The sequence below is a fragment of the Bradyrhizobium sp. USDA 3397 genome (assembly GCF_054060965.1).
In genome coordinates, this window is sequence record NZ_JBSSDS010000001.1 from 1850551 (window position 1) to 1904639 (window position 54089).

The 54089-nt window shown below is 64.4% G+C and carries 58 protein-coding genes, 4 tRNA genes and 3 pseudogenes (2 of these 65 only partly in view); 36 read left to right on the plus strand and 29 right to left on the minus strand.

The features are described from left to right. The 15 genes from ACVWYQ_RS08705 to ACVWYQ_RS08775 form a co-directional block, all read left to right on the plus strand. Positions 1–59, plus strand: partial view of an HAD family hydrolase gene (locus tag ACVWYQ_RS08705; protein WP_271544535.1) — the end only. 553 nt of this gene lie to the left of the window's left edge; the window shows 59 of its 612 coding nt (coding positions 554–612); its start codon lies off the left edge, out of view; its stop codon occupies positions 57–59. Continuing rightward, positions 56–1093 (plus strand): phosphotransferase, encoded by a 1038-nt coding sequence (locus ACVWYQ_RS08710; protein ID WP_404540283.1) that lies wholly within the window; start codon positions 56–58, stop codon positions 1091–1093. Before ACVWYQ_RS08705 ends, ACVWYQ_RS08710 begins: the two co-directional genes overlap by 4 nt. Beyond that, positions 1068–1916, plus strand: coding sequence for a transketolase (locus ACVWYQ_RS08715; RefSeq protein WP_082641499.1), 849 nt, complete (start codon positions 1068–1070; stop codon positions 1914–1916). The genes ACVWYQ_RS08710 and ACVWYQ_RS08715 overlap by 26 nt, the downstream gene beginning before the upstream one ends. Positions 1917–1926: 10 nt before the next feature. Beyond that, complete coding sequence (locus ACVWYQ_RS08720) at positions 1927–2886, plus strand: transketolase family protein (protein WP_036010951.1); 960 nt, start codon at positions 1927–1929, stop codon at positions 2884–2886. An 8-nt stretch (positions 2887–2894) separates the two neighbouring features. Beyond that, complete coding sequence (locus ACVWYQ_RS08725; RefSeq protein ID WP_456725576.1) at positions 2895–4001, plus strand: DegT/DnrJ/EryC1/StrS family aminotransferase; 1107 nt, start codon at positions 2895–2897, stop codon at positions 3999–4001. Beyond that, the gene (locus tag ACVWYQ_RS08730; protein WP_404540279.1) at positions 3991–5109 is read left to right on the plus strand and encodes a DegT/DnrJ/EryC1/StrS family aminotransferase; all 1119 of its coding nucleotides are present in this window, start codon (positions 3991–3993) and stop codon (positions 5107–5109) included. Before ACVWYQ_RS08725 ends, ACVWYQ_RS08730 begins: the two co-directional genes overlap by 11 nt. Beyond that, the gene (locus ACVWYQ_RS08735; RefSeq protein ID WP_025037016.1) at positions 5106–5912 is read left to right on the plus strand and encodes a sporadic carbohydrate cluster 2OG-Fe(II) oxygenase; all 807 of its coding nucleotides are present in this window, start codon (positions 5106–5108) and stop codon (positions 5910–5912) included. The genes ACVWYQ_RS08730 and ACVWYQ_RS08735 overlap by 4 nt, the downstream gene beginning before the upstream one ends. Beyond that, entirely contained in the window at positions 5905–6297 is a 393-nt protein-coding gene (locus ACVWYQ_RS08740; RefSeq protein ID WP_036027635.1) for an LIC12192 family sporadic carbohydrate cluster protein, read from the plus strand. Before ACVWYQ_RS08735 ends, ACVWYQ_RS08740 begins: the two co-directional genes overlap by 8 nt. A 25-nt stretch (positions 6298–6322) precedes the next feature. Continuing rightward, on the plus strand, positions 6323–6988 hold the full coding sequence (locus ACVWYQ_RS08745; protein WP_271544545.1) for a class I SAM-dependent methyltransferase: 666 nt from the start codon (positions 6323–6325) through the stop codon (positions 6986–6988). Beyond that, positions 6966–7541 carry a WbuC family cupin fold metalloprotein gene (locus tag ACVWYQ_RS08750; RefSeq protein WP_271544546.1) on the plus strand — a complete coding sequence of 192 codons (576 nt, stop codon included), beginning with the start codon at positions 6966–6968 and terminating at the stop codon, positions 7539–7541. Before ACVWYQ_RS08745 ends, ACVWYQ_RS08750 begins: the two co-directional genes overlap by 23 nt. Positions 7542–7598: 57 nt before the next feature. Further along, the gene (locus ACVWYQ_RS08755) at positions 7599–8579 is read left to right on the plus strand and encodes a lysylphosphatidylglycerol synthase transmembrane domain-containing protein (protein ID WP_404540274.1); all 981 of its coding nucleotides are present in this window, start codon (positions 7599–7601) and stop codon (positions 8577–8579) included. Then, on the plus strand, positions 8563–10896 hold the full coding sequence (locus ACVWYQ_RS08760; protein WP_456725577.1) for a hypothetical protein: 2334 nt from the start codon (positions 8563–8565) through the stop codon (positions 10894–10896). The genes ACVWYQ_RS08755 and ACVWYQ_RS08760 overlap by 17 nt, the downstream gene beginning before the upstream one ends. Positions 10897–11111: 215 nt before the next feature. Continuing rightward, the gene (locus ACVWYQ_RS08765; RefSeq protein ID WP_271544552.1) at positions 11112–12317 is read left to right on the plus strand and encodes a class I SAM-dependent methyltransferase; all 1206 of its coding nucleotides are present in this window, start codon (positions 11112–11114) and stop codon (positions 12315–12317) included. Positions 12318–12326: 9 nt separating this feature from the next. Then, complete coding sequence (locus ACVWYQ_RS08770) at positions 12327–13532, plus strand: class I SAM-dependent methyltransferase (RefSeq protein WP_404540268.1); 1206 nt, start codon at positions 12327–12329, stop codon at positions 13530–13532. Between the two features lie 2 nt (positions 13533–13534). Continuing rightward, a complete protein-coding gene (locus ACVWYQ_RS08775; protein ID WP_271544556.1) occupies positions 13535–14569 on the plus strand; it encodes a Gfo/Idh/MocA family protein in 1035 nt (344 codons plus the stop codon). Here ACVWYQ_RS08775 and ACVWYQ_RS08780 read toward each other — a convergent pair. Beyond that, positions 14559–16193 carry a hypothetical protein gene (locus ACVWYQ_RS08780; protein ID WP_456725578.1) on the minus strand — a complete coding sequence of 545 codons (1635 nt, stop codon included), beginning with the start codon at positions 16191–16193 and terminating at the stop codon, positions 14559–14561. The two genes, ACVWYQ_RS08775 and ACVWYQ_RS08780, sit on opposite strands and share 11 nt — an antisense overlap. A gap of 199 nt (positions 16194–16392) precedes the next feature. On the opposite strand from ACVWYQ_RS08780, the gene ACVWYQ_RS08785 reads away from it, so the two are divergent. From ACVWYQ_RS08785 to ACVWYQ_RS08795, 3 genes are all read left to right on the plus strand, one after another. Further along, positions 16393–16899 (plus strand): hypothetical protein, encoded by a 507-nt coding sequence (locus tag ACVWYQ_RS08785; RefSeq protein WP_271544560.1) that lies wholly within the window; start codon positions 16393–16395, stop codon positions 16897–16899. A 4-nt stretch (positions 16900–16903) separates the two neighbouring features. After that, positions 16904–17410: a hypothetical protein gene (locus ACVWYQ_RS08790; protein ID WP_157280578.1), complete on the plus strand. Its 507-nt coding sequence runs from the start codon at positions 16904–16906 to the stop codon at positions 17408–17410. A 141-nt stretch (positions 17411–17551) separates the two neighbouring features. Then, positions 17552–18313, plus strand: coding sequence for a glycosyltransferase family 2 protein (locus ACVWYQ_RS08795; RefSeq protein ID WP_271544563.1), 762 nt, complete (start codon positions 17552–17554; stop codon positions 18311–18313). Between the two features lie 91 nt (positions 18314–18404). Here ACVWYQ_RS08795 and ACVWYQ_RS08800 read toward each other — a convergent pair. Beyond that, positions 18405–18480: transfer RNA gene (locus ACVWYQ_RS08800), tRNA-Trp, on the minus strand. 148 nt (positions 18481–18628) lie between these two features. On the opposite strand from ACVWYQ_RS08800, the gene ACVWYQ_RS08805 reads away from it, so the two are divergent. Beyond that, the gene (locus tag ACVWYQ_RS08805; protein ID WP_271544569.1) at positions 18629–19864 is read left to right on the plus strand and encodes a serine hydrolase domain-containing protein; all 1236 of its coding nucleotides are present in this window, start codon (positions 18629–18631) and stop codon (positions 19862–19864) included. A 147-nt stretch (positions 19865–20011) separates the two neighbouring features. On the opposite strand, the gene ACVWYQ_RS08810 is transcribed toward ACVWYQ_RS08805, so the two are convergent. Then, positions 20012–20779, minus strand: coding sequence for an SDR family NAD(P)-dependent oxidoreductase (locus tag ACVWYQ_RS08810; RefSeq protein WP_036010906.1), 768 nt, complete (start codon positions 20777–20779; stop codon positions 20012–20014). 33 nt (positions 20780–20812) lie between these two features. Further along, positions 20813–21511 (minus strand): histidine phosphatase family protein, encoded by a 699-nt coding sequence (locus ACVWYQ_RS08815; protein WP_057029612.1) that lies wholly within the window; start codon positions 21509–21511, stop codon positions 20813–20815. A gap of 134 nt (positions 21512–21645) precedes the next feature. Here ACVWYQ_RS08815 and ACVWYQ_RS08820 point away from each other — a divergent pair, with 134 nt between their 5' ends. Together ACVWYQ_RS08820 and argE are read left to right on the plus strand one after the other, a co-directional pair. Next, positions 21646–22431, plus strand: a complete 786-nt coding sequence (locus tag ACVWYQ_RS08820) for an SDR family NAD(P)-dependent oxidoreductase (RefSeq protein ID WP_109143341.1) — start codon at positions 21646–21648, stop codon at positions 22429–22431. A 1125-nt stretch (positions 22432–23556) separates the two neighbouring features. After that, entirely contained in the window at positions 23557–24729 is a 1173-nt protein-coding gene (argE, locus tag ACVWYQ_RS08825) for an acetylornithine deacetylase (protein WP_404540258.1), read from the plus strand. 155 nt (positions 24730–24884) lie between these two features. Here the strand turns inward: argE and ACVWYQ_RS08830 are convergent, their stop codons facing one another. The 5 genes and pseudogenes from ACVWYQ_RS08830 to ACVWYQ_RS08850 form a co-directional block, all read right to left on the minus strand. Continuing rightward, a complete protein-coding gene (locus ACVWYQ_RS08830) occupies positions 24885–25511 on the minus strand; it encodes a LysE family translocator (RefSeq protein WP_271544576.1) in 627 nt (208 codons plus the stop codon). A gap of 20 nt (positions 25512–25531) precedes the next feature. Beyond that, a pseudogene (locus tag ACVWYQ_RS08835) lies at positions 25532–25765 on the minus strand (NIPSNAP family protein); the annotation flags it as partial. 171 nt (positions 25766–25936) lie between these two features. Then, complete coding sequence (locus tag ACVWYQ_RS08840) at positions 25937–26518, minus strand: DUF2199 domain-containing protein (RefSeq protein ID WP_404540255.1); 582 nt, start codon at positions 26516–26518, stop codon at positions 25937–25939. A 64-nt stretch (positions 26519–26582) separates the two neighbouring features. Then, on the minus strand, positions 26583–27641 hold the full coding sequence (locus ACVWYQ_RS08845; protein ID WP_404546183.1) for a phosphotransferase family protein: 1059 nt from the start codon (positions 27639–27641) through the stop codon (positions 26583–26585). 131 nt (positions 27642–27772) lie between these two features. Beyond that, positions 27773–29008 (minus strand): acyl-CoA dehydrogenase family protein, encoded by a 1236-nt coding sequence (locus tag ACVWYQ_RS08850; protein ID WP_225142767.1) that lies wholly within the window; start codon positions 29006–29008, stop codon positions 27773–27775. A 207-nt stretch (positions 29009–29215) separates the two neighbouring features. Between ACVWYQ_RS08850 and ACVWYQ_RS08855 the strand changes: the two genes are divergently transcribed. Then, positions 29216–29878 carry a TetR/AcrR family transcriptional regulator gene (locus tag ACVWYQ_RS08855; RefSeq protein WP_404540252.1) on the plus strand — a complete coding sequence of 221 codons (663 nt, stop codon included), beginning with the start codon at positions 29216–29218 and terminating at the stop codon, positions 29876–29878. A gap of 239 nt (positions 29879–30117) precedes the next feature. Here ACVWYQ_RS08855 and ACVWYQ_RS08860 read toward each other — a convergent pair whose 3' ends face one another. The 3 genes from ACVWYQ_RS08860 to ACVWYQ_RS08870 form a co-directional block, all read right to left on the minus strand. After that, complete coding sequence (locus tag ACVWYQ_RS08860; protein WP_014494475.1) at positions 30118–30333, minus strand: hypothetical protein; 216 nt, start codon at positions 30331–30333, stop codon at positions 30118–30120. A gap of 206 nt (positions 30334–30539) precedes the next feature. Further along, complete coding sequence (locus ACVWYQ_RS08865) at positions 30540–31769, minus strand: CaiB/BaiF CoA transferase family protein (protein ID WP_271544586.1); 1230 nt, start codon at positions 31767–31769, stop codon at positions 30540–30542. 180 nt (positions 31770–31949) lie between these two features. Further along, a complete protein-coding gene (locus ACVWYQ_RS08870; protein ID WP_404540247.1) occupies positions 31950–33152 on the minus strand; it encodes an MFS transporter in 1203 nt (400 codons plus the stop codon). A gap of 189 nt (positions 33153–33341) precedes the next feature. Between ACVWYQ_RS08870 and ACVWYQ_RS08875 the strand changes: the two genes are divergently transcribed. After that, positions 33342–33599 (plus strand): type II toxin-antitoxin system Phd/YefM family antitoxin, encoded by a 258-nt coding sequence (locus ACVWYQ_RS08875; protein WP_157280592.1) that lies wholly within the window; start codon positions 33342–33344, stop codon positions 33597–33599. Beyond that, complete coding sequence (locus tag ACVWYQ_RS08880) at positions 33596–33979, plus strand: type II toxin-antitoxin system VapC family toxin (protein WP_275498988.1); 384 nt, start codon at positions 33596–33598, stop codon at positions 33977–33979. The genes ACVWYQ_RS08875 and ACVWYQ_RS08880 overlap by 4 nt, the downstream gene beginning before the upstream one ends. A gap of 54 nt (positions 33980–34033) precedes the next feature. On the opposite strand, the gene ACVWYQ_RS08885 is transcribed toward ACVWYQ_RS08880, so the two are convergent. The 4 genes from ACVWYQ_RS08885 to ACVWYQ_RS08900 form a co-directional block, all read right to left on the minus strand. Further along, positions 34034–34204 carry a hypothetical protein gene (locus tag ACVWYQ_RS08885; RefSeq protein ID WP_275511181.1) on the minus strand — a complete coding sequence of 57 codons (171 nt, stop codon included), beginning with the start codon at positions 34202–34204 and terminating at the stop codon, positions 34034–34036. A gap of 13 nt (positions 34205–34217) precedes the next feature. Further along, complete coding sequence (locus tag ACVWYQ_RS08890) at positions 34218–34433, minus strand: hypothetical protein (protein ID WP_036010879.1); 216 nt, start codon at positions 34431–34433, stop codon at positions 34218–34220. Between the two features lie 61 nt (positions 34434–34494). After that, on the minus strand, positions 34495–35829 hold the full coding sequence (locus ACVWYQ_RS08895; RefSeq protein ID WP_404540242.1) for a PQQ-dependent sugar dehydrogenase: 1335 nt from the start codon (positions 35827–35829) through the stop codon (positions 34495–34497). Further along, a complete protein-coding gene (locus ACVWYQ_RS08900; RefSeq protein ID WP_275498990.1) occupies positions 35826–36278 on the minus strand; it encodes a DUF2231 domain-containing protein in 453 nt (150 codons plus the stop codon). The genes ACVWYQ_RS08895 and ACVWYQ_RS08900 overlap by 4 nt, the downstream gene beginning before the upstream one ends. 163 nt (positions 36279–36441) lie before the next feature. Between ACVWYQ_RS08900 and ACVWYQ_RS08905 the strand changes: the two genes are divergently transcribed. Together ACVWYQ_RS08905 and ACVWYQ_RS08910 are read left to right on the plus strand one after the other, a co-directional pair. Continuing rightward, the gene (locus ACVWYQ_RS08905; protein ID WP_271544600.1) at positions 36442–37305 is read left to right on the plus strand and encodes a formate/nitrite transporter family protein; all 864 of its coding nucleotides are present in this window, start codon (positions 36442–36444) and stop codon (positions 37303–37305) included. An 88-nt stretch (positions 37306–37393) separates the two neighbouring features. After that, positions 37394–37594: a hypothetical protein gene (locus tag ACVWYQ_RS08910; RefSeq protein WP_271544602.1), complete on the plus strand. Its 201-nt coding sequence runs from the start codon at positions 37394–37396 to the stop codon at positions 37592–37594. A 70-nt stretch (positions 37595–37664) separates the two neighbouring features. On the opposite strand, the gene ACVWYQ_RS08915 is transcribed toward ACVWYQ_RS08910, so the two are convergent. From ACVWYQ_RS08915 to ACVWYQ_RS08930, 4 genes and pseudogenes are all read right to left on the minus strand, one after another. Further along, positions 37665–37738: transfer RNA gene (locus ACVWYQ_RS08915), tRNA-Gly, on the minus strand. A gap of 330 nt (positions 37739–38068) precedes the next feature. Beyond that, positions 38069–39814 (minus strand): annotated as a pseudogene (locus ACVWYQ_RS08920) (ATP-binding protein); the annotation flags it as partial. 477 nt (positions 39815–40291) lie between these two features. Beyond that, on the minus strand, positions 40292–40495 hold the full coding sequence (locus ACVWYQ_RS08925; RefSeq protein ID WP_157280596.1) for a hypothetical protein: 204 nt from the start codon (positions 40493–40495) through the stop codon (positions 40292–40294). 27 nt (positions 40496–40522) lie between these two features. Beyond that, positions 40523–40708, minus strand: coding sequence for a hypothetical protein (locus ACVWYQ_RS08930; protein WP_404540237.1), 186 nt, complete (start codon positions 40706–40708; stop codon positions 40523–40525). Between the two features lie 211 nt (positions 40709–40919). Between ACVWYQ_RS08930 and ACVWYQ_RS08935 the strand changes: the two genes are divergently transcribed. After that, complete coding sequence (locus ACVWYQ_RS08935) at positions 40920–41294, plus strand: YciI family protein (RefSeq protein WP_036027698.1); 375 nt, start codon at positions 40920–40922, stop codon at positions 41292–41294. Here ACVWYQ_RS08935 and ACVWYQ_RS08940 read toward each other — a convergent pair. Beyond that, the gene (locus ACVWYQ_RS08940) at positions 41261–41854 is read right to left on the minus strand and encodes a TMEM175 family protein (protein ID WP_225139854.1); all 594 of its coding nucleotides are present in this window, start codon (positions 41852–41854) and stop codon (positions 41261–41263) included. The genes ACVWYQ_RS08935 and ACVWYQ_RS08940 overlap by 34 nt on opposite strands. Before the next feature lie 121 nt (positions 41855–41975). Here ACVWYQ_RS08940 and ACVWYQ_RS08945 point away from each other — a divergent pair, with 121 nt between their 5' ends. From ACVWYQ_RS08945 to ACVWYQ_RS08955, 3 genes are all read left to right on the plus strand, one after another. After that, complete coding sequence (locus ACVWYQ_RS08945; RefSeq protein WP_404540235.1) at positions 41976–44033, plus strand: ATP-dependent helicase; 2058 nt, start codon at positions 41976–41978, stop codon at positions 44031–44033. Positions 44034–44089: 56 nt separating this feature from the next. Beyond that, positions 44090–45070, plus strand: a complete 981-nt coding sequence (locus ACVWYQ_RS08950) for an NADPH:quinone oxidoreductase family protein (protein WP_404540232.1) — start codon at positions 44090–44092, stop codon at positions 45068–45070. 95 nt (positions 45071–45165) lie between these two features. Continuing rightward, a complete protein-coding gene (locus ACVWYQ_RS08955; RefSeq protein ID WP_404540229.1) occupies positions 45166–46197 on the plus strand; it encodes an LLM class flavin-dependent oxidoreductase in 1032 nt (343 codons plus the stop codon). A 124-nt stretch (positions 46198–46321) separates the two neighbouring features. Here the strand turns inward: ACVWYQ_RS08955 and ACVWYQ_RS08960 are convergent. After that, positions 46322–46407: transfer RNA gene (locus tag ACVWYQ_RS08960), tRNA-Tyr, on the minus strand. A gap of 207 nt (positions 46408–46614) precedes the next feature. Between ACVWYQ_RS08960 and rlmB the strand changes: the two genes are divergently transcribed. Further along, the gene (gene rlmB / locus ACVWYQ_RS08965; protein ID WP_036010853.1) at positions 46615–47445 is read left to right on the plus strand and encodes a 23S rRNA (guanosine(2251)-2'-O)-methyltransferase RlmB; all 831 of its coding nucleotides are present in this window, start codon (positions 46615–46617) and stop codon (positions 47443–47445) included. A gap of 260 nt (positions 47446–47705) precedes the next feature. Here rlmB and ACVWYQ_RS08970 read toward each other — a convergent pair whose 3' ends face one another. Together ACVWYQ_RS08970 and ACVWYQ_RS08975 are read right to left on the minus strand one after the other, a co-directional pair. Next, on the minus strand, positions 47706–48224 hold the full coding sequence (locus tag ACVWYQ_RS08970; protein ID WP_404540225.1) for a hypothetical protein: 519 nt from the start codon (positions 48222–48224) through the stop codon (positions 47706–47708). 41 nt (positions 48225–48265) lie between these two features. Continuing rightward, positions 48266–48749 (minus strand): annotated as a pseudogene (locus ACVWYQ_RS08975) (hypothetical protein). Between the two features lie 282 nt (positions 48750–49031). Between ACVWYQ_RS08975 and ACVWYQ_RS08980 the strand changes: the two are divergent. Together ACVWYQ_RS08980 and ACVWYQ_RS08985 are read left to right on the plus strand one after the other, a co-directional pair. Then, the gene (locus tag ACVWYQ_RS08980) at positions 49032–49526 is read left to right on the plus strand and encodes a hypothetical protein (protein WP_271544621.1); all 495 of its coding nucleotides are present in this window, start codon (positions 49032–49034) and stop codon (positions 49524–49526) included. 171 nt (positions 49527–49697) lie between these two features. Next, a tRNA-Thr gene (locus tag ACVWYQ_RS08985) sits at positions 49698–49772 on the plus strand. Here ACVWYQ_RS08985 and ACVWYQ_RS08990 read toward each other — a convergent pair. Further along, complete coding sequence (locus ACVWYQ_RS08990) at positions 49760–50479, minus strand: class I SAM-dependent methyltransferase (protein ID WP_404540221.1); 720 nt, start codon at positions 50477–50479, stop codon at positions 49760–49762. The genes ACVWYQ_RS08985 and ACVWYQ_RS08990 overlap by 13 nt on opposite strands. Positions 50480–50794: 315 nt before the next feature. Between ACVWYQ_RS08990 and ACVWYQ_RS08995 the strand changes: the two genes are divergently transcribed. Further along, entirely contained in the window at positions 50795–50998 is a 204-nt protein-coding gene (locus ACVWYQ_RS08995; protein ID WP_157280605.1) for a hypothetical protein, read from the plus strand. Between the two features lie 3 nt (positions 50999–51001). Here the strand turns inward: ACVWYQ_RS08995 and ACVWYQ_RS09000 are convergent, their stop codons facing one another. Then, positions 51002–51166: a hypothetical protein gene (locus ACVWYQ_RS09000; RefSeq protein ID WP_404540218.1), complete on the minus strand. Its 165-nt coding sequence runs from the start codon at positions 51164–51166 to the stop codon at positions 51002–51004. 99 nt (positions 51167–51265) lie between these two features. Here ACVWYQ_RS09000 and ACVWYQ_RS09005 point away from each other — a divergent pair, with 99 nt between their 5' ends. Beyond that, complete coding sequence (locus tag ACVWYQ_RS09005; RefSeq protein ID WP_404540215.1) at positions 51266–51637, plus strand: hypothetical protein; 372 nt, start codon at positions 51266–51268, stop codon at positions 51635–51637. 313 nt (positions 51638–51950) lie between these two features. After that, positions 51951–52205, plus strand: coding sequence for a hypothetical protein (locus ACVWYQ_RS09010; RefSeq protein ID WP_036027710.1), 255 nt, complete (start codon positions 51951–51953; stop codon positions 52203–52205). Positions 52206–52232: 27 nt separating this feature from the next. Here ACVWYQ_RS09010 and ACVWYQ_RS09015 read toward each other — a convergent pair whose 3' ends face one another. The 3 genes from ACVWYQ_RS09015 to ACVWYQ_RS09025 all read right to left on the minus strand — a co-directional run. Then, on the minus strand, positions 52233–52475 hold the full coding sequence (locus tag ACVWYQ_RS09015; protein ID WP_157280607.1) for a DUF6719 family protein: 243 nt from the start codon (positions 52473–52475) through the stop codon (positions 52233–52235). 281 nt (positions 52476–52756) lie between these two features. Continuing rightward, positions 52757–53461, minus strand: a complete 705-nt coding sequence (locus ACVWYQ_RS09020) for an outer membrane protein (RefSeq protein WP_036010580.1) — start codon at positions 53459–53461, stop codon at positions 52757–52759. A 262-nt stretch (positions 53462–53723) separates the two neighbouring features. Continuing rightward, a protein-coding gene (locus ACVWYQ_RS09025) for a hypothetical protein (protein ID WP_271545094.1) crosses the window boundary here: on the minus strand, positions 53724–54089 show its 3' portion. It continues 30 nt past the right edge of the window; 366 of the gene's 396 nt are visible here — the last part of the coding sequence; its start codon lies beyond the right edge, outside the window — the gene reads right to left on this strand; the stop codon is at positions 53724–53726.

A 54089-nucleotide genomic window follows, 5' to 3' on the forward strand; every position in this document is an offset into this window, starting at 1 on the left:
CGCATTGCGAGCCGCTCGCGACCTGGGCCGATATCCACCGCGGAGTGTTCGGGGCATGAGCCAGCCGGACCTCAGCGTACAGGATGCGGTCTCGATCGGCAGCCGCCTCTCCGGGGCGCGGGTCGCGGCGGCGCAACCGGCGCGGGCCGGCGGCAACAACCGGGTGTTTCGGCTGGAGATGGCGGAAGGCCCGCCCCTCGCCCTCAAGCACTACCCGTCCGACGGGCGCGATCGGCTGGGACAGGAGTATGACGCGCTCTCGTTTCTCTCGCGCCACGGCATCAATGCGACGCCGCGGCCGATCGCAAAAGATCCGGCCGCGTTCTGTGCGCTGTATCAATGGTTAGACGGTGAACCCGCGGTCCTGCATCCGCAGCCCGACGACGCCGACCAGTTGGCCGATTTCCTGATCGAGCTGCAAAAGCTGTACGACGCTGAAGGCGCACAGACTCTGCGGAATGCGTCAGCCAGCATCTTCTCGGCCGAGGCGGCCATCGCCCAGTACGAGCAACGCCTCGACGACCTGAGGCGGGCTTCGGATGATCATCCGCACTTGCGCGCGTTCATGGACGGCAGCCTTGTTCCCACCGCTGCCGTCGCGATCCGGCAACTCCGGCGGCGCTATGCGGAACGGGGCCTGGATCCCGCCGCGGACCTTGCGCCCGCCCAACGTGCATTGAGCCCGTCGGATTGCGGACTGCACAACGCACTGCGCACCGACGACGGCAAATTGCGCTTCATCGACTTCGAGTATTTCGGCTGGGACGACCCGGTCAAGCTCGTGTCCGACACCGCGATTCACCCCGGCAGCGGTCTGCCCGTGGCCGATGCGAACCGATTGATCGAGCGGCTCTCGCGCGCCTTCGCGGCTGGGGATGACGCGTTTGCGGTCCGCCTTGACGTACTGTATCCTGTGTTCGGGGCGATTTGGTGCCTGATTGTCCTGAATGCCTATTTGCCGGAAAGCCGCTCCCGGCGTGCCCTGGCTGCGCAAGGTGGCGATCTGACGGTCCGCCTTGCCGGCCAGCTCGACAAAGCCCGTCGGCTCCACCAAACGATTTGCCAACGTGATCCAGATCTCACCCCACGCTGAAGCTGCTCTCACCTGCACGCTGGACGAGCGGAGCCTCTATTTGCGCCGCCTGGTCCTCGGTTCGGTCCGCTCCGCAGGACGCGGCCATGTCGGGCCTGCCCTGTCGCTGATCGAGATGGTCCGCGTGCTCTACGACGACGTGCTGCGGATCGACCCGAAGAACCCGGGCGATCCCGATCGCGACCGCGCCATCCTCAGCAAGGGACACGGATGTCTGGCGCTCTATGCGCTATTGGCCGACCGCGGCTTCTTCCCGCTGTCGGAGCTGGACGGCTTTTGCGGTCCCGACAGCATTCTGGGCGGGCATCCCGAATACGGCATGGTGCCCGGCGTCGAGGCCTCGACCGGCGCGCTCGGACATGGCCTCTCGATCGGCGTCGGCCTTGCGCTCGCCGCCCGCATGCGCGAGCGCAGCTACCGCACCTTCGTGCTGCTCGGCGACGGCGAGATCAACGAGGGATCGGTGTGGGAAGCGGCGATGGGCGCGACCAAGCACGGCCTCGACAACCTCGTCGCGCTGATCGATTACAACAAGCTGCAGAGCTACGGCCCCACCGACTACGTGCTGCCGCTGGAGCCGCTCGCGGACAAGTGGCGCAGCTTCGGCTTCGCGGTGCAGGAGGTCAACGGCCACGACGTCGGCGCACTGCGCATGGTCCTGAAGCAGCTCCCGGCCGTTGCCGGCAAGCCCACCGCCATCATCTGCCATACCGTCAAGGGCAAGGGTCTTCCGGCTGCGGAATCCAATGCCGATTGGCATCACAAGAACAAACTGACCGACAGCGAGCTCGACGCCATTCGCGTCGCCGTCGGCGATTTTTGATCGGCTCCCCATGCGCAACACCGCGATGAACATGGTCCACAAGCTCGCCGCGCGCGACGAGCGTGTGCTTTACATCGGCTCCGATCCGGGTGCCGGCACGCTGCGCGCGATGAGCAAGGAGTTTCCCAAGCGCCACCTGATCGAGGGCATCTCGGAAGCGCATATCATCGGCATGTCGGCCGGTCTCGCGATGGAGGGCTTCGTGCCTTACGTCAACACCATCGCGACCTTCCTCACCCGCCGCTGCTACGAGCAGGTCGCGGTCGATCTCTGCCTGCACAATCTGCCGGTACGGCTGATCGCCAATGGCGGCGGCCTTGTCTACGCGCCGCTCGGTCCCACGCACCAGGCGATCGAGGACATCGCCATCATGCGGGCGCTACCCAACATGACGGTGATCTGCCCGTGCGACGCCGACGAGGCCGCGCGCATGATGGAGCAGACGCTGGATTGGAAGGGCCCGATCTACATCCGGCTCGGCAAGGGCGGCGATGCCATCGTGTCCAAGGCCGAGCACGGCTTTGAGATCGGCAAAGCCATCCTGATGCGGCCGCCCGGCGACGTCCTCATGGTGACCACCGGCATCATGCTCCAGCGCGCCCTCGCCGCAGCCGACCTGCTGGCCGCGCAAGGCATTCGCGCCGGCATCCTGCACATGCATACCGTGAAACCGCTCGATACCGCAGCGCTGCTGCAGGCTATCCGCGGCACCAGGCTCGTGGCAACGCTGGAGGAGCACGTGCCCTCCGGCGGCCTCGGCAGCGCGGTCGCGGAGGCGCTGATCGACAAGCTCGGCTCCGGTTTCCCTGCGATGCTGCGGCTGTCGCTGCCCGACCGCTTCATGCACAATTACGGCTCGCAGGACTCGCTGCTGAAGAAGCACGGGCTCTCCGCCGGCGCCATTGCGACCTCGATCGAGCATGCGCTCGCGGCGTCGCACACCCCCTCACCTCAACTTCATTCCACCTGACGGGTCACATGTACGACGTTCGATATTCCTATCTGCTCGAGCAATTCGCGGATCCCGCACCGATCCTCGCCGAGATCGGCCGGCTGGTTGCGACCGGTGCCTTCACCCTTGGCAAGCCCGTCGCCGAATTCGAGAAACGCTTCGCCGAATTGATCGGCGTCCGTCATGCCATCGGCGTCGGATCCGGCACCGACGCGCTCAAGCTGCCGCTCAAGGCGCTCGGCATCGGTCATGGCGACGAGGTTATCACCGCCGCGAACACCTTCATCGCCACGGTCGGCGCGATCGCGGAAACCGGCGCGACGCCCGTCCTGGTCGATTGCGACGATTCCTTCTGCATGAACGTGGACCAAGTCGAGGCTGCCATCACCGAGAAGACCAAGGCGATCATGCCGGTCCAGTTGACCGGCGAGGTCACCGACATGGGCAAGCTGATGCCGATCGCGCAGCGCCACAACCTGCCGGTGGTCGAGGACGCCTGCCAGGGCATCCTGTCGGAGTTTGCGGGAAAACGCTCCGGCACCCACGGCATCGCGGCCGGCTTCTCGCTGCATCCGCTCAAGAACCTCAACGTCTGGGGCGATGCCGGCGTCGTCGTCACCAATGACGACGGCATGAACGAAAAGCTCCGCCTGATCCGCAACCACGGCATGAAGAACCGCGACGAGATCGCGATCCTCGGCTGCAACTCGCGGCTCGATTCCTTGCAGGCCGTGGTCGGCAACTGGCTGATCGGCCAGACCAGCGAGATCACGCGCCGCAGAATCGAAAATGCGGCCTATTACGACGCGGGTCTCGCCGGCCTGCCCGGCCTGCGCGTCCCGCCGCGCCGTCCCAACGTGAAGCACGTCTACCATCTCTACATGGTGTTCGCCGAACGTCGCGACGAGCTCTACAAATATTGCCTGGACAACGGCATCGAGGCCAAGATCCACTATCCCATCCCGCTGTACCAGCAGGAAGGCCTGAAGCATCTCGGCTACGCGCCGGGCACGTTCCCGGTCACCGACCGCCACGCCAAGGAAGTCATCAGCTTCCCGGTCGACCAGCACCTGACGCGCGCCCAGCAGGACCGCGTCATCGAGACCGTCAGGAAGTTCTGCCATGGACGCTGACACCGGCCGCCGGCGCATCGGCTACGTCAATCTTCCCGCGCAGTTCGAGGAAGAGCGCACCGAGATCCTGCAGGCGGTCGAGGGCGTGTTTTCCCGCGGCGACTTCATCGGCGGCGCCGCGGTTGGAAAGCTCGAAGAAGAATTGTCCGCGTATCTCGGCTCACCGCATGTCGTGACGCTGAATTCGGGCACCGACGCGCTGATCCTCGCCATGCGGGCTCTCGACATCGGTCCCGGCGACGAGGTGATCACGCCGCCAAATTCGTTCGTGGCATCGACCGCCGCGATCATCGCGGTCGGCGCCACGCCGGTGTTTGCGGACGTGCTGCCGGACCAGAACATCGACCCGGCCGCGGTCGAGGCCGCCGTCACGCCGCGGACCAAGGCGATCATGCCGGTGCATCTGACCGGACGCATGGCCGACATGGCTCCGCTGATGGCGATCGCTGCCAAGCACGCGCTCGCCGTGATCGAGGACAGCGCCCAGGCGGTCGGTTCGACCTATGACGGCCGGATGAGCGGCACCATCGGCACCTTCGGCTGCTTCTCCGCCCACCCCTTGAAGAATCTCAATGCCGCCGGAGATGCCGGCTTCCTCGTCACTGCCGACGCCGAGCTTGCCGCAAGAATCCGACGGCTGCGCAATCACGGCCTGATCAACCGCAGCGACGTCCGGGAATGGGGGATCGTGTCGCGGCTCGACACGCTCCAGGCCGAGGTGCTGCGCATCCGCCTGCGCCACCTTCCTTCCGTGATCGAACGCCGGCGGCGCAACGCCGCGCAATACCGCGCCGAGCTCGCCGGGCTGCCCCTGTTCATTCCGCCCTGCAGGAACATCGAGTTCAACACCTTCCACACTTTCGTGGTGCAGACTGAGCGTCGCAACGACTTCCAGAAATATCTTGCCGACAAAGGCATCGAGACCGCAATCCATTATCCGGTCCCGATCCACCTGCAGCCGGCAGCGGCGCATCTCGGCCATGGCCGCGGCGCTTTCCCGGTAACGGAACGGCAGGCGGACCAGATCCTCACGCTTCCCATCAACCAGTTCCTGTCGGCCGCCGACATCAGCTATATTTGCGCGACCGCCCGGGAGTATTTTGCATGACGGACACGGACTTCCTGCACGCCGACGAGCAGGCGCTGGCGCAGCGATTCATCGACGATGGCTTCGTCACCACCCCGGCCGACGATCGCGCCGGGCTCGACCGGATCCAGCGTCGTGCCGCCGAGCTCGCGGCCGACTACCTGAAGCTGCCGCACAGCAACGATCCCTACGCGATGCTCGACACCATCCACACGCGGGTGAGCGTGGATGATCTCAACGGATTGCGGCTGCACGTCTTCAACGGCCTCAACGCCGAGCCCTGGTTCCGCCCGACCTATTTCCGCCTGGCGCGCTCGACGATCGAGACCATCGTCGGCAACGAGCTCTGCATGCAGCGCCGCGTCAATCTTAGCATCCAGCTTCCCGGCGACAGCTCTTCGCTGCTCGCCACCCATTCCGACGTCTGGTCGGGCGACTCGCCGTTCGAGGTCGTGGTGTGGGTGCCCCTGGTCGATGTCCACCGCACCAAGTCGATGTATCTGCTGCCGCCGTCCCTGAACGGCGAGATGCAGGACCGGATGGCGGCCTTGCGCAGCGCCGAAGAGCTCTACAAGACCATCAAGCCGCACGCGACCTTCATCGAGATTCCCTACGGTCACGTCATGCTGTTCAACCAGACCCTGATGCACGGCAATCGCGTCAACGAGGAAGCCGGCACGCGCTGGAGCATGAACTGCCGCTTCAAGAGCATTATGTCGCCCTACGCAGACAAGCGCTTCGGCGAGTTCTTCGAGCCGATCCTGCTGCGCCCCGCAACCCGGGTCGGGATGCAATACAAGCTGCCGGGAGGCTTCCATGGCTGAACGAGCCGGCCACCGCGGCTATATCGGCGCCAGGCCGCTGAACGGCAGCCGCACCCCTCAGCACGTCCAGAACATCGTGATCCGCGACTATGCGCGGCGCAAGAACCTGCACTATCTGTTGAGCGCCGCCGAGCACACCATGCCCGGCAGCTACATGGTGCTGGAAGACATCCTGGACGAGCTGCCGCAGCTGCGTGGGCTGATCCTCTACAGCATTTTCATGCTGCCGCCCGACGAGGCTCGGCGGCGGCAGATCTACGACCGCGTGCTGCGCGAGGGCTGCGATCTCCATGCAGCGGTCGAGGAGATCACGCTGGCGTCTCAGAAGGACATCCAGGCCGTCGAGGACATCCTGCTCGTCAACAAGTTCGCAACCATCCTGTGACGATGCCGCGGAGCAGTTGGGCCCCATGACCGAGATCAACCTGCTCCAGCCGATGCACGCATCGACGAGGCGGGACTACGTCCAGCGCGTGGTCGAGCACGACAAGGCGGAATCCGCCACCGTGGCGCGGCAATGGGGACGCGACTATTGGGACGGCGACCGGCGCTACGGCTACGGCGGCTATCGCTATGACGGACGGTGGCGCCCGCTCGCCCAGACCCTGATCGATCGCTACGGCATCAAGCCGGGCATGAGCGTGCTCGACGTCGGCTGCGGCAAGGGCTACCTGCTCTACGAGTTCACTCAGCTCGTCCCCGACCTCAGGATCGCCGGCATCGACATCTCCGAGTATGGCATCGCCAACGCCAAGGAGGAGGTGCGGCCGCATTTGAAGGTCGGCAGCGCCGTCGAGCTCCCCTACCCCGACCACAGCTTCGACCTCGTCGTCTCGCTCGGCGTGCTGCACAACCTTCCGCTCCAGGACGTGTTCCGCGCGGTACCTGAAATCGAGCGGGTCGGACGCGGCACCTCGAAATATCTGATGGTCGAATCCTTCCGCAACGAGCGCGAGAAGGCCAATCTGCTTTACTGGCAGCTCACCTGCCTGAGCTTCCACGGTCCGCAAACATGGGCCTGGATCTACGACAAATGCGGGTATCGGGGCGACCATGGGTTCATCTTCTTCGAATGAGGCAGGCCTGCACCGGCCGACCTCGTTGCGCGCGCAAAATCCGGAAGTGTACTATTCGGACGACGCCATCGTCACCGCGGATGACGCCACGATCGCGGAGTTGAAACGCATCGCCGCCGGCAACCCGCGCCTGCGCAGCCGGCTGTGCACGCATCCCGATCCCTCGTCCGGACTGCACGAGATGCTGATCGTGCACCATCGCGAAGCCTATGTGCGGCCGCACAAGCACCTTGGCAAACCTGAATCGTTCCACGTGATCGAGGGGACCGCGCAGGTCGTGATCTTCGAGGACGACGGCCGCATACGCGAGGTGCTCGAGATGGCGCCTTACGGTCAGGGCAGGCGCTGCTATTATCGCATGCCGGAACAGGTCTTCCACTCGATCCTGATCACCTCGGAATGGCTGGTATTTCACGAAACCACCGCCGGCCCGTTCGATCCTTCGCGCACCGAATTTCCCGATTGGGCGCCTGATGGCAGCGACGCTGCCGCGGTGCAGGACTACGTGACGAGAATTGGTACGCTCGCCGCGGAGCATCTGGCGAGAAAATAGACTTCGATTGCTGTCGCTGATCGACGATCCGTGAATGATCGAGGACGACACTAGCCGATGAAGCTGCCTGCAAAAGCACTGGTTACTCTGGCCAAGTTCGCGGTCTCGATCGGTATCCTCGCATTGTTGCTGCGGGCCCAGGATTTGTCGTCCCTGCAAGCCGATCTTCTCGCCGTCAAACTGGACATGCTGGCACTTGCCGTGCTGCTGCTGTTCGCCCAGACCTTCATGCTCTGTCACCGTTGGATCCTGATCCTCCGCGCCATGAACGTGCCCCTCGATTGGCTGGCCGGCTGGCGCATTCTCATGGTGAGCATCTTTTTCAATCAGGTGCTGCCCGCGGGCGGTGACGCGGTCCGGATCTGGATGCTGCGGCGGCAGGGCGTGCAATGGTCGCCGACCATCAGCAGCATCGTGGCCGATCGCTTCCTGGCGTTGCTGGCTCTCGGCGTCATCGTGCTGGCGGGAATGCCGTTTCTGCTGCCGCTCGTCCGCGACAACTCGCTGCTTTTCGCGATCTTGGCCGTTCTAGCGGCTGCATGCCTCGGCGCAATCGCCCTCGTGACGCTTAACCGCTGGCCGCAGCGCCCGATCACGGCGGTGCCGGCCAGGATCAGGCAATTTGCGATGCTGATCCGGGCTCCGTTGCTGGCAGCCGATGGGCGAGCCATGCTGGTCGTATCAGCCATTGTCGTCCACCTGATCACCGTCTTGACCTGCTATCTCCTCGCGATCGGGCTGCAGGCCCCCCTCTCCGCGCTCGACGCCTTCGCGCTCATCCCGCTCGTCATTCTGTCTTCCGCGGTTCCCATCTCGATCGGAGGCTGGGGCGTTCGGGAAGGCGCGATGGTGGCCGCGCTTGGTCTCGCCGGAATCGGATCCGACAAGGCGCTCGCAATATCGGTCCTACTTGGACTTGGCGGCCTGATCGTCGGGCTGTTCGGCGGGCTGGTTTGGTTGCTCGCGCCCGAGCGCGCCGGCTTCAGTCCCGAGCAGGCGCGGGCCACCGCCGAGCGAACGGATGCAGCGCCGGTTTAGCATGAGTAACCCTGGACAAGAACAAGCGATGGCAACTGCCGAAGTGCGTTTGCGCACCAGCGTCGAGGCTTGGTGGTGGCGTATCCTCATTTTCGTGCCTGTCGCACTTTCCATCTGGTTCGTGAACCGGCCCGGCACCTACCGTACCCTGCTGTTCGAAGGCGGCTGGACGACGCGATTTTACGTCCTCGCCTGGATTGTCCTGACACCGTATCTCGGCTGGCTCATCATGGCGACCGGACGCCTGACGTTCTCGCTTATCAGGCACGAGCCCACTCAGCGCGTCGACGAGTTCTTTGTCGGGGCGGCCACGCTCATCCTGACGGGATTCGGGCTCGGTGCTCTTTCCATCCTCTATCCGCAAATCGTTCTCGGATTTGCGATCGCGGTTCTGCTGTGGGACAGCCGCGACCTCAGGACGCCGCGCAAGCTCACGGTGACTTTGCCGTTAGTCGCAACATTGTTGCTGGGTCTTTGGCTGCTGGCAACGGTGTTCCTCGATCGCGCCGTGATACCCGACGTCATTTCGACCGACGTTCAGCAGCTTTACGCGCCCTATCTTGCGGAGGTTGCGAGAAATCACAGCATTTGGCTTGCGGCCGACAATCCCATCTTTTCCGACTTCGAGATCGGCCGCGGAAACGGGCTGCATCTGTTCCTGGCGGCGTTCCTGCCGCCCCATGTCGCCCAGATCATTTCGTTTCTCTATTTCGTCGGAATCGGCGCGGTCGTTTTTGAGCTCGCCCGTCTCATTGTGCCGTTGCAGGCCCTTGGACGCCGCTGGGAAGACGCCGCGATACCGATTGCACTTGGATTGGCAATCCTCGGCCTTGCGTGGCCACGGACGATGCCGAGCATCTTGGCCGGCCTCTACATCATGGAGTTCGGCAAATACCACCTTCAGACGGCAGCCTTTTTCGTCTATTTCCTGCTGGTCGTCATTCGGTCCTCCCAGAGTCGCGACAGGTTTGCCGCCGGCATTTGTGGCTTTGCCGTCGCCGGCTCCTATCCGCTCTACGCTGCCTTCGTCTTCCTGATCTCGTCGCTGGGCGTGCTCACCAAGGCGCTTCAGCGAGATCGATCCGGCCTCGTCACTAGTCTGCTGCTGGGGTTCGGGGCGATTGCCGGATGCATCCTGGCTTTCGCCATCAACTATTTCTATCTCGGAATCCCCGCGACCAATCCATACTCGCTCTTTCGAAAAGTCGCGTCGGTCGAACGTTTCTCACAATTCGGCAGCCTGGACATTCTTGATTTCTTCGTGGTGGCGCAGTCGATCGAGGTCACCGACTTCCTCAGCAAGTCGGGATTGGTCGCCGTCGGCAGGCAAAGCCAGTCAGTTCTCCTGGTTGCAGCTCTCCTCGCGGCGGTAACCTGTGCGATCGCTCTCGTCGACTCGAAGCGGTTTCCTGATCGCTCCAGCGCCGCGAAATCGCGGGCATTGCCCGGCATTGCCGGACTTTTCATCATTATCGCCTATATCGCCAGCGTGCGACTGCTGGACATGACGCTGAATATTCCGAGTCTGATCAGACTGTCCATTCACGTCACTGCGCTGTTCCCGCTCGCAACTGTCGCAATCGCTTGCTGGGCGCTCGTCATCGTGCGGCGGCTGGTCCCGGCGCTGTTCGTCGGGCGCTTTGCGCCCAGTGTCGCCATTTTGGCGCTGCTGGTCGCTTGCGCCTGGACATTAATCTCGTTTCCCTGGAAGAGCTTCAAAGAGGACCAGGCCATCGCCTTTGCGCGCGGGCGCCCCCTCGATCAGATGCCCCGCGTCACCCTGAACTGGCAGCGCTGTGACGAACTGCAGCAAACGACGGGCTCCGACCGCATTCTCCCTCTTAATGGCTACCGCGCGATGGTGCCGTGCTATTTTTCGCTTCTGCTCACACGCGGCAAGATCATCCACACCTACGAGAGCGACGTTGCGCGCGACTTCAGGAAGATCGCACTGGGGACCGCCGACACGGCAGAGGCCGCCCTTCGATCCCTCGGCGTTAAGCTGTTCTATGTCCAAAAGCAGAATTGCGATTTCTGGCTCAACGGCTTCTCTGACCTCTTTCAGGGCGCCGAGTTGCAGAAGCGGTTCGCCCTTTTCAGCGAGACCCCGAACTACTGGCTGTTGACGTGGAGGGATGGCGAGCAAACATTGAGCCCCCAAGTCGAGGCCGGTATTTCCGAGCTACGAACCAGGTCGAAAGACATCTACCGGCAGGCCTACGGGATCGAGCCGTTCGAGGTGGTGAAGCACCGCCTGCCTCCCGACGGCCAGCGCGCAGACATCAGGGCGCTCGACCAGCTCTCCACCTGCCACTGAGTCGTGTCTCGCGTGCGATTGCCTCGGTTCCGCGCATGTTCGGCAAGATCGAAGCCTGCGATAGAGGCCCCGGGGTACCAGCTTCAGTTGTGTATAGCCCGCCCGTGGCAACTTAAGAATTGTGGCACGGCCTGTTGCCATATATAGGCTTCAATTGCGCCCACATCGCTTCGAGGCGCCGACGTTCCTCGCTTGTCCTGCCAAGAGCTAGAGCCGTGACCGACCATTGCCGCCTCTGCCATTCGACCGACCTGCGACCGGTCATCGACCTCGGCCTGATGCCGATTGCGCATCGCCTTCGGCACAGCCGAAACGAGCAGGAGGAACGCTATCCGTTCGAGGTGCTCGCCTGCGGCGATTGCGGCCTGCCGCAGATCGTCAAGCCGATCGATCCGGACATCCTGTATCGCCAGTTCAACTACAATTTCAGCAGCTGGAAGCCGGAGCCGCACCAGGTCGACGAGCTCGACACCATCGCGAAATTCTCCAAGCATCAATCCGTGTTCGAGATCGGATGCAACGACGGCCTGTTCATGGACAAGCTGCGCGAACGCGGCGCGAAGGTCCTGGTGGGCGTGGAGCCCAACCCGGTGTCGGGCAAGATCGCCCGCGAGCGCGGCATCAAGGTCTATGCCGACATGATCAGCCCGGCGCTGTGTCACGACGCGGTCGCCCAGGCCGGCAAGTTCGACCTCGTCGTCTCCCGTCAGGTGCTGGAGCACATCGTCGATTTCGAGAACTTCTTCGACTGCGTGAAGATCGCGCTCAGCGACGAAGGGCTGCTGTTCATCGACGTGCCCGACTTTGATCCCGGTTCGACGGCCGGAGACCTCTCCGTGCTGTGGGAGGAGCACGTCAGCTACTTCACCGAGCCGATCCTGCTCGCGCTCTTGGCCCGCCACGGCTTCGAGGCGGTGTCGGTGAAGAAGTACAATTTCAGCGGCGGCAGCCTCGCGGTCGCCGCCCGTCGTGCAGCCCGCGACGTGACGCCGCCTCCTGCGCCCTCCGGCGTCGGTGAGAAATTCGGCCAGCGCGCAAGGGAGTACGGCGCGCGCCTGCGTCCGGTCCTCGCCAAGGCCCGTGCGAGCGGCGCCGAGATCGCGATCTACGGCGCGGGCTGCCGCGCCTGCACCTTCACCAACGCGCATGAGCTGGCGGATCTCGTCGACCTGTCGGTCGACGACCAGAGGGAGCGTCAGGGGCTGTTCCTGCCCGGCACCGGCATACCGATCCGTTCGCCGGACGAGCTCGTCGGCAAGTCGGAGCCGCTCGTCTGCCTTCTCGCCGTGAACCAGGAAAACGAAGCCAAGGTCAGCGGCCGGCTGCGCGAGAACGTGAAGCGGCCGCTGCACATCGTTTCGATTTTCGCGCCCTCCGACATCTGGAGCGAGCTCGACCGGCTCGAGGCGGCCTTGGGTTAGGGACGCGGCATGGCTGACGAGAAGCTCTTCAATTACTACGAACGTCAGGACGTCCTACCGACGTTCGGGAATTTCAAATCGGCCGCGGAACTCGATGCATATGCCAGCCAGCGGCGCGAGCTGTTTTCCGACAAGCTCGTGCTGCCGCCGCGGCTGTTCCGCGATGCGGAGGTGCTCGAATTCGGTCCAGATTCCGGTGAGAATGCGCTGGTGTTTGCCGGCTGGGGCGCGAACATGGCGCTTGCCGAACCGAACCGGCATGCGCATCCGAAAATTGAGGCCTATTTCGCGCATTTTGGCCTGAGCGAGCGCCTGCGCGAACTCGCGTTGGCCGATGTCGAGGGATTTCGCAGCGAGCGCCGCTACGACATCATCGATGCCGAAGGTTTCATTTACACCGTGCAGCCGACCGAAACTTGGCTCGGCGTCTTCCATCGGCTGCTCAATCTCGACGGTTTCGCCGTCGTGTCCTATTACGAGCGCTATGGCGGCTTCTTCGAGCTCGCGCTCAAGGCAATCCATGCCGCCGGCAAGGCTTTGTCGGGCCGTCCCGCACTCGAAACCGCGAAGACGCTTTTCGACGCGAAATGGAACAGCATTCCGCACACCCGCAGCTTCGAATCCTGGCTGATGGACGTGCTCGAGAACCCGTTCGTCCGGCATCGGTACTTCCTCGACGCAGCCGCCTTGTGCACGGCAGCGCATGAAGAGGGATTCGACATCCATTCGGCGTGGCCAGCCTATCGCGACAGCCTGGACGTCTACTGGCATAAGAAGGTTCTCTCAGCCGACGAGAAGCTGCGGCGTGCGGCGCGCCATCTCGACCGCAGCCGCCTCAGCTTCCTCGGCGGACGCAAGCTCTACCTGGTCGGCAAGGCCGATGCCGTGGCGGCGATTTCGACATCGATCGAGACGCTGGTTCTCGACGTCGACGCGATGATCGACGCCCCCTTCGGCGAGAGCCTGCCGCGCGTGATCGCGAGCCTTGCGTCCTTACGCGAGGCGATCCGAACGACGGACATTCTCGCGGACGATGCTTCCGACATCGAAACCATCGTTGCGACGCTCGACAGTTTCCACCGCATCTTCGCCGCGATCGGGCGACGCGATGCGCCCGCGGTCACGGCCCTGACCCAGACAGATCCGGCGTTCATCAACACCTGGGGACAGCCGGCGCATTTCCTCGTCATCCGGAAGCGCTTCAAGGGATCATAGCCGTGAGGCCAGGCATTGGCATCATCGGGACCGGGATGGTCGGCCAGATGTGCCACCTCGCCAATTTCGTCGCCAATCCCGCCTGCCGCGTCGTCGCCATCGCCGATCTCCGGCCGGATCTCGCTGCCGCCGCAGCGCAGAAGTTCGGCATCTCGCAGGTCTACGGCACGCATCGGGAGCTGCTCGCGGACGCTGCGGTGTCCGCTGTCGTGGTCGTGACGAAGCGGCGAGCCACCGGTCCAATCGTGCTGGACGCGTTGAACAGCGGCCGCCACGTGCTGTCGGAGAAGCCGATGGCCTATACGACGGCTCAGGCGAATTTGCTGGTCGAAGCGGCGCGGCAGCGAAACCTCGTCTACAGCATCGGCTACATGAAGCGTCACGATGCCGGTGTGGCGCGCGCGCTCGAGGTGCTGACGCGCTTGCGCAACGACCGATCGCTTGGTCGGGTGGTCCGCGCCAAGGGCTGGTGCTTTGGCGGCGACACCGGCCGGTCGCGCGACAACTTCGTCATGACCGGCGAAACACGGCCGGACGGAATCGAGCTCTGGCAGGACGGTCCCGACTGGATGCCGAGCGCGATGCGGGCCGGCTACGACAACTTTCTGAACGTCTTCAGCCATATCATCAATCTGACGCGCTACCTGCTCGGATCATCGCCAACGGTCGCCGATAGTTCCGTCGAAATTTCGGGAGCCGCGCGCATCACCCTCGACTTCGACGGCATCGCTTGTACGCTGGATCTCGTGAACGGGTCCGACGGAGCCTGGCGCGAGGGACTGACGATCGATTTCGAGCGCGGCGCCCTGACCATCGAATTGCCCGCGCCCTTCGCCGAAGAGGAGGCACGGGTCATCCTCGATCATCAAGACGAGTCCACGCAGCTCGAGCATGCAACCAGCTGGGCATTTCGGCGCCAGGCCGCTGCCTTTGTCTCCGATGTTACCGAACGACGGATGCCCCTTGCGCCTGGCCAAGACTCGGTGACCGACATCGCGCTTGCAGAAGCGATCTGGAAGCGGCGCGCTAGCGGCTAGGTGAGACATCTTCGCTGGCGCCGTTGAGCGGCAAGATTCCAGCGATCGGGCCGACCGTGATCTTGACCTCCGCGAGTTGAGCCAGAAACTCTGCAACGTCACAGCGCGCCAGCAACCGACACGCGTAGTACTTTCGTACCAATGCCCGGTCCGACGCAGCTCCAGAGCCGCCCGCCTTCAACGAGATCGTCGCCTGCGGTCCCGACGGATCGAAATGACGGAATGCAGTTCCCGGAGCAGCCCGCTTCCACTCCATTTCCTGGAGGATGTCGGGCCGCTCGGCACGCAAGGCAAACCCAAAGAAGGGCTGATTGCCCCAGGCGAGCCGGAGCATACCGGTGACTTCGGCCAGGCCGAACGGCACGTCCCGTGACCGATAGTCGAAGAATCGGTCGTCGAGCGCGTAGACCGTCGCCGTGGGCTGGATTCGGTCGGCGAGGCTGCGCGTCAGAGCCTCCTGCTTCAGCGTTCTCGCCTGCATGAAGACGTAGTCATTCCACAGCATTCCGATCCATAGGATCGAGCCCAATCCGAACAACATCGCAACGGCGGCGGTCGGGCCGATCCAACGTTCGGCCTGACGCTTGAACGCGAGAAGCGCCAGCCCCGCCGGCACGCCAAACAGCAGCAGGTGACGGCTTTCGTAGAAATGCTTGGACGAGGGACGCAGGCCGGCAATCAGATAGGGCGAGGACAACGCGAGGAACAAACCAACGGCGAGGATGAGCGGCAAGGCGGTCGCCCGTCTGAGTGCAGTTGCCTCTGTGCCGGGACGAAGTAGCAGCAATGCGACGCCGACGAGCACCGCAGCCAGGATAAAGGGAGCCGGGACCTGGATCGCCGCCCTGATCGCGTGGGCCACGACGTCCCTGTAGCCGGCGTCGAAGAACGCCTTCCATCCGCTCGCCAGCTCCCCGAGGGTCGGCAAATGGGCGCCATAATGCTGCGCGTACAAACCGATGCGCTTGAACCAGATACCAAGCGTGCCCGCATAAACAATAGGAAGGGCAATCAATTCCGGATAGCCCAAAGCACAGCGCCAGGCTGCGAGCCATGCACGACGAACAAAGCCTTGCGCAACGGCTCCGCTCCGCCATGTTGCAACGAACAGTCCGAGCATGACACAGGCATAGAGCACAACCGTCGAGTTGAGCGCGAAGCTGAGCACGAATAGGCATGCACAGGCCACGCGAAGCAACACACGCCGCCAGCCCTGCGCGCTGAAGGCGAGCGTCAGCAGCCATGCGCCGACGAACAGGAGTCCGAAGCTGAAGACATAGACCGCGTTCGCCTTGCCGGCCCAAAGCTGATAACCGGGATAGGTCCAGACGATCAGAGCGAAGCCGACCGCTTCGGCGCGGTCGAGTAGATCGAGCCGTATCGCCGTCAGCATCAGACACACCGCGCCGAAGACGATTCCGGCCAGTGCCAGCGATACCATCACAACGACTGGGGCGCCGGTCCAGTTCGCGAACGTGTCGTAGCTGTAGAAGATCGGATGGCCGGCGCCATTCAACAGGAAATCGATGTCGATGAAATAGTCCGGACGCGGCTTGAGCACCAGCCAGTCGTCCATGAACAGGCCGTCATTGAGAAGCATCGGCGCATGCGCAACCAGCAGCACGACGATCAGGATGGCTATGGCGCGCAGCGACGGGGACAAGCTCGGAGGGGAAAGGGAGGACATCGTCGGCGAGGATTCGCACGCCCAAGCGGCGACCGCAAGGCCGGGGCGCCGGGGCTCCCTTGACCGCAAAAATGCGACCTCCTATAGACTGCCACCCTGGCTGGGCCTTCAGAAGCGTCCGGGACGATTTTCCACAATGAACATGCTACCGGGCCCGACGCAAGCCGCTGCGATTGGTCTCAGCATCGCCTTTCCATTGCTGTTGCTGTGTTACGCGCGCATCGCCGCCACCGGCGGATCCGGCCGCCGCTTCCGGCTGGGCTGCATCAGCGTCGTCATCCTTTACGCGGTCGCGTGTATCGCCCTTCCAGGCCAGCGCCACCTTGGCGACGTGGTTGGCGGTCTCTTCCTGCTCGGGACCGCAATGATGTTCTGCTACATCCTGTTCAGCCTGCTGGCCTGGGGCTTCACGCTGACGCTGCTCACCGCACTCGTTCAGGCTGGACGTCCTCTCACCTTGGAGCAATGGGCGACAGCCTACATGCAAGGTGGAGATCTCGGCACCTTCACGCACAATCGCCTGAAGCTCCTGATCGGGACCGGCATGGTGATCACGGCGGACGGCCGGCTTGCCCCCACCACCAAGGGAGTTGCGGTAGCGCACCTCGTCAAGCTCGTTCGTCTGTCGACAGGCCTTGGGTGAGTCGATGTCCTTTGCTGTCGGACTTGCCGCGGTCGCCGTGTTCGCCCTGCTGGCGCCTGCCCTGCAGTTCATGGCCCGCGCACGCGCATGGCCGCTCGGACCCGTGACCCTGCTGGCGATTGCCACGGTTGTCTCGCACGGTCTCGGGGTGATGCTCGGAATTCTCTTCGTCCCGCAGCTTCAGTACTGGGACGCCGCATCGATTTTCGGATTTTGTGTCATGGCTTACGTGTTCGCCTTTGGCGCCGTTTATAAATCGGTTTCGCTGGGCATCCTGCTCAGTCTCGTCGATCGCCCCGATCGCAGGGCACCGCTATCGGAGATCGCTGACGGGCAGGTTCCAGATCTGTTCCGCGCACGAATTGGGAACTTAGTCGATGGCGGCCTGGTTGAACGGTCCGATTCGCACTTCGCGGCGACGGCGGCGGGCCGGAATATGGCAGGCCACGTCGGACGGCTGCGCCGCGCCTTCGGCATTGGCGACACCAGCCTCTATGATTTTTCCGACTAGTTGCGCGGAACACACACATTGCCGGTTTCATGCAGTTCGTGCGGGGTCCCTACCGGCGAGCCGCATTGTTCGCCCGGTTCAGATGACCTAGACTTGCATGGGGCCACCGGGACAGAGTGGCCCCGCCAACGGGCGCATACAATGACACCTTCGAGAGCGGCAAAAAGGCTTACGATCGTCATTCCTGCACTGAACGAGCAGGACAAGATCGCCGATACGATCGACGGCGTGCTGCCGCTCGCCCGGGAGCTGCTCGACGATTTCGAGATCTTCCTGATCGACGACGGCAGCACCGACGCCACCGGCGCGATCATGGACGAGTTCGCAGCCGGCGAGCCGCGCATCATCGTGCATCACAATGCCGAACCGCGGGGTGTCGGTGCCGGCTTCGAATATGCGCTGTCGCGCGCGAAATTCGATGCCATCACGCTCATCCCCGGCGATCACGCCTTCCAGAACGAAGGTATTGCCCGGATGTTCAAGGCGGCGGGCGCCGCCGACCTCGTCATTACTTATCGCGATAACCAGTCGGACCGCTCGGTCAACCGCTCGTTGCAGTCGCATTCACTGCGGTTCATCCTGAACTGCCTGTTCGGCTTCTGGCTGTCCGACTATCACAGCATGATCGTCTATCCCGTGAAGTGGCTGCGCCAGATCGCGGTCAAGGCCGACGGCTACGGCTACCAGATCTGTGCGCTGATCTCCCTGCTCCAGCTCGGCCTCACCTACGTCCAGGTTCCGGTGAGCCTGAACGCGGAGCTGAGGGGCTCGTCGCGCGCGCTGCGGCTGCGCACCTATCTCGAGCTCGGCGGGACCATCCTTTCCCTGCTGCGCCGCGTTCCCATCCGGAACGTCAACCTCAGACAGATTCCCGCCGACGCGGAACGGACCCCGGCGCGCTAGGCCCGGAACGGCACGTCCAGCACGGCGACTGCAGGATTTCCTGCGCGCGGGACGCCTCCCGCCGAAATCTAGTCTAAGTGATTGATTTGGCTGGCAGGAGTGGCAGGGCTCGAACCTGCGACCCCCGGTTTTGGAGACCGGTGCTCTACCAATTGAGCTACACTCCTACGAACCCGCGTCGCCGCGGATCAGGGGCGCTTTCAAGCACAGAGAGCGGCCGGTTTGCAAGGGTGAACCGCGCCGGCTTCGCTTGTTTGTGCTGGGGGTTCTGGGTCACAGTCCATCGGCCATAACGAAAAACAATCGGGAGTGCCCATGACCGCTACAGCGACCGCCACTGCCGCCCCGCAGGCCGCAAACGCGCCCCACACCCCAGCTTTGCCGGAAGCGCGCCCAGAGACGCTCGGGCTGTCGCGGCCGCGGATCCAGGCCATGTCGGACGCCTTCAAGCGCGAGATCGACAAGGGAACCGTTCCCGGGGTCACCGTCCTGGTGGCGAGGCGCGGCCAGATCGGCTGGTTCGAGGCGCTCGGCAAGCAGAGCCCGGCAGGCGCGGCGCCGATGGCGCGCGATTCGATCTTCCGCATCTTCTCGATGACCAAGCCGATCGTCTCGGTCGGCATCATGGCGCTGGTCGAGGACGGACAGCTCCTGCTCAGCGATGCCGTCGCAAAGTTCATCCCGGAGTTCGCGAGCCAGCAGGTCGGCGTCGTCAAGGACGGCCGGTTGGAGCTGGTACCGCCGGCGCGGCCCATGACCGTGCAGGACCTGCTCCGCCACACCTCCGGCCTCACCTACGAGCACCAGGGCGACGGCCCCGTGCACAAGCTCTACCAGGAGTCCCGCGTCCGCAGCCGCAAGATCACCAACGCCGAACATGCCGCGCTGGTGGCGAGCTTCCCGCTGGTCTGCCAGCCCGGCGCGGAGTTCAACTACAGCCGCTCCACAGATATTTTGGGCCGCATCATCGAAGTCGTCAGCGGCAAATCGCTCGGCGAGTTCCTCACCGAGCGCGTGCTTGCGCCGCTCCAGATGGCCGAAACCGGCTTCTCGACAAGCCAGGCCAATGCCGGCCGCCTTGCCGAGCCGTTCGCGGCCGACCCGTGGACCGGCGAGAAGGTCGCCCTGTTCAACATGCTCGAGCAGCCCGTGATGGAGTCCGGCGGCGGCGGCCTGGTCTCGACCACGATGGACTACGCCCGCTTCTGCCTGATGCTGCGCAATGGAGGCACGCTCGACGGCAACAGGATCATCGGCCGCAAGACCCTGGAGCTGATGGCCTCCGATCACCTCGGGCCAGGCGTGCCGACCAACGGCACGCTGCTATCGCCGGGCCATGGCTTCGGCCTCGGCTTTGCCGTGCGCCGCGAGGCCGGCATCGCGCCCTTCCCCGGCAGCGTCGGCCAGTATTTCTGGAGCGGCATTGCCGGCACGTTCTTCTGGATCGATCCGAAGGAGGATCTGTTCGCAGTGTTCATGAGCCAGGGGCCGGGACAGCGCGACTATACGCGGACCCTGGTGCGAGATCTGGTGTACGCGGCGGTGGATTAGTCTCGTGCCCCGGACGCGCTGCAACGCCCTTGCGTTGCTGCGCAGAGCCGGGGCCCATGCCTCCACAACCGCGGTCTTGGTTTTCTGGGTCCCGGCTCTGCGGAGCAGCACTTCGTGCTGCACCGCGTCCGGGACACGGTCGTTATCTCAACTGATCGTCGCGCCGCCGTCGATCACCATGGTCTGGCCGGTCATGAAGTCGCCGGCCTTCGAGCCCAGGAACACGGCCGCGCCGGCGATCTCGTCGGGGATGCCGATGCGCAAGAGCGGCGAGCGCGAGGTCGAGGCTTTCAGGTTCTCCGGATTGTCCCACAGCGCTTTGGCAAAATCGGTCTTGATGAGGCCCGGCGCGATGCAGTTCACGCGAATGTTGTGCTGGCCGTATTCGCAGGCGAGGTTGCGCGCGAGCTGCATGTCCGCGGCCTTCGAGATGGCGTAAGCGCCGAGGATGGTCGAGCCCTTGAGGCCGCCGATCGAGGAGACGATGATGATCGATCCGTCCTTGCGCTCGATCATCTGCGGCACCACCATCGAGATCAGCCAATTGTTGGCGACGATGTTGTTGTCGAGGATCTTTCTGAACTGATCGTCGGAGATGCCGGCGAGCGGGCCGTAATATGGATTCGATGCGGCGTTGCAGACCAGCACGTCGATCTTGCCGAAGGCGCGGTTGCTCTCGTCGACGAGGTTTTGCAGATTCTCTTTCGAGGAGATGTTCGCGGCGACCGCGACCGCGGTGCCCTTGCCAAATCTGTCGTTGATGCCTTTCGCCACCTGCTCGCACACGTCGGCCTTGCGCGAGGAGATCACCACCTTGGCGCCGTGCTCGGCCATGCGCTCGGCGATCGCAAGCCCGATGCCGCGCGTCGAGCCCGTGATGACGGCGACTTTCCCCTTCATGTCGAACAAGGTCATGTTTCTCTCCCAGATTGATTTTCGTATTCAGTATCAGGCCAGCTTCTTGACTTCCGGTCCCGCCGGCTGATGCATCGCCGCGTGCGCGGGATCGGCGATCCAAGGCTGCTGATTGACCATCGGCAGCCGCCAGACCGTGCGATCGGGACTCGCAAAATAATCCAGCCGCGTCACCGAGCAATTGTCGATGTCGAACGACAGCCCGCGTTCCGGCTGCCCGCCGAGCGCGAAACCCACTGCCGCCCTGATAGTGCCGCCATGCGCGACTGCGATGATGTCCTTCCCGGCCGCCTCGGCGTTGATCCGCTCGATGGTGCGGCGCGTGCGGTTGTACAGGTCCATGAAGCTTTCACCGCCGGGCGCGGGCTCGTTGATGTCGGCGAACCAGCTCGCACCGACGGGGCGGCTGGCAATGAACTGGGCGCGGTTCATGCCCTGCCAGCGGCCGAGGTTCTGCTCGGCGAGATCCGCCTCCCATTTCAGCGCTGCCGGCCTTGGAAAACCCGCGGCCCAGATCGCCTCGGCGGTCTGATGGGTGCGCATCAGATTGCTCGAATACCAGACCGCCTGGCGTGGCAGCACCTTGGCAACAGCATTGAACACATAAGTATCGCTGGTGTCACAGGCGATGTCGCTCTGCCCGTAGATGTTGCCGCCGTCGTTGCGCACCGGCGCGTGACGGACCCACCACCACCGCGTGATGACCACGTTCGGCTTGTCTGCACCTGCCATCGAAACCCTTCCATCCCGTCTATTGTCGCTGTACGTGAGTAGTGAACGTGTCTCAAGACACTTTGCCGTTTGAAATCTTGTTTGAAATTCCGTCGCGCGGCAAGCGTCGTGCACGAGCATAAAGGGAGAAACGCATGGGCCGCCTGCAAGGCAAATCCGTCATCATCACCGGCGCCGGCAGCGGCATCGGTCGCGCGGCTGCGCTGCTGTTCACCAAGGAAGGCGGCAAGCTGATCGCGGTCGATCGCACCGAGGCGGTGAAGGAGACGGTCGAGGAGATCAAGAAGGCCGGCGGCGTCGCGGAAGCGATGGTTGCGGATGCCGGCTCCGAACAAGACGTCATCGCTGTGATCGACAAGGCGGTGAAGACGCACGGCCGGCTCGACGTGATCTGGGCCAATGCCGGCGTCTCCGGCGGACTCGTTCCGCTCGCCGAGCAGACCGTCGAGCATTGGCAGGAAATCCTGCGCGTCAACCTGATCGGGCCGTTCCTCGCGGTGAAGTACGCCATGCCGCACATGGTCAAGCAGCAGTCCGGCGCGATCGTGCTGACCGCCTCTGTCGCCGGCCTCAAGGCCGGCGCGAGCGGGCATCCCTATGCCGCGAGCAAGGCCGGCGTGATCAGCCTGGTGCAGACCACGGCGTATTCGCTCACCGGCACCGGCGTGCGCATCAATGCGGTCTGCCCCGGCCTGATCGAAACAGGCATGACCAAGCCGATCTTCGACCGCGCCAAGGAGCGCGGCACCCAAGACAAGATCGGCCAGCTCAACCCGCTCAAGCGGCCGGGACAGCCGCACGAGCTCGCGGCGATGGGACTGTTCCTGGCGAGCGACGAGGCTTCGTATGTGAACGGCCAGGCGTTCCCGGTCGACGGCGGCTTGACGGCATCGATGCCGTATACGGGCAAGCCGGTTTAGTTCGCGGTGTCCCGGACGCGACGCAGCGCGTAAGCGATGCGTTGCAGAGCCGGGATCCAGCAGGCTGCAGAACTCGCTGCAACATAGGCCCCGGCTCTGCAGCGCACCGCCGAACCGGACGATGCTTCGCATCGCCGGGGAGGCGCTGCGCTGCGTCCGGGGCACGAGAGCGATGCTCGGCGCGATACTGCCTCAACATCGTCATTGCGAGCGCAGCGAAGCAATCCAGGACTGCATCCGCGGAAAGACTCTGGATTGCTTCGCTGCGCTCGCAATGACGGAGCAAGTGGCGCCGGCGCCGTTCTGCGACGGACATCTCATTTGCGGACACACCTTCGCATCCTCGCGGCGGACTCGCCCGAGCTTTGCTCACCCTCAATTGAAAGAGGGCGCAGGGAAGACCGGGTGCGGCCGGGCACCCACGGTCCACTGTGCGAAAGGTGGCAACGAAGAATTTGCACAGCGGCATACAGGTGAAGCCAAACATCCGGCCTTCCCTGCGCAGTGGCTTTACGGCTCATGTCGTGCTCTCCCCGGGGAGCGATGCACTATTGCCCCCGTCGCCTTGCGGATGGCTGACGCGTGGGCCCGGTTGGGCCGCTCACATCACCACAAGACTTGGCGCACAGACCCCGGGCGCCAGGACCACACGATTTTGCCGTACGCAAGCCGCACCCGTCGTTGGCGCGAGGTCTTCGCTCACGGCTCTCCGCCCTGCGAAGCTTTTCGCGCCGATGTGGCCCGCGTCCACCGCCGCCCGGCCCACGTTCGTGACGATCGCGATACGCCCCTCTTCCTTGGGCCGGGTGGCGCGAAAAATATGCGATTTCCGAATTTCGGTAAAGTGGAATATTTTCACTCCGCGTGCGTTGACCTAGCGCTCGCGTGTTTTGCCCGTCGGGCAACGCAAGGGATGGTAGACCTCCCCTCGTCATTCCGGGGCGCGACGAAGTCGCGAGCCCGGAATCCATTTCGCAGCGGGTGATGCGGCCCGATGGATTCCGGGCTCGATGCTGCGCATCGCCCCGGAATGACGGCTGGGGTGTTGATTTGCCCGACCGGCCGCCACATTGGTATGGTTCCTGCAGGCGCTTCAGCCTTCCTGCTCTCCAACAGAACATGACAATGCCAAGCTCAAGACCCGACCGCATCCGAAAGCTCCTCGCCGACCTCGTTTCGTTCGACACCGTCAGCGACCGCACTAACCTGCCCCTGATTGCCCATATCGAGAGCTATCTCGCCGCGTTCGGCCTCAAGGGTGAGCGCATCGTCGACGAGACCGGCGAGAAGGCTTCGCTCTGGGTCACGATCGGGCCGGAGGATCGGCCGGGCTTCGTGCTGTCGGGCCATACCGATGTGGTGCCGGTCGTGGGCCAGGACTGGAGCCATGATCCGTTCAAGCTGGTGGAGCGCGACGGCAAGCTCTACGGCCGCGGCACCACCGACATGAAGGGCTATGTGGCGGTGTGCCTTGCCATGGTCCCTGAGATGGTGGAGGCGAGACTTCAGACGCCGATCCATCTGGCGATCTCCTATGACGAGGAGATCGGCTGCGTCGGCGTGCGGCCGATGCTGCACGAGGTCGCGAAGAAGACGGTCCGGCCGCTCGGCGCCTTCATCGGCGAGCCCACCCAGATGCAGGTCATCATCGGCCACAAGGGCAAGCACGGTGTACGCGCCACGTTCCACGGGCTCGCGCGTCATTCCTCGATCGCGCCCGACGGCGTCAATGCGATCGAATATGCCGCCGAGCTGATCGTCGAGATCCGCCGCCGCGCCGTGGCGCTGGCGGCCGTGCGGTCGACAGACAACCTCTACGACGTCCCGCATTCGACGCTGCTCACCAGCATCGTGCACGGCGGCGCAGCGCTGAACATCGTGCCTGATACCTGCACCGTGGATTTCGAATGCCGCGGCATCGGCATCACCGAGTCCAAGGAGGTGACCGATGCGATCGTCGCCTGGGCCAAGGCCGAGATCGAGCCGGCGATGAAGGCGAGACATCCAGATTGCGGAATCGATTTCGAGGAGATCCTCGACTATCCCGCGCTCGACACCGCCGCCGACGCCGCCATCGTCACCTTGGCCAAGAGCCTGGCAGGGCGCAACGACCACGCCAAGGTCGCCTTCGGCACCGAGGCGAGCTTGTTCGCCGACATCGCCGACATTCCCTCCGTGGTGATCGGCCCGGGCTCGATCGCACAAGCGCATACGCCTGATGAGTTCGTGGAGATGGCGGAGCTGGAGAAATGCGCGGGGTTCGTGGAAAGGCTGATCGCGCATTGTGCGAAAGGGTAGTCCGCCGTCTTTGCGAGGAGCGAAGCGACGAAGCAATCCAGGCTGTCACCGCGGAACGACTCTGGCTTGCTTCGCTTCGCTCGCAATGACGGAGCGCGGGGGAAACACCTGTCCGGATATCGTCGCACTCATTGCGACTACGGGCTCACCGCGCCCTATCGCTCCTGCAAGGCCAGCCGCACGCCGACGGCGCAGTAGATGGTCCCGACCACTTTGCCCTGCCACTTCACCACCGCCGGATAGCGGCGCAGTAGCTTGCCGAGGCGGCCGGCGCCGACAGCGAATACGACGGTACTGACGAGACCGAGCAGCACGAAGACGACACCAAGAATGGCAAGCTGAAGTGCGGTCGCACCGTGCTCCGGCTTCACGAATTGCGGCAGGAACGCCAGGAAGAACAGTGCGGTCTTGGGATTGAGCACTTCGGTCAGTACGGCTTGGCGGAAGGCACGGCCCGCGCCAATCGCGGACGCGGCGCTGTTCAACTCGACCGGCGCCCTGTCGAGCATGGCGCGAATGCCGAGATAGATCAGGAAGGCCGCGCCTGCATATTTGACGATGCTGAACAGCAGCGCTGAGGTCGCGATGATCGCCGAGAGGCCCACGATCGCCATGCTGGTGTGGATCAAGTCACCGGCCGCAATGCCGGCGCCGGTCGCAATTCCCGCCCTTGTGCCGGAGCTTGCGGCGCGCGCCATGGTGAGCAGCGTCGCCGGGCCCGGGATGAACACAAAACCGAGGACGATGACGACGTAGGTGATGAGCGTGGCACGATCGATCATGGTCGAATCTCCGAAGCGGGTCAGCGTAGGAGGCTAGACGACGGCGAATAGTCCACCGGCGCCAGCAGGAGGTCCTCGATCTGCCCTACCATGAGTCCGTGCTCCGCGTGAGTGACCCGCTTGATCTCGGCCCACTCGGCGTCCGCCATGAAGGCCGCCCATCCCGATGTCTTGGCCGCCTCATCGGGCCATTCCAGCAGATAGGCGAACTCGGTGCGATCGCCTGACTTCGTCTCCCACATCGCCACGATCTGGAAGCCGTATCGGGTTCACATAATGCGCGCGGCATGGTCGCAGAACCGGGCGTGAAAGGCAGCCTTGTTCTTTTCGAAGATTTCGTAGATACGCAATTGCTGGATCATGATCATTCTCCGTGCTTGGCGGAGATAGGATCGGGCCACGGGATGTCAAAGGTCGCCGCTCGGTCAGTCCGACAACGCGCGCCTGATGTCGTGGCCGTACAGCGCGTAGATTTCGAGCAATCTATCGAAGGTTATTCCACGCTGCTGCTCCACTGCTAGCGGGTGCTCGGTCGGCTCCAGTTCGACTTTTGGTCGCTGGCGGCCGCTCTGAAAATGCAGCCGGCATTTGAGATTGAGAGTGTCCGGGTAGCCTGCGAGGCGGTTCGAGAACCATCCAAAGCACGGTCCGAGCTTCGCCTGCTCGCCGCTGTCGAAACTCTCGACATAACGCTCGAAGTTTTGGCGCGACAGCGTCCCCCATACACCGAACCCGAAGCACTTGCCCTCACCGCCAATGATGGGCAGTTCGAGCACCGCGCGCACGAAGAAGTGCTCGCCGCGGAGAACGCAGAAATCCTCCGAGAGGAAGTCGCTGTTCAGATCGAGCGCACTGTTCGGTGCACTCCGCATCTTTCCCGGCCATTGCTCGGGATTGTCGCAAGCGAGATCGAATATGCCTTTGTGCTCGCCCTGGCAGGACTCGCAGCGCCATGGCCGCTCCCACATGCGGCGCCAACGCGGGTCGTTGGATAGATCGTTGTCCATCTCTTCGAAGCGGCCTCCACGTCATAAGCGAAAGGCGCGGCCATCAACCGCGCCTTCGCTCTTCCTACACCGCGCCGGCCTTCTGCGCATACTCCCACGACGCCTTCGACAGCGGCACGGTGCGCTTGGCGGATTCGAGCGCCTTGGCGTTGGCGGCGGTGCCGTCGCGGACGCGGCCGGCGATGCCCTGGGTGATGCCGGCGAGACGGAACAAATTGTAGGCAAAGTACCAGTTGAGATCAGGCACCGTCATCTCTGTGACGTTGCAATAGATCTGCGCGGCCTCTTCGAGGCTCGGGATGTTGAGCGCCTTGAGGTCGGCTCCCTCCAGGCCCGGCATGATCCACTGCATCAAGAGATAGGTGAAGTCGGCCATGGGATCGCCGAGCGTCGACAGCTCCCAGTCCAGCACCGCCTGCACGCGCGGTTCCGTCGCGTGGAAAATCATGTTGTCGAGGCGATAGTCGCCATGGACGATGGAGACGCGCGCCTGCTCTGGCACCGTCTTCGGCAGCCATTCGGCGACCTTCTCGAACTCCGGAATGTGCTGGGTCTCGGACGCGCGATATTGCTTGGTCCAGCGGTCGATCTGGCGGGCAAAATAGTTGCCGGGCTTGCCGAAGTCGCCGAGCCCGATGGCAACAGGGTCGAACATGTGGAGCTTGGCCAGCGTCTCGATCTTGCTAGTGAAGATCTGTCGGCGCGCATCGTTGTTCTGGCTCGGCAGCGTCGGATCCCAGAACACGCGCCCCTCCTCCATCGACATGATGTAGAAGGCAGCTCCAATGACGCCGTCGTCCTGGCACAGCGCATAGGCGCGCGCGACCGGAAAGCCCTGCTTTCCAAGCGCCGCGATCACCCGGTACTCGCGGTCGACGGCATGGGCCGACGGCAGCAATTTGCCGAACGGCTTGCGGCGCATCACGTAGGAGCGGTTCGGTGTGTTGAGGCGATAGGTCGGGTTGGACTGCCCGCCCTTGAACTGCAGCACCACAAGCGGGCCTTCGAAGCCTTCGACGTGCTCGCGCATCCAGGCCTCGAGCCGCATCTCGTCGAAGCGATGCCGCTCCTCGACCGGCTTGGTGCCCGAAAACTCCTCGTCTTTCCTGACGCCGTCAGCCACGGTCACGCTCCCTCTTCAGTCCGAACATGATCCTAATCGGTAACCGCTGACGCACTTGCGTCAAGCGGTTACCGCAATTGGATCATGTCCCGTCGTTTCTTCAAGTCGGGAGCGCCGCAGGGCTCCCCCGCTTAGTGATTGGGAGAGTTGGCATACTTCCGAAGTTCGAGCCTGGCAATGGCGCGGTTGTGGACCTCGTCCGGACCGTCGGCGAGACGGAGCGTGCGGATGTGGGCGTAGTCCTTGGCAAGGCCGGCCTCGTCCGAGACACCGCCGCCGCCGAAGGCCTGGATCGCCTCGTCGATGATCTTCAGCGCCATGTTGGGCGCCGCGACCTTGATCATGGCGATCTCGGCCTGCGCGGTCTTGTTGCCGACCTTGTCCATCATGTCGGCCGCCTTGAGACACAGAAGACGCGTCATCTCGATGTTGGTGCGGGCCTCGCCGATGCGCTGCTCCCACACGCTGTGCTCGACGATTTTTTTGCCGAACGCGGTGCGCGAGGCAAGCCGCTTCACCATCTTCTCTAACGCCTCCTCGGCCTTGCCGATGGTTCGCATGCAGTGATGGATACGGCCCGGACCGAGGCGGCCCTGTGCGATCTCGAAGCCGCGGCCTTCGCCGAGCAGGATGTTCTCCTTCGGCACGCGCACGTTCTCGAGCAGCACCTGGGCATGGCCGTGCGGCGCATCGTCGAAGCCGAACACGGGCAGCATCTTCTCGACCTTGATGCCGGGCGTGTCGAGCGGAACCAGGATCTGCGACTGCTGCTGGTGCTTGGCCGCCTTGAAATCGGTCTTACCCATCAGGATCGCGATCTTGCAACGGGGATCGCCGACGCCGGACGACCACCATTTGCGGCCGTTGATGACGTAATGGTCGCCGTCGCGTTCGATGCGAGTCTCGATGTTGGTGGCGTCGGACGAGGCCACCGCCGGCTCCGTCATCAGGAAGGCGGAGCGGATCTCGCCGTCCATCAGCGGGCGCAGCCACTTGCGCTTCTGCTCCTTGGTGCCGTAGCGAATGAACACTTCCATGTTGCCGGTGTCGGGCGCGGAACAATTGAACACTTCCGAGGCCCACGTGATGCGGCCCATCTCTTCCGACAGCAACGCGTATTCGAGATTGGTCAGTCCCGCGCCGCGGAATTCGTCGTCCTCATGCTCGCTCGGCGGCATGAACATGTTCCAGAGGCCTTCGGCCTTCGCCTTCTTCTTGAGCTCCTCGAGAACAGGGATCACCTTCCAGCGGTCGCCGCTCTTGTCCTGCTGATCGTAGATCGGCACTGCCGGGCGCACGTGCTTGGCCATGAAGGACCGCACGCGGTCGAGCCATTCCTTTTGCTTGGGCGACATATCGAAGTCCATGCGACGCTCCTCTCTCTCACTGGTCCTTTTGCGCCGGACTGTCCTCCCGCTTCGCGCGGCCCGCAAGCGCGAATGCGCGTCCTTGCGGACCTGTCGAAACCCGGCTGCAGCTGCGAACGAGTCCCGATTGCGGATTGACTTTTCCGGCCTTCAAACGATAGTTTCATACAACTGTTTGAATTGCAACTCCCCTCCCCGAGGGCACCCATGGCCAGCGATCATACGAGGTCTGCCATTCTCGCCGCCGCCGAGCGGCTCTATGCCGATCGCGGCTTCGGCGACGTGACGCTGCGCGACATCGTCGCGGAGGCGGGCGTCAACCTCGCCGCGGTGAACTATCATTTCGGCTCGAAGGACGAGTTGATCGCGGAATTGTTCGTCTCGCGGTCGATCGCCACCAACCGCGAGCGCCTGCGCGAGTTGAAGGCGGCGGAGGAGCAAGGCGGCGGCCGCGCGTCGATCGAGGTGATCCTGCACGCACTGGTCGGGCCGACCTTGCGCGGCTGCCTGGGACCTGAGAACCAGCGCTCGACCGCGGCGCGCTTCATGATCCGCGCCTCGATCGAATCCGTGCCGCCGATCCGCCGCATCAAGAACCGCGAGATCGACCATTTGCGGAAATTCGCCGGCGCGATGCGGCGATCCCTGCCCGAGCGCAGCGACGTCGATATCTATTGGGGCCTCAATTTCGCGCTCGCGATGGCGCATCACACCATCCGCGAGAGCGAACGGCTGACCAAGCTCTCGGAGGGCAAATGCGACCTCGACGACGTCGAGGACGTGGTCGCGCGCGTCGTCAGCGTGGCGACGATGGCGCTGACGGCGGGACGGACGGAGCCGAAGGCGCCATCAAAGGTGGCGGCGCGTTAGCGCGGATGGGCGTTGACGGTACGGAGCTGGAAGCCGCATTCGCGGTGCGCTCCCTCGCCCCGTTCTTACGGGGAGAGGGTTGGGGTGAGGGGCCTCTCTCCACACGTGCGGTCTTCGGGAGACCTGTACCCCCTCACCCGGATCGCAAGAGCGATCCGACCTCTCCCCGCAAGCGGGGCGAGGTGAAGTAAGCGGCTTCAGGCGATGCAGTCGATCTGATCGGAGAATGCTGGGCGGGACTACACCCGCTGCGGCATTTCCTCGGCCTCTTCCTTGGCGAGCAACAGCAGCATCTCGATGCCCATCTCGCCTTCCTGCGGCGAGCGGATGAACTTGATCTCGTCAGCGCTCTGCCGCAGCGCGGCAATGATGGCGACGGCCTGATTGGCGGTGGCCGCCTCGGTCGCCAGAATGGCCTTCTGGTCCTTGGCCTGGAACCCGATCGTGTAGGACATTCACTTCCCTCCCCGACTTCAAGTGGAGAGATCGAATCAGAGTCGGAGGCAAAGCGGAAGCCTGTGCGACTACGGACCGGGATTACTTGGGGATTGCGGGTAAGCTTCACGCAAGCCCCGGCCTGGCGCGCGCGTCCACGGCTGTCACAATATAGTCGCGCTGCGCATGAATCCCGGCCTCTTGGCCCCAGGCGCGGAACAGAGCGTCAGATGATGCCCTGCGCCTTCAGCTGCTCGATCTTTCCGGCATCATAGCCGAGCTTGCCGCCGAGCACCTCCTGGGTGTGCTCGCCCAGAAGCGGCGGGGCGCGATAGTCCTTGATCGGGGTCGCCGAGAGCGTCAGCGCGTTGCGGACCAGCGACAGATCGGGCTCGAAGGGATGGTTCACCTTCACGCGCATGCCGCGCGACTGGACGTGCGGGTCGGAGAACACCTGCTCGAAATTGTTGATCGGCCCCGAGGGCACGCCGGCCTCCTCCAGCTTCTCCAGCCAGTAGGCCACCTTTTGCTTCAGGAACAGGCCGGCGAAGATCGCCATGATCTCCTTGCCGTGCACGACGCGGTCGTTGTTCTTGACGAAGCGCGGATCGTTCGCGAGCTCGGGCTGGCCGAGCACGGCGCAGGTGCGCTGAAACTGGCCGTCATTGCCGACCACCAGCATCAGTTCGCCGTCGGCACAGCGGAACACGCCGGCGGGCATGCCGCCATTGCCCCAGGTGCCGCGGCGCGGCGGCGTCTTGCCGTTGACGAGGTAAATTTGGAGCCAGTGCGACAGCGATGCGATCACCGTATCGAACAGGCAGACGTCGATGTGCTGTCCCTGCCCGCCATTGGCATCGCGATGGTAGAGCGCCGAGAGAATTCCGATCGAGGCGTTCATGCCGGTCATGTAGTCGACGATCGACGGGCCGACCTTCATCGGGCCCTCGCCGGGCTCGCCGTCGATATGGCCGGTGACGCTCATCAGGCCGCCCATCGCCTGCAGGATGGCGTCGTAGCCGGCGCGCGGCGCGTAAGGTCCGGTCTGGCCGAAGCCGGTCACCGAGCAATAGATAATGCGGGGATTGATCGCCTTGATGGTCTCGTAGTCGAGACCATAGCGCTTGAGATCGCCGACCTTGTAGTTCTCCATGAAAACGTCGGCGTCCTTGGCGAGCTCGCGGACGATCGCCTGCCCTTCCGGCTTGGCGATGTTGACGGTGACCGACTTCTTGTTGCGGTTGGCGCAGAGATAGAACGAATTGTTGTTGTTGGCCTTGCCCTCGGGGTCGGCGAGGTAAGGCGGACCGAAAGCGCGCGCGTCGTCGCCGGTGCCCGGCCGCTCGATCTTGATCACCTCCGCGCCGAGATCGCCCAGCATCTGGGCCGACAGCGGCCCGGCCAGCACGCGGGTGAGGTCAAGGATCTTGATGCCTGAGAGCGGCAGGGCCGACATGTCGATTTCCTCCGGGGAACTAACCTTGGCGCAGCGGCGGGATCGCGGGGCCGCGCTCCCTGCCGATACCACCATTTTCGCACGCTGAGCACTGCACTGGCGGCATACGGCTATCTCCTGCCGGGCCTGAGGTGATCGCCGTCCGCAAACTTTCCGCGCCGCGAATATTGCGTGATCGGCTCAGGTCACGACCGCCGGCTGTCGCGGCCGGCGGCGAGCGAGCAGAACGAGGATCAGCACCGTCGCGCAGGAGAACACCAGCGTGAGACCGAGCGCAGCACGGCTGCCGAACTCCGTCAGCAGGCCCGCGAGCAATGGCGGCGAGATCGCGGAGGCGAGGTTGAGCGGCAGCGAGATCATCGACATCGCCTTGGCGAACTCGGCCTGGTCATAGAACACCAGCGGGATGGTCGCCCGCGCCACCGCCATTGCGCCGCTGCCGGCGCCATAGAGCAGGATGAAGACCGCGACCGCCCAGGTGGCGCCCTCGCTCGACATCAGCAGCAGCATGGCGACCGGCAATGCACTGCCCGCGACGAGCCCGGTCGTGATGCCGTCCCATCGTCCGCCGCCGAGAAAATCCAGCCCGCGGGCGCTGACCTGGATCACGCCCAGCATCGAGCCGAACAAAAGCGCCTGAGCCGGCGCCAGCCCCTCCGCCCGCAACAGCTCGATCAGGATCGCACTGACGCCGAAATTGACGAAGGCGTTCAGCGTGATCGCGGCGACGACGAGGCCGAACGTGCTCCGTGCGATCGCGGGCGGCGGCGATCGCTTGGCCGGCGCGGCGCCCTCGTCCTTTGTGATCTTCCGGCGCGGCGCGCCGAACGCATAGAGCGGGAGGCTGACGAGGAGCATCATCGCTGCGTAGACCAGGCACGTCCCCCGCCAGCCGAGGTGACCGCTCAGGAACGAGGTCGTCGGCCAGAAGATGCTGCTGGACAGGCCCGTCACCAGCATCAGCGCGCCGATCGCGTTCTTGGCCTGCCTTCCTGCGATCTCGTTCAGCATGATATAGGCGCCGGTCGACAGCGTGGCGCTGCCGGCGATGCCCAGGACGATCCACGCGGCGAAATACAACACCGGCTCGCGCGCCAGCGACAGCAGCACGAAGCCCGGCGCAGTGACGATCGTGCCGACCATCATGACCGTCCGCGCGCCATGCCGCGCAAACGACTTGGCGAGCAACGGGCCACACAGCCCCATCGAGACGTAGAGAACGGACGTGCCGGCGAACACCGCCGGCAGGCTCATGCCGAGATCGGCGGCGAGATCGCGCCCGACGATGGCGGGAAGCCCGATCGTGCCCCATCCGACCAGCTGCGTGGTGGCAAGCATCAGCAGGACCCCGATGAGCCTGCCGTCAAATTTCAAGAACTGCATTCCAAACGTCGCCTGCCCGGCAGGCGCAGATTGCGCCGGCGCACATCTCTTAGCGGGAGATCGCAGAACCGAGGAATGTCAGTTCCGAATGCCATGGAAGCCTGCTTCGCAGAGCGGCGACAGCCAGACCTAAATTGACATGGACCACTCTCTGGTCCATTTTATGGAAACGCGAAGAGGGACAATGCGATGCGGGTCTCCGTCACCGAGGCCAAGGGCCAATTGACCGATCTCGTCCGTCGCGCCGAAGCCGGCGACGAGGTGATCCTGACGCGACATGGACATCCAGCGGTGCGGCTCGTTCCGATCAAGCGTCCTGCCGACGCTGCGACCCGGCGCGCGGTGCTCGAGGCCGCCCGCAAGAGTGGTGCGGCCAAAGCTCTTCCCGGCCCGGATGCGGCGCGCAGCCAGGACTTTCTCTTCGGCAACGATGGACTGCCGGAATGATCGCAGTCGATACGTCGGCGCTCATGGCAATCGTGCTCGACGAGCCGCAAGCCGATGCCTGCATCGCTGCGCTTCAGACCGCGGACGAAATCCTGATCTCGGCCGCCACCGCGGCAGAGAGCCTGATCGTCGCTGCACGCCGCGGCGTGTACGAAGAGATGAAGAATCTGATCGCACATCTCGGCCTGAACGTGATCTCGGTGACCCAGGCATCCGCCGAACGCGTGGCGCAGATCTACTCGCTTTGGGGCAAGGGCAATCATCCTGCCGGCCTCAACTTCGGCGACTGTTTCGCCTACGATATCGCCAAGGAGCATGGCTGCGCGCTGCTCTATGTCGGTGATGACTTTGCGAAGACCGATATCGCAGCAATCGCTTAAGTCGACAGGGCGTAACGCCGCTGACGTTCGACGAGCCGATAGCCCGCCACGCCCTCACGCAGTGTGGCCGGGATCCACGTGCTTCGGCGTCTTCTTCTCGCGCTGCGGTGTCATCTTGGCCGGATCGGGCGCGCCCGGCACGCCGCGCGGGCCGAGCTGCTCGCGCTGGATGTCGTCCTCGGAGCGGGATGGCTCGACGCCGTTGGGCTCACGGGGCCTGGTCATCGCGTCTTCCTTCTCAAGCGTTGTCCCGGACGCCGAGCGCGTTGCCTCCCGCCTCGCGGCCGGGCACGCTGACCTGAACTTCATGTCCCTCACGCAGCGCGAGGGATGCGGCGGCGACTGCGGACTCGAACGCGGCTTCCTTGGTGGCGTAGGTGTTCTTGACGTCGCCGTCGTGCAGCACGCCCCATTCGTCCCGCACCGGCACGATGGCATATTGCGCAAGGCCCATTGTCCAAACTCCTGGCTCTAGATTTCAGAAAAAAGGTCTGCACGATAACGCGCCGGCGGGCCTAACGTTGCGTCAGCTGCGGATGGGTCGCGCTCACCCGCCAGACCGTGTTGCCGCTGTCGTCCGCAACCAGAAGCGCGCCGGTCTTGTCGATGGCAACACCAACGGGGCGGCCGCGCGCCTGGTTGTCGCTGTTGAGGAACCCGGTGACGACGTCCTGCGGCGGGCCGTTCGGCTTGCCGTCTTTGAACGGCACGAACACGACCTTGTAGCCGTTCAGCACATGCCTGTTCCAGCTGCCGTGCTCCCCGACGAAGGCGCCGCCGCGATAGGCGGCCGGCAGGCTGGTGCCGGTGTTGAAGGCGAGCCCGAGCGGGGCGACATGCGAGCTCAGCGCATAATCCGGCACGATTGCCCTGACGACGAGATCCGGCCGCTCCGGCTTGACGCGGGGATCGACGTGCTGGCCGAAATAGCTGTAGGGCCAGCCATAGAAGCCGCCGTCCTTCACCGAGGTCATGTAATCGGGCACGAGATCGGGACCGAGCTCGTCGCGCTCGTTGACCACCGTCCAGAGTGCACCGGTCTGCGGCTCGAAGCTAAGGCCGTTGGGATTGCGCAGGCCGCTTGCGAACACGCGCCAGCGGCCGCTGGCGCGATCGACCTCGAGGATGGCGGCGCGGTTGTGCTCGGCCTCCATGCCCTTCTCGGCGACGTTGCTGTTGGAGCCGACGCCGGCATAGAGCTTCGCGCCATCGGGACTGGCGACCAGGCTCTTGGTCCAGTGATGGTTGATCGGACCGCCCGGCAGCGGCGTCAGCACCGTGGCCGGGGCGGTGATCTTGGTATCCCCTTCCGTGTAGGGATATCTGACGATGGCATCGGTGTTGGCGACGTAGAGATCGTTGCCGACCAGCGCGACGCCGAACGGTGAGTTGAGATGATCGAGGAAGACGCTTTGCGTCTCCGGCACGCCGTCGCCATTGCTGTCGCGCAGCAGCGTGATGCGGTTGCTCTCGCCGCTGTCGCCGCCGGAGGTCGCCAAGGACATGACGAAGCCCACCAGGACGTCCTTGGGCCGTTTGATCGGCGCGCGCTTCGGCGGCCTGGATTCCACCACCAGCACGTCGCCATTCGGGAGCACGTAGAGCGAGCGCGGGTGCTGCAAGCCCGTGGCAAAGGCCTTGGCCTGCAAGCCCTGCGCAACCGTCGGTGTCTCGTCCTTCTTCCAGCCGACGATGCGGGCAATGTGGACCGGCGGCAGCAGATATTGTTGGATCTCAGGCAGTACCGGGTTGGCGCCCACTTGCGCGTTGGGATCGCCGCTGCCGTCGTTGCAGCCGGCCAAGCCCAGCAGCGACGCGCACAGCAGCGCGCGGATCATCGCAGATGTCATCGTGCAACTCCCACGCCGTGGCGATAGACCATGGCCCAACCGAGCCAGCCGGTGACGGTGAGGATAAGCGCGGTGATCCCCGACAGAACCAGCCCGCTCGGCCACACCGAGGTCCAGCCATCGCGCATGTGGATCATGAGATTGACGATCGAAAGGATCAGCACCACGGCATTGCCGATCAGATGCGGCCAGGCCGGCGCCTGCGCCCGCACCAGCCGGTTGCCGAGGAAGTCGATCAGGCCCACGATCGCCGCCAGCACGCCGAAGATGATTCCGGCGAGCAGCAGCCAAGCCGAAAAATCCGCCCACATGATCTCGGCGCTGGCGACATAGGCGATGTCGGTCAGCAGCGCCCCGACAAAACACGTGATTGGGATCGGCACCAGCATGGGATGAATCGGATGACCCGCGATCTGCGCGGTGGAACGCACGCGCATGGCGTCTTGCACGGTTGGCCTCGTGACTTTTAGCCTTGCCCCCACGGCGAACTCCCGCTCATGACGAAGGTTCCTCCGCATGCTGCATCAGACCGGAGCGAGGCTGCACCGCGCAAGGGGAACTGAATGGGACATCCGGAAGTCTTGACTGGATCAGGCTTTCGGAGACCGCAGCGTGGATCAGTCTGGCGACGGCGCCTCATTCAACCCAGCATCCAAGCTCGACGGCGTGTCGCGGCGCCAGACCAGGCAGATCGAATCCCAGAGCAGGCCAAGCGCCGCGCTGATCCATGAGACGATCCGCGCCGAAGGCGAGCAGGAGCTGGAGCGGCGATGGTGGGCCATCGTCCTGTCCGGTTTTGCCGCCGGCCTTTCGATAAGCCTGTCGTTGATCGTTCAGGGCGAGTTGCATGCGCTGATCTCGGATGAGGCGACCCGCCGCCTAGTTGCTCCGCTCGGCTACACCGTCGGCTTCCTGGTCGTCGTGCTGGGACGACAACAGCTCTTCACCGAGAACACGCTGACACCGATCCTGCCGCTGTTGCACAACAGGGATCTCGGCACCTTGGCAAGCGTGCTCAAGCTCTGGATCCTGGTTCTCGCCTCGAATATCGCAGGGACCTGGGCGGCCGCCTCCGTCCTCGCTCGCACCAGCATCTTCGAACCTCGCATCGTGGACGCCTTCATCGATCTCAGCCGGCCGACGATCGAGGGGACGTTCTCAAGCACCTTCGTCAGGGCCATCTTCGCCGGCTGGCTGATCGCCTCGATGGCCTGGCTTCTTCCGGCTGCCAAAGGCTCGCGCGCACACATCATCGTAGTGATGACCTATGTGGTCGCACTCGGCCAGTTCTTGCACATCGTCGCGGGTTCGATCGAGTGCGCCTTTCTGGTGCAGAGCGGCCTGGCCTCGTTCAGCCAATATGCCTCCGACTTCTTCCTGCCCACGCTACTCGGCAATATTATCGGCGGAACGACCCTGGTTGCGCTGCTGAACTACGGACAGGTCGCCGCCGAAATCGATAGCCACAGGGAATAGAGCCTGCACGAAGCGGCTGCTTTGGACAGGAACGATAGCGACGAGCTGGGTTTGCCCTCGCAATCAACGCGGTCAAGCAGGATCATTCATGAGCATCGAGAGCAAGAGCCCATTCGACAAGGAACCGGCCGAAGGATCACGCGACATCATTGATCGCGAACTTCAGCGCGGCGACGAGGCCGACAAGAACAAGGTCGATCATCTCCCCGGCGTGAAGGTCGGCGGACAGCTTCAAGGCGGCGCGCTCGATCGCGCACGGAAGGGACGCGAGCGACGGGACGAGGAATAGCTGATCGGCCGTCAAGCCACGGGCGGCTATCGTGGAAACGCCCTGCTGGGATATCGCGTCCAACAGGTTCTGGAGCGGGTGAAGGGAATCGAACCCTCGTATTCAGCTTGGAAGGCTGCTGCTCTACCATTGAGCTACACCCGCGTTACGGGCTCCCTAACACGGCCGGGCTGCGGTCTCAACTGCCCAGGAGGTCGCTTTCCGGCGTCTTCGGCGGCCTAGCGAACCACCCGGGTTCCTGCGGACCCCGCCGCCCCTTATCAGCGGCGCAATCGCCACCTATATCGAGGTTTCCCGAAACCAACGAAAGGAGGTGATCCAGTGTCTTATCTCAAGCGCTGTCACCTCGCTGGGATCGCCCGCTAGGCTTTGAGTAGGGCTTGGCATCGGGGCGCTCTCAGCCCTGGACCAGCGAGCAAGAAATCGGGCGCGGCGGGACCTCCCCGCCGCGCCTTTTTCGTCTGTCGCCGCGGCTCAGGCGGGCGGCTCGCCGGCAAGCACCTCGCGAATCTTCTGCGACAGCTCCGCCTTGCGGTATGGCTTGAACAGCAGCGCCACGCCGGGATCGAGATGTCCGTCGTGGACGATGGTGTTGTCGGTATAGCCGGAGGTGTAGAGCACCCTCACGCCCGGCCGGCGGAGCCTGACGGCTTCGGCCAATTCATGCCCGTTCATGCCGCCGGGCATGATGATGTCCGTGAACAGCAGATCGAATCCGGCACCCTGGTCGACCAGCGTCAGCGCGGACGCGCCGTCGCTCGCAGCGAGCGTGCGGTAGCCGAGACCGCCGAGTTGCGCGATGACATAGCCCTGGACCAGCGGATCGTCCTCCACCACGAGTATCGTCTCCCGCCCGCGCGCCGTGGCGGGCGCTTGAACCGGCGCCGTCCTGGCCACCGCCTCGCCCTTTGCCCGCGGCAGGAACAGCCGCATCGCGGTGCCGCGCCCCTCCTCGCTTTCGATCGCGACGGCGCCGCCGCTCTGGCGGGCAAAGCCGTAGACCATGCTCAGCCCCAAACCGGTGCCGCGGCCGACCCCCTTGGTGGTGAAGAACGGCTCGAATACGCGATCGCGGATATCGGCCGGAATGCCGTGACCGGTGTCGCCGACTGCAACCATCACGAAGGCGCCGCGCACGCCCTCGCCGGCGGTCCCCGTGCCGTCGAACTCGCGGTTTCCTGTCTCGAGGATGAGCTTGCCGCCGCCCGGCATCGCGTCGCGCGCATTGACGGCGAGGTTGACGATCGCGGAGGACAGCTGTGACGGATCCACCATCGCGGACCAGGCCTCGTCGGCGAGCCGCGTCTCGATCTCGATTTGCTCGCCGAGCATCGGCCTCAGCAGCTTCGCGGTCTCGACCACGAGCGCGTTGACGTCGATCTCGCGCGGCTCCAGCGGCTGGCGGCGCGCGAAGGTCAGGAGTTGCGAGGTGATCTCCGCCCCGCGCGCGGCCGCATCATCGATCAATTGCGCGATCGCGGCCAGCTCGGGCTTGTCCGCAAGCCCCTCCTGGATGATCTCGATCGTGCCGGTGATGACCGTGAGCACGTTGTTGAAATCGTGCGCCACGCCGCCGGTGAGCTGGCCGATCGCGTCCATCTTCTGGGATTGACGCAGCCGCTCCTCGGTCTCGTGCTGCGCGGTGAGGTCTGTCGCGGAGCCGCGGTAGCCCAGGAAGCGTCCATCCGCGTCGAAAACCGGCTTGCCGTTGACGCTGAAATGATGCATCCGCCCCCGCGTGTCGCGTCCGCGATATTCGAATTTGCGGAACGGCTCGTGACGGTCCAGCGCCGCCAGATGCGCGCGCCATTTCTCGGCCTCGGTATCGCGATCGAGCGCGGTATCGATGCGACGCGTGCCGATCCGCACTTTTGGATCCATGCCGAAGGCAATCACCCGGTCAGAGAGGTAGGTGAAGCGATGGTCCGGCCCGGTCTCCCAGAACCAGTCGGACGCGGTCTCGGCATAGTCGCGGAAACGCTCTTCGCTCGCCCGCGCTTCCGCTTCGGCGCGCCGGCGGATGGCGAGCTCGCGCTCGAGATTGGCATTGGCCTCGCGCAGCTCGCCATAGGCCTGCTGGAGGTTCGCGCACATGGCGTTGAAGGCCTCGATCACCGTGTCCAGCTCGTCGGCGCCGGAGGACCGCCGGCGCTCCAGACGTAACGGCGGTGGCGGCCGGGTCACGCTGTACTTGCTGACGTACTCGGCAATGGCCGCAAGCGTATCGATGTCGGTCAGACCAGGCTTCGCCGCCATCGGCGCGATGGCGCGGCTGCGCTCGGCGTCCTCGTCACCTGCGTTGACCATGCACCATGTCCCGAAATGGCGGCTCGCTGCTGCGGTCGAGCGGTTGCAGTCTCGCGCATTCCATGGGTTGAGACGCCCGTCTCGTCACCCGATGCAAGCGACATCCCGTCGGCCCGCGAGCTCGAGGTCGGCAAGTCACGTCTTCCGCCCCCGCGGCGGGACTGCTGGGCAAACTACCACTGCCCGTGCAGGAATCACATCGGTGAAAGTCCGGTATGGCTCGCGGAACGAGCGGGGCAGTGATTGCTGGCAGCCGGCGTGCAAGCACCAACTTCCGGTAGATAGCACATGCATTCTGACCCTGGGGTAGCGACGCGCGGCCGACGGCGGCGAGATGCTGCGCGAGCCCTTGGTCAAGCAGGTCTTGAGCGGGCAACGACGAACGCTGCGTCAGCCAGCGCGAAGCCGCTCGCGCAGCGCGACGGCGGCGATCAGCATGCCGACGCACCAGGCCACCACCGCGCGGTGCGGCTCCTCGCCGAGCAGCACCGTGAACAGGCTCGTCAGAAGGCACGGGACGATGGCCTTGGAAGTCCGGCTCATCAGCGCGAGCAGGAACGGCATCGCCGCGATCGAGATTTGCAGAACGTCCATTTCGAACGCCGGCCTCGCCGCAAGGCTTCAGAAGCCGAAGAAGTTGGACACGCGCCGCCGTTTGCCGCGCCGGCTTTCGACGATCCGCTCACCGCCGTTCTCAGCCGAGCTGCCGTAATAGCGGTGATGGCCGGCCTGGTCGTGCAGATCGGCCGGCTCCGACTGCCCTGCCCGCCGCGCGTCGCAGATGATCTTAATGGTATGACCCGACATTGCCGCCTCCAGCAAAGAACTTGTTGTTTATGGTCCATCAGTCGCGACCAGTTCCGGCGGCGTTCACATGGGCGAGGACGCAATCGGGTTTCAGGACGGTTTCGCCGCTTGCCGGCCACGCAATATTTTGCTTCGGAAGTGTCGGCACGGGCTGCCGTGCCACGTCCTCAGGACTTGCGCAGAAACAAAAGCAGAAAAGAACGAGGTGACGATGCTGTACGCCATCCTGGCCTATCACGTGGAAGACGAGGTCCTGTCCTGGACGCCGGAGCAGGACGCCGCGGTCGTCGCCAAGGTCATCGAGGTTCAGGCGCCGCTGCGGGCCAGCGGACAGTTTGGTCCGGCGGCCCGGCTGGATGAGACCCGGAAGGCCCGCACCTTGCGGGGTCCCGGCGCGGGAATGGTGCTGGACGGGCCGTTTGCCGAGACCAAGGAGCAGCTTCTCGGCTTCCACTTGATGCAATGCGCCACCGAGGAGGAGGCGATCGAAGCGGCGCGGAAGCTGCGCGCGGTCAATCCGACGGCGGTGTACGAGATCCGCCCGGTCAAGCTTTACGTGCCGGCCGATGGGTTCGGCGCGACGTAGAAGCGCTGGATCAGGAGCCCCCCAAAGGCAAAACACCAGACGTAGGGCGCGATATGCGGCGCAAACGCTGCAACGATGGTGCCCGGGATGAACACGGCGACCGGAAACAGCGAAGCCATGATCTCGCGGCTCCAGCCGCGCAGGATGGTCCACCACAGCAGGGCATTGAGGCCGCCGATCGTGGTCAGGTGCAGGCCGTAGAGCACCGCCACCGCGCTGCTCATGGCGTAGTTGGTGTAGAGCCCGTTGGTGACCGGCAGCAGCACGATCGAGAGCAGGAAGAACAGGTTGAGGACCACCATGCCGCGGCTGCCGACGGGCTGACGTGCCAGCCGGCGGTGATGGCTGATCCAGAACACCCCCGCGATGATGAAGCTGAGCGCGAAGCCGGCAAGCTTGCCGGAATACACTCGGGCCAGATCGTTCCAGTCGGGCGCGCCACTGAACACTGCCGCCTTCGGCAGATCGTAGGCCAGCAGCGTCATGGCGACGCCGAAAATGGTGTTGCTGAGCGACTCCAGCCGCCGCATCTCGAATTGTTCGGGCTTGAGCTCGGTCATCTCGCCATGGGATGCTGGAACCAAAGGGCTGTCTTCCCCTAAATCCTAATTCCAGTTCCGTCCAGCCGCATTGCGATTCGCGCCGGGATCGCCGAGTCTGATCCTTTCACCGGGGCGATTCGTGGCGACATATCTGGACACGCTCAATGCGGAGCAGCGCCGCGCCGTCGAGCATGGCGTGGCCGACGGCGCAATCGTGGGCGGCCCCCTGCTCGTCATCGCCGGTGCCGGCTCCGGCAAGACCAACACGCTCGCCCACCGCGTCGCGCATCTGATCGTCGCAGGCGCCGATCCCCGCCGCATCCTGCTGATGACGTTCTCCCGACGCGCGGCGGCGGAGATGGCCGGAAGGGTCGAGCGCATCGCGCGCAAGGTGCTGGGCGAGAATAACGCCGCAATTATGCGTGATGCGCTGACCTGGGCCGGCACCTTCCACGGCATCGGCGCGCGGCTGTTGCGCGAATATGCCGAGCGGATCGGCGTCGATCCCGCCTTCACCATCCATGACCGCGAGGATTCCGCCGACCTGATGAACCTGGTCCGGCACGAGCGCGGCCTATCGAAGACCGAGAGCCGCTTTCCGGCCAAGGGCACCTGCCTGTCGATCTATTCCCGCTGCGTCAATGCCGAGATGGAGATCGAGAAGGTGCTCGCCCAGCATTTTCCCTGGTGCGCGGGCTGGGCCGCCGAGCTGAAGGGTCTGTTCGCCGCCTATGTCGAGGCCAAGCAGGCCCAGCACGTGCTCGATTACGACGATTTACTGCTGTACTGGTCGCAGATGATGAGCGATGCGCTGATCGCCGAAGAAATCGGCGGCCGCTTCGACCACGTGCTGGTCGACGAATATCAGGACACCAACCGTCTGCAATCCTCGATCCTGCTGGCGCTTAAGCCCGACGGCCGCGGCCTCACCGTGGTCGGCGACGACGCGCAGTCGATCTATTCGTTTCGCGCCGCCACCGTGCGCAACATCCTGGACTTTCCGCAGAGCTTCTCGCCGCGCGCGGAGATGATCACGCTCGACCGCAATTACCGCTCGACGCAGGCGGTGCTGTCGGCGGCGAACGGCGTGATCGGCCTCGCCCGCGAGCGCTTCACCAAGAACCTCTGGACCGACCGCACCTCAGGTCAGAAGCCGCAGCTCGTCACCGTGCACGACGAGGCCGACCAGGCGCGCTACATCGTCGAGGCGGTGCTGGCGAACCGCGAGCAAGGCGCGCTGCTCAAGCACCAGGCGGTGCTGTTCCGCACCTCCTCGCATTCGGGTCCGCTGGAGATCGAGCTGACCCGCCGCAACATCCCCTTCCTCAAGTTCGGCGGCCTGAAGTTCCTGGATGCCGCGCATGTCAAGGACGTGCTGGCCGTGTTGCGCTTCGCCGAGAATCCGCGCGACCGCGTCGCCGGCTTTCGCATCCTGCACCTGCTGCCCGGCATCGGGCCTGCGACCGCACAGCGCGTGCTGGACCAGATGGCGGAGAGCACCGATCCGCTCGCCGCGCTCGGCCGGCTGCCGGGTCCGGCGCGCACCGGCGAGGACTGGACCGACTTCGTCCGTACGGTCGAAAACTTGCGCTATTCGGAATGGCCCGTCGATCTCGAACGGGTGCGGCTCTGGTATGAGCCGCATCTGGATCGCATGCACGAGGATGCCGAGACGCGCCGCGCCGATCTGATGCAGCTCGAGCAGATCGCGAGCGGCTATGCCTCGCGCGAGAAATTTTTGACCGAGCTCACGCTCGATCCGCCGGATGCGACCAGCGACAAATCAGGTCCACCCTTGCGCGACGAGGATTACCTGATCCTCTCCACCATCCACTCCGCCAAGGGCCAGGAGTGGAAATCGGTGTTCGTGCTCAACGTCGTCGACGGCTGCATGCCGTCCGATCTCGGCGCCGGGACCAGCGCCGAGCTCGAGGAGGAGCGCCGCCTGCTCTATGTCGCGATGACCCGCGCCAAGGACGATCTCCACCTCGTCGTGCCGCAGCGCTTCTTCGTCCACGGCCAGGCCGCCAGGGGCGACCGCCACGTCTACGCCTCGCGCACCCGCTTCATCCCGGAGCAATTGGTCTACCTGTTCGAGCGCACCGCCTGGCCGAAGGCAGCAAGCGGCGCCGCACGCAGCGCGGCGCAGGGGCCGAAGATCGACATCGGGGCGCGAATGCGGGGGATGTGGCGGTAGACGCAAGAGGCTGGTCGCGGCACCTGTCAGGATGACTGGGACAGCAGAGGTCCGACATGAAAGCCGTTGTCGTCGAGCAATACGCCCCCATCGATCAGATCGATCTGAAGGATGTTCCATCTCCGCGCGCGGAGCCCGGGCAGTTGCGCATCAAGATCGAGGCAGCAGGCATCGGCTTCGTCGACGGGCTGAAGATCGAGGGACGCTACCAGACCAAGGACCCCCTGCCCTTCATTCCCGGCACGGAGTTCGCAGGCGTGGTGACGGACGCGCCCGGCGCACCGGGCGGTTACCAACCCGGCATGCGCGTGATGGGCATGACACGATCGGGCGCGCTGGCCGAAGAGATCGTCGTTAGGCCTGAAGCGGTCCATCCCCTGCCGGACGGCGTCGCAGCCGAGGTCGCCGCCTCGTTTCGCGCCAATTACCTGACGGCCCTTTATGCGCTGGGCGCGCGCGCTTCGCTGGCCGCAGGCGAGCAGCTTCTCGTGCTGGGTGCCGCCGGCGGCACTGGGATTGCGGCCGTTCAGATCGGAAAGCTGCTCGGCGCTCGCGTCATCGCGGCTGCATCAACACCGGAGAAGCGCGAGTTTGCGCAGGCGCATGGCGCCGATGCGGTGATCGACTATACGCAGGCCGGCTGGCGCGACACGCTCAAGGAGTTAACGGCAGGACATGGCGCGGACGTGATCTTCGATCCCGTTGGCGGCGAAATCTCGGTGCAGGCATTTCGATCCATCGCCTGGCGCGGACGCCATCTCGTGGTCGGCTTTGCCGCCGGCGCTATTCCCGCGCTGCCGTTCAATCTGCCGCTTCTGAAAGGCGGCGCTCTGCTCGGTGTCGATCTCGCGCAGATTCCCGTGCGCGAGCCCGACGTGCAGAAGCGCCTGATGTCGGAGCTGACGGGCTGGCTCGCCGACGGCAAGCTGAAGCCGGTGGTCGGCCAGATCTTCGCGCTGGCGGATTTTCGCGAGGCGTTCAAGACGATGCAGGCGCGCGCTGCGCTCGGCAAGATGGTGGTGCGGATCGCGCGGTAGCATTCACAAACGGAAACCGAGCATTTCCGAAAGCCACCTTGTGGGCTGGCCGTCGTCCATTAAGTCTCATCGTTCCTCCCACAGAGACCTGATCGATGACCGCACCGCTCGAATTCGGACTGGATACCTTTGGCGACGTCACCAAGGACACCTCAGGCGACATGATTCCGCATGCGCAGGTGATCCGCAACGTCGTCGACGAAGCGGTGCTGGCGGACGAGCTCGGTCTCGATTTCATCGGTCTCGGCGAGCATCACCGCGCCGATTTCGCGATCTCCTCGCCGGAGACCGTGCTGGCCGCGATCGCATCGCGCACCAAGCGCATCCATCTCGGCTCGGCCGTGACGGTGCTGTCTTCGGACGATCCCATCCGCGTATTCCAGCGCTTTGCCACGCTGGATGCGCTTTCCAACGGCCGCGCCGAGGTGATCCTCGGCCGCGGCTCGTTCACCGAATCCTTCCCGCTGTTCGGCTTCGACCTGCGCAAATATGAAGAGCTGTTCGAGGAGAAGCTCGATCTGTTCGCCGCGCTCTTGTCGCAGCAGCCGGTCACCTGGCAAGGCAAGCTGCGTCCGCCGCTGAAAGATCAACTGGTCTATCCGCCGGTCGAAAACGGCAAGCTGAAAACCTGGATCGGCGTCGGCGGCAGTCCGCAATCGGTGGTGCGCGCCGCGCATTACGATCTGCCCTTGATGCTGGCGATCATCGGCGGCGATCCCGCGCGCTTTGCGCCCTATGTCGAGCTCTATCACCGCGCGTTCAAGGAGTTCGGCCACCCGGCCCGGCCGATCGGCGTGCATTCGCCGGGCTACGTCGCCGAGACCGACGCGCAGGCGCGCGAGGAGCTCTGGCCCGACTACAAGGCGATGCGCGACCGCATCGGCAAGGAGCGCGGCTGGCCCCCGATGGGACGCGACGAGTTCGTCCATGAGGCCGAGCACGGCTCGCTCTATGTCGGCGCGCCGGAAACGGTGGCGCGCAAGATCGCGAAGACCGCAAAGGCGCTCGGGCTTTCGCGGTTTCAGTTGAAGTATTCGGCGGGGCCATTGCCGCACGAGAAGCTGATGCGGAGCATCGAGCTTTACGGACGGAAGGTGGTGCCGATGGTGCGGGAGATGATGGGGTAGCGTGCATGAGATAGTCTCAGTCCGCCTACGCCCTGCGGGCTACGGCGTGACAGCCTTCGCTCACTTCGCGCCACGAGCACTTGTGCTGGCTTGCCGAGCCGTAGCTCGCAAAGCGAGCGAAGGCTGGTGGGGGAGGCAGGACTCGAACCTGCGAAGCCATGAGGCGGCTGATTTACAGTCAGCTCCCTTTGCCACTCGGGACACTCCCCCGCTCGACGGCAGCACAATCGGGCCGGACCTTGCCGGCGGACCGAAGACGGCCATGGAACGTGAAGGCCGCGGCAACCCGTATCGGGGCGCGACCGGGCGCGTTTATGGGCGAAGCGGTGGGGCAAAGTCAACCGAGGCAAGCAGCTAAAATCGCCCTCGAAGCCACTCAAATTGCCATATTGGGGCCCCCGTGACACAAGCGAGCCCATGAAGGACAAAAAATTCGCCCCGAGGGGCCCCCGCAGGGGGGCTAAGCCCTTCAACAAACCAGGGAAATCGACCGGCCGGCCGGCTTGGCGCGAACGCGATTCGCACCCCGACGGGCCCGTCATTCTCTATGGCTGGCACACCGTCACCATGGCCCTCGCCAACCCGCAGCGGCGGATCCGCAAGCTGACGCTAACCGAGAACGCCGCGCGGCGGCTGGCGGACGAAAACATCGCGACCCGCATCGCGCCCGAGATCGTCCGTCCCCAGGAGATCGACCGCCTGCTCTCGCCCGACGCCGTGCATCAGGGCCTGCTCGCCGAGGCCGATCCCCTGCCCTCGCCGGACATCGAGACGCTCAAGCAGGAAGGCATGGTGCTGGTGCTCGACCAGATCACCGATCCGCACAATGTCGGCGCCATTCTGCGCTCTGCAGCGGCCTTCGCGGTGAAGGCGATCGTGACCACCGCGCGTCACAGCCCCGAGGCGACGGGCGTGCTCGCCAAGGCCGCCTCTGGCGCGCTGGAGCTTGTGCCTGTCGTCACGGTGCAAAACCTCGCCCGCGCCTTAACGGCTTTGAACGAGCGCGGCTTCCAGACCGTCGGTCTCGACAGCGAAGGCACCGAGGATCTCTCGAACGTCACACTGCGCGAGCCGCTCGCGCTGGTGCTCGGCGCCGAAGGCAAAGGCTTGCGGCAATTGACCCGCGAGACCTGCAGCGTCGTGGCGCGGCTCGACATGCCCGGCGAGATCAAGAGCCTCAACGTCTCGAATGCGGCCGTACTCTCCCTCTATGTCGGCGCGAGCCGGCTGGGGCTGATGAAGCGCTAGCGCTTTGGGCACCCCGCATATCCGGACGATGCCATACTAGGCCTGTTTTGCCCGACGGATCAATTCGAAATCTCTGTTTTTCCGAAATCTAGAGCTCGAACAACGAGCTAATGAGCGATGCTCGCTCATCGCGGGCACATTGCGCTTCAAGTCCTTGATTTCACAGTTGCCGGCTACTGTGCATGGGGTTGTTTTGAAGAAAAGCAAAACGCCCGTCCGCATCACGCGAACGGGCGTCTCTTCACGTAACGGATCAGAGATCAGTAGTAGCGGCGCAGCACGCGGTGACCGCCGTAATAGTACGGCGCGGCGCGGCGGGCGTAGCCGTAGCGGGGGCCGTAGTGCACGCGCGGCAGATAGCCGTAGCGCGGGCCGTAGCCGTAGCGATAGGGACGGAAGTACGGGCGGCGATAGGGATAAGCGGCCGGCGGCGCGACCGCAGCGGCACGATAGCCATAGCCATAGCCATAGCCGTAATTGGCAGGCGCGACGACCGCGTCCTCGCGATAGGTCGGATACGGCGCGAAGGCGCCCGGACCGGTATAGGTCGGACCCTGGTTGACGTAGTAATACTGCGTGGTCGGCTCGGCGAGACGCTCATAGGCACCGTAGCCGTAGCCGTAGCCGTAGCCGTAACCATATCCGCCGCATCCGGTGTTGCAGCCGGTATAGACCGGCGCCACCGGCGCGCATGTGGTGAAGCCGCAGGCCGCGGCAGGCGCGGTGGCGGCGAACATCACGGCAGTTGCCGCGACCAGTCCCGAAATCATCTGACGCATTACTCTCTCCTGTTGATTTCCGTTTTTGGTTTTCACGTTTCTCAACCCGGCGGCCTGCCGGGTATCTCTGTGCGCGGCCGCGGCCGAGGCGGCCGAGGACGGTCGTTGATCTCGGGCGCGTAGATCACCGGCGGCGGATCGACGGGCGGATCCATCTGCGCCGGCAGCGGCGCGGACGAGGCGCCCCAGCTCTGGTGGTAGCTCTCGGCGGGCTTGGGCAATTTGCGGTTCGCCGGCGGCTCGACCTCGAGCCGCGCCGTAGCCCGGCCGCAGGCCCAGCGTCGGATAATAATGGCCGACGTCGTCGGGCTGCCGCTCGGCGATATAGCGTCCGCCATAGATCGTGGGCTGCACCTGCTGGCCCTTGCCGAGGCCCCAGGTGCCCTCGACGACGGCATAGGACGCATCGATGTTGTTGATGATTACAGGCACGCCGGGACGGCCAGGAACGACGATCTCGAAACCGCCGGCCAACGCCGTCGCAGGCAGTCCGATCAGAAAGGCGGCGAGCGCCACGGCACGCATGAGGAGACCCCGGTTATCCGGGCGCAACCTAACCGATCGCGACGCAGAGAGAGTTAAGGCCTGCTCACCAAATTCCGGTAAGCCTAACGTGCAAGGATTGCGCGCCGCTCAAATGCTGCACGGCGAGCTAGCGAAGCGTTAACGGCGCGGAACCGCGCGACTGGAACAACGCATCTGCTCACATCGGTTTGACGGCTCGCATCCGAAAAATCCCAAGGTTGCATCGGAACGTCCTGCGCCGTCAGCGTTTAGCTCCTGTCCACAAAATGGGAGCGAACAACCATGACCATCAAGCTTCTCGGGGCCACGGCGATCGCAGCGACCATGCTGGCAGGCTCTGCCATGGCGCAGACCGTCGTCACCAATCAGGGCCGCTGCTCGGCGCAATTCCCAAACGCCAATTGCCAGACCTTCGGACCGGGACAGGCCACCACAGAGAGCGGTTATCGCCATCGCCGCGCGGCCTATCGCCAGACCAACCGCGACTGGAATAACGACTGGAACAGGAGCCCCACCGGCTTCTGGCCAACCGACGTTGCGGCGGGCGCCGTCGGGACGGCGGCCGGCGTCGCGGGCGCCGCGATCGGCACCGCCGGCGCGATTGCCACCGCACCATTCCGCGGCTGGGACAATTCCTACGCCTACGACAATTCGTGGGACCGCGGCTGGGACAATCGTAACTGGGACAGGCGCACCTATGCCCAGCGCAACGGCTTCGTCTGTACGCCCGGCACCTGGTTCAAGGGCGCGGACGGCCGCCGGCAGCTCTGCCAGTAAGCCGGCTTGAGCCGAACGCAACACATCGGGCGGCCCGCGCGGCCGCCCGATTCACGTGCTGCGACGGCGACCTCCCGGTTCTGGCACTTTCCGATCAAGTCTGGTATTGCGGCGCGCACGGGTGGACGGCCCCGGCGCGAGCCGAGCTCTGCCCCTGCCTCTTGAGGCATCGCCGGCTTAGCTCAGCGGTAGAGCAGCGGTTTTGTAAACCGAAGGTCGGGGGTTCAATCCCCTCAGCCGGCACCAGCTTCTGACGCGCAACTGTTCTCCGGCAATCCATCCGTCCGCCAGAGGCCGAGGCTCTTGTCGCGCCAGCCGCCATTGCCCTCCTCGCAACGCTCGTTGATCAGCGCCTGCGGTGCCGGCCAGTGAAACGGTGCCTTCTCCATGTTGAGCGCGCGCCAGTCGCCATCCTCGCAATCGTGATTGTCTTGCCACTCCGGAAAGGTCGTGACGAGCAGGAAGCGCGCGCCGCTCATCCGAAATTGCGCGAGCGCGCGATAGATGTTCGCAAAGCTCAGATGCACCAGGCAATCCCGGCAGAGAATGACGTCGGCGTGCGGCAGCGCATCGCGCGTGATGTCGGCAACGAGAAACCGACCGGACAAACCGTCGGCTGCGACACGCCGGCGGTTTGCCTCGATCAGCGACGGTACGATGTCGATGCCGGTGTAATCGATATCGAGCTTGAGCCGGCCGATCCAACCTGCATCGCCGCAGGGCGCATCGAGCAGCGAGCGCGCGCCGAGCCGTTGCAGCAATGCAGGCAGCGCCTCCTGGATCGCGGCTGTGGCGACATCCTCCGAGCCGAGGCCGGACACCGAAGTGGCCGCGCCCCAGAGGTTGGTCCGCTCGATCCGCGCGAACCGCGCGGCGAGATCGAGCCCTGAGAAATTGTCACGGTCGGCAAGGAAGCGTTCGTGCGCAAGCACGGGGGGACGATCGGCGGTCATTGGGCGAGCCTTTTGCAGCGCGGGTACACTATACAATCCGGCCGAACTGTTCCAAATTGGCAGCGAACCTACGCACGTCATTCGTCTCGTCGAGACCATGCGCTCCACCACGCCCAAAGAGCAGGCCAAGATCGTCGCCGGCGCGGTGACGGCCGTCGTCACGACGGCCATGCTGTTCGTGCTTGCGCTCGGCCTTGTGCTGTCGCACTAGGCGCGATCTAAAGCCCCCGTTTTCGCATCGAGAAACGCCGGCCCGGAACCGGCTCCCGCGTCAGCCGTTGTCGGCGCATGCGGATCCAGGAAGAAAATCGAAACATGATTCTGCTGGCGACGGTGACGCTGTGCTGTAGCGCCGTGGCTGGGACGTTGGCGCTGTTCGAGCCGGCGCCGGGGCGGGCGCCCGATAAGCTGGTCGCCGATCGAGCCGTGATCGACCCCACTCCGCGCACGCCAGCTCAGATCCCGGTTCGGGTGGTCGGCGCGCCGTTCGAGCCCAACGTCAAGCCACGCGAGCGATAGCGCTCACCTCGGCGAGGCCTTGGCGCCCTCCTCGGGCCGGCCGTGGACACGCGCCAATTCCTCGACAAACGCGATCACCTCCGCCCGCTTGCCGGGCGGCAGCGTCAGGAACGCGCGGATGAGCCTCAGGCCCTCCGCCTCGTTCGGTCTTTCTTTCGATGCATCCATCTGCCCAGTTTCGGACTACCGGGAAAAATATGCAACCCTTGCAAACAGCCTTGATTCGAAGCAGCCGCTTTGCTGGAATACGCGCGGCTGAGGTGGATCATGAAATGGATCAGAGAGCGCGACGCACTGATCGCGCAGACACTGGCCTTCGTCCAATCGGTGACCGGCAGGAAGGATGACGTCCTTCAGCCGGAGGCGCCCGCATCTGGCCCGGCCGTCGCGATGGAGATCGCCACCGTGGAGGCGGTCACCGTCGAGATCGAACCGCCGCAAGCCCCCCTTCCGCCGCGGCCCGCGCCTCTGCCGCCGCGGACGAGCGGCGATTTCCGCGCCGAGATGCAGGCCCGCATCGCCAATTTCCGCAAGCACCAGGAGCGCTTCGAGCGCGAACGTGAGGAATATTGTGCGGCGACCCTGACCAAATTGCGTGCCGCCATCCGCGACGCTTCAGGTCCACCGGCCGAAAAATAAGGCTGGGCCACGGGCCTACAGCCAGGACCCTACAACCACGACCAGACCAGCCAGAGATTGGCCGCGCAGGCGCCGAACAGCGCCAGCGTGAGCGGCAGGAGCATGTGCCCGCAGGATGTGTTCAGGTCGCTCGTCATGGCGGAAAACATCCGCTGATTCCGGCCGAAGAGTCCCAGAGATTCTTTTTTCCGGGATTCAGGACTCGTTAAGGACTCAAGGGCCGTCCCCGACGATCACGGGCGCGTGATCGGGCGGGTGGCCGGAACCCCTCCCCCCGTAAGCTCGTTAACGGGCATTCCTGGAGTCGGGATGCATGCCCTACGCCCTCTTCTGCAATGACGCCCAAATCAGCAAGGCCTATCCGAGCGAGGCCGACGTCTGGAAGCTCGCCGAGCGGAGTGGTCTCGTGGTGGACGTCACGGCGGACGACGAGCGGCCGGGACCGCGCCGGGTGCTCGACAATGATTACAAGATCGAGCCGTGCCAGGCGGCCCAAGGCGAGGACCCCGCCAAGAACAAGGCGGAGGCCGATCGGCAGTCCAGAATGGAGCTCGAGCTGAATTCCTGAGCTCCGGCACGGAGCCGGAGCGAAAGCTCAGGGGGTGGCCGCCACAAGCGAGGCCTGCTCGCCCGGCATAGTCACGCAGGCCTTGCGGCGGTGCAGCCCGCGGATGGCGCCGGTGACCTTCATGACCTTGCCCGACGGACATGAAGCGTCCTTCACGAAGGCGACCTCGTAAGGTGCCAACATCAGAGGCTCGGATCTGAGGATTGTCTGTGCAGAGCACGGCAAGCAGCCGAAGCACGAGAGCACCACTGCCGACACCAAGATACGCATGTCCGTCGTCCCACCTGCCCGGTAATTGTCATATAACGCGTTCCGGAGCGCGAGTTCCGTAAACCGCAAAAATTATTTTTGCTTTACGCCAGCCCCATGACGCGCGTGAGAAGGCGCGCGCCAGCATCGTTTGCAAGCAAATGACGCGCCAGATGGTTCACGGAATGGAAAGACGGCGCCGGAGGCGGGAGGCCGGCAAACGAAAGGCCGGCGGAGCCGGCCTTTGTCAGGTCTTGGATGTTCAGGTCTTGGATCTTCAGGTCTTGGGTCGGCGCTGACCGTCAGTACCGCGAGGCGGCCGGGCCGCCCCAGCCGAAGCGATAGTTCACCCCGGCCTTGACGGTATGCTCGTCCTCCCGGCCACGAACGCCGACGATGTCAGCTGGGCCGGAGGTGAAGGTGGTGCTGCCGAAATTGTAATATTGATACTCGGCCTTGGCCGACCAGTTCGGCGCGAACATGTATTCGAGGCCGGCGCCGACCGTATAGCCGTCCTTGTTGTTGCCGGTGGTGGTGAAGGCCTGCGGCACCCCGGCGATGTTCACGCCAAGGCCGTTATTCCGCCAGGCATAACCGCCCTTGGCGTAAAGCAGCGTCGGTCCCCAGGTGTAACCGATGCGACCGGTCACCGACCCGATCTGGTCGGTGTTGGATGTCACCTGCGTGCCCAGCGGGAAGATGGCGCCATTGTTGTTGGTCGGCAGCCAGGAATACTGGGCCTCGATACCCACCACCCAGTTGGGCGCGAACTGGTAGTCGAAGCCGCCCTGCACGCCGCCCAGGAAACGCGCGTCGCTCGACTGGAAGCTGTTGTCGCCGGCAAACGCGCCGCCGAGATGGCCGCCGATATAGAAACCGGTCCAGTTATAGATCACCTGCGGCGGCGTGACCGGAGCCTTGGTGTAGGCGCGCGGCTGCATGTCGGCCGCTGCGGCCGGCGCAACCAGCGCCAGCAGAGCTGCTGCACCCAGCAAGATCGACTTCATGATCATCCCCGTTCTTTCATTTACGACACTCGGGAAACAACGTGGCGTGAATTGGGTTGCTTCGCGGCAATGCCGGAACGTTGATCGTTCGTGACTGTGACGGCGTGGCAACAACACGAATTTGTTCCGTCAATTCGGCTGCGCAAGGCCGCCGCCACGATTTGTCGCAAGTCGAAACCACCCCGTTCAAAGCTCGCCGAAATGTGATCCCGCGGCTCCGGCTCCTTCTGTCTAACACCGGGCGATGAAGGCTGCCTTTGCGCTACCGCGTCATCTTTTCCAGTTCCGGAAACGGTGCGTAAACCGCACCGGCGCAGAGATCGCTGGTCTGGTCGACCACGCGGTCCGCCCGGCCGTTGACGAAGATCACGGCCCGTTCGCGCATGCCCTTGTAGCTCCCATCCGTCTCGCGCGGGGTGAAGTGCAGGCAGCTCACATAGAACTGCCGGCCGCCGACCTCGCGCTGCACCGGCTCGGCCATGGCGGCATTGCGCACGCCGACCGGATTGTTGAGATAGGCCCGCATCAACGCCACCGTGTCGCTCCGGAAATTGTCGGGAAACGGCTGCGGCCCGCCGGCCTGGGTCCCGCCCATGAAAGTCGGACGGTCACTGTCGCTGCCGAAACA

Coding starts and splice junctions, on each gene's coding strand:
- ACVWYQ_RS08940 (WP_225139854.1), bottom strand. CDS start 41,854: ATGACCGAGCTCAAGCCCGAACAATTCGAGATGCGGCGGCTGGAGTCG.
- ACVWYQ_RS08725 (WP_456725576.1), top strand. CDS start 2,895: ATGTACGACGTTCGATATTCCTATCTGCTCGAGCAATTCGCGGATCCC.
- ACVWYQ_RS08750 (WP_271544546.1), top strand. CDS start 6,966: ATGGGTTCATCTTCTTCGAATGAGGCAGGCCTGCACCGGCCGACCTCG.
- ACVWYQ_RS08880 (WP_275498988.1), top strand. CDS start 33,596: ATGATCGCAGTCGATACGTCGGCGCTCATGGCAATCGTGCTCGACGAG.
- ACVWYQ_RS08805 (WP_271544569.1), top strand. CDS start 18,629: ATGACCGCTACAGCGACCGCCACTGCCGCCCCGCAGGCCGCAAACGCG.
- ACVWYQ_RS08815 (WP_057029612.1), bottom strand. CDS start 21,511: ATGGCAGGTGCAGACAAGCCGAACGTGGTCATCACGCGGTGGTGGTGG.
- ACVWYQ_RS08870 (WP_404540247.1), bottom strand. CDS start 33,152: ATGCAGTTCTTGAAATTTGACGGCAGGCTCATCGGGGTCCTGCTGATG.
- ACVWYQ_RS09015 (WP_157280607.1), bottom strand. CDS start 52,475: ATGCGTATCTTGGTGTCGGCAGTGGTGCTCTCGTGCTTCGGCTGCTTG.
- ACVWYQ_RS08895 (WP_404540242.1), bottom strand. CDS start 35,829: ATGACATCTGCGATGATCCGCGCGCTGCTGTGCGCGTCGCTGCTGGGC.
- ACVWYQ_RS08720 (WP_036010951.1), top strand. CDS start 1,927: ATGCGCAACACCGCGATGAACATGGTCCACAAGCTCGCCGCGCGCGAC.
- ACVWYQ_RS09000 (WP_404540218.1), bottom strand. CDS start 51,166: ATGGATGCATCGAAAGAAAGACCGAACGAGGCGGAGGGCCTGAGGCTC.
- ACVWYQ_RS08950 (WP_404540232.1), top strand. CDS start 44,090: ATGAAAGCCGTTGTCGTCGAGCAATACGCCCCCATCGATCAGATCGAT.
- ACVWYQ_RS08840 (WP_404540255.1), bottom strand. CDS start 26,518: ATGGACAACGATCTATCCAACGACCCGCGTTGGCGCCGCATGTGGGAG.
- ACVWYQ_RS09010 (WP_036027710.1), top strand. CDS start 51,951: ATGCCCTACGCCCTCTTCTGCAATGACGCCCAAATCAGCAAGGCCTAT.
- ACVWYQ_RS08860 (WP_014494475.1), bottom strand. CDS start 30,333: ATGTCCTACACGATCGGGTTCCAGGCCAAGGACCAGAAGGCCATTCTG.
- ACVWYQ_RS08855 (WP_404540252.1), top strand. CDS start 29,216: ATGGCCAGCGATCATACGAGGTCTGCCATTCTCGCCGCCGCCGAGCGG.
- ACVWYQ_RS08745 (WP_271544545.1), top strand. CDS start 6,323: ATGACCGAGATCAACCTGCTCCAGCCGATGCACGCATCGACGAGGCGG.
- ACVWYQ_RS08785 (WP_271544560.1), top strand. CDS start 16,393: ATGAACATGCTACCGGGCCCGACGCAAGCCGCTGCGATTGGTCTCAGC.
- ACVWYQ_RS08865 (WP_271544586.1), bottom strand. CDS start 31,769: ATGTCGGCCCTGCCGCTCTCAGGCATCAAGATCCTTGACCTCACCCGC.
- ACVWYQ_RS08755 (WP_404540274.1), top strand. CDS start 7,599: ATGAAGCTGCCTGCAAAAGCACTGGTTACTCTGGCCAAGTTCGCGGTC.
- ACVWYQ_RS08830 (WP_271544576.1), bottom strand. CDS start 25,511: ATGATCGATCGTGCCACGCTCATCACCTACGTCGTCATCGTCCTCGGT.
- ACVWYQ_RS08970 (WP_404540225.1), bottom strand. CDS start 48,224: ATGCGTCAGATGATTTCGGGACTGGTCGCGGCAACTGCCGTGATGTTC.
- ACVWYQ_RS08850 (WP_225142767.1), bottom strand. CDS start 29,008: ATGGACTTCGATATGTCGCCCAAGCAAAAGGAATGGCTCGACCGCGTG.
- ACVWYQ_RS08820 (WP_109143341.1), top strand. CDS start 21,646: ATGGGCCGCCTGCAAGGCAAATCCGTCATCATCACCGGCGCCGGCAGC.
- ACVWYQ_RS08925 (WP_157280596.1), bottom strand. CDS start 40,495: ATGGACGTTCTGCAAATCTCGATCGCGGCGATGCCGTTCCTGCTCGCG.
- ACVWYQ_RS08935 (WP_036027698.1), top strand. CDS start 40,920: ATGCTGTACGCCATCCTGGCCTATCACGTGGAAGACGAGGTCCTGTCC.
- ACVWYQ_RS08885 (WP_275511181.1), bottom strand. CDS start 34,204: ATGACCAGGCCCCGTGAGCCCAACGGCGTCGAGCCATCCCGCTCCGAG.
- argE (WP_404540258.1), top strand. CDS start 23,557: ATGCCAAGCTCAAGACCCGACCGCATCCGAAAGCTCCTCGCCGACCTC.
- ACVWYQ_RS08990 (WP_404540221.1), bottom strand. CDS start 50,479: ATGACCGCCGATCGTCCCCCCGTGCTTGCGCACGAACGCTTCCTTGCC.
- ACVWYQ_RS08795 (WP_271544563.1), top strand. CDS start 17,552: ATGACACCTTCGAGAGCGGCAAAAAGGCTTACGATCGTCATTCCTGCA.
- ACVWYQ_RS08735 (WP_025037016.1), top strand. CDS start 5,106: ATGACGGACACGGACTTCCTGCACGCCGACGAGCAGGCGCTGGCGCAG.
- ACVWYQ_RS08890 (WP_036010879.1), bottom strand. CDS start 34,433: ATGGGCCTTGCGCAATATGCCATCGTGCCGGTGCGGGACGAATGGGGC.
- ACVWYQ_RS09020 (WP_036010580.1), bottom strand. CDS start 53,461: ATGAAGTCGATCTTGCTGGGTGCAGCAGCTCTGCTGGCGCTGGTTGCG.
- ACVWYQ_RS08760 (WP_456725577.1), top strand. CDS start 8,563: ATGCAGCGCCGGTTTAGCATGAGTAACCCTGGACAAGAACAAGCGATG.
- ACVWYQ_RS08910 (WP_271544602.1), top strand. CDS start 37,394: ATGAGCATCGAGAGCAAGAGCCCATTCGACAAGGAACCGGCCGAAGGA.
- ACVWYQ_RS08730 (WP_404540279.1), top strand. CDS start 3,991: ATGGACGCTGACACCGGCCGCCGGCGCATCGGCTACGTCAATCTTCCC.
- ACVWYQ_RS09005 (WP_404540215.1), top strand. CDS start 51,266: ATGAAATGGATCAGAGAGCGCGACGCACTGATCGCGCAGACACTGGCC.
- ACVWYQ_RS08740 (WP_036027635.1), top strand. CDS start 5,905: ATGGCTGAACGAGCCGGCCACCGCGGCTATATCGGCGCCAGGCCGCTG.
- ACVWYQ_RS08710 (WP_404540283.1), top strand. CDS start 56: ATGAGCCAGCCGGACCTCAGCGTACAGGATGCGGTCTCGATCGGCAGC.
- ACVWYQ_RS08930 (WP_404540237.1), bottom strand. CDS start 40,708: ATGTCGGGTCATACCATTAAGATCATCTGCGACGCGCGGCGGGCAGGG.
- ACVWYQ_RS08790 (WP_157280578.1), top strand. CDS start 16,904: ATGTCCTTTGCTGTCGGACTTGCCGCGGTCGCCGTGTTCGCCCTGCTG.
- rlmB (WP_036010853.1), top strand. CDS start 46,615: ATGAAGGACAAAAAATTCGCCCCGAGGGGCCCCCGCAGGGGGGCTAAG.
- ACVWYQ_RS08995 (WP_157280605.1), top strand. CDS start 50,795: ATGATTCTGCTGGCGACGGTGACGCTGTGCTGTAGCGCCGTGGCTGGG.
- ACVWYQ_RS08810 (WP_036010906.1), bottom strand. CDS start 20,779: ATGACCTTGTTCGACATGAAGGGGAAAGTCGCCGTCATCACGGGCTCG.
- ACVWYQ_RS08980 (WP_271544621.1), top strand. CDS start 49,032: ATGACCATCAAGCTTCTCGGGGCCACGGCGATCGCAGCGACCATGCTG.
- ACVWYQ_RS08770 (WP_404540268.1), top strand. CDS start 12,327: ATGGCTGACGAGAAGCTCTTCAATTACTACGAACGTCAGGACGTCCTA.
- ACVWYQ_RS08875 (WP_157280592.1), top strand. CDS start 33,342: ATGCGGGTCTCCGTCACCGAGGCCAAGGGCCAATTGACCGATCTCGTC.
- ACVWYQ_RS08955 (WP_404540229.1), top strand. CDS start 45,166: ATGACCGCACCGCTCGAATTCGGACTGGATACCTTTGGCGACGTCACC.